Below are 42,620 nucleotides of genomic sequence, written 5' to 3'. Positions count from 1 at the left end.
TAAGCTTCTTGAGCAACGTTATCGATGTTGCTAGCTAGTTTCTCAGCAGCTTCCATACGAGCAGCAGCACGTTGAAGACTACCTTGAACTGACTCTAGGTCAGAAGTAGAAGGAAAGCGTCCTGCAGCGTCAGCAGCAGTAACAACTGTAGTTACAACAGATTTCATAGTTTTGGATATCTCCTGAATTGCTTATTCTAAAAAGCGAGAATATATTCACTTTCGCCAATTGTTTTAGATTTTTGGCTAAATCAGAGGGGATTTCTAGCTAAGAGCAGAAATTACGCGATCAAAGTAGCTTGCTGCTTCAGAAGTGATAGCAGAACAGTCGCCTTGGATCATTTCGTTTTTCTTGTATCTAGAACCAGCCTGAGCTTCAGAGTTAGTTCCATTGATGTGAGCTAGAGAAGAAGCCTTCATGATACCTACTGCGCGACCAGTAGACTGAAGAGGTACACCAAGAGCAGTGTAAGTCTCTTTCAAGCCGTTTAAGCAACGATCTTCTAATACGGAAGCATCACCAGAAAGTAGAGCGTAAGTGATGTAACGTAAAACGATTTCACCATCACGCAAACAAGCAGCCATACGGCGGTTGGGGTAACAGTTACCACCAGCTTGAATCAAGCCTTGGTTTTCACAAATCATACCAGCGATCGCATCAGATACGATACAGCTAGCGTTACTAGCAACAACGTTTACAGCGTCTAGGCGTTTGTTTCCGTCAGCAATAAAGTTTTTTAGAGATTGTAGTTCTTCGCCACCGATGCAAGCAGTTTTGCTATCTGCACTTACTACGGCTCTGGAAAAAGCGTCAAGCATTGAGCTCTCCTTAATTTTGACAACAAATTTAGTTTTTATCTAATGTGACAGATGTTTTATTGCACCCGTCGATACTGAAGATAAAAGATTATCCCTACCAAAATCTCTTTTATTAAAAACAAAGTAATAATCTGTAATGTTTAAGTAAATCCTGTTACAGTTTCGGCAATTTTTATCGATTTGAATTGACTTCCTACATTAGCAAAAGCCCAATCTGTTAAGCAAGGGTCGATTATGAAATCAAACTTGTTTTTACTTAATCTTTCTTAATAAGATTAAAATAATTATTGGTTAGTGCAATATTGATTTAACCATGTTGCCCCAGTCAAGGAACGAAAAGGAATAATTGATAAGTCGCTTTCGGGAACTTCTAGATTTAGTTTGGCATTAGAAACTCCGACCCCAAAAAGTTGTAGTAAAGGAGAGAGGTTTTGGGTTTCAACATTAACTTGACAAAAACCTTCCAGCCAAGCAAGTTGATTTTGCAAAGGTTCTATTGCTTCTGTTCTAACAGCTTTGATGGTGGCTCTAACTTCAGGAGGTTCTTGGGCTAACATTGCTTCTATTTCTGCTTCAGTTTCTCCCAAACCTGCGGATAATTCTGCCGTTTCATAGAACATGGGCAATACAAAATGCTCGACTAAACCTACTACCCCTTGAACGATGGAAACAAACTGACCTGCTTGTAATTTTAGAGTTACCTTACCATTTGCCCCAGAAACTTCTACTAAACCCGCAGGACTATCGGTTAAAACTCCAATTAAAGAAGCATTTTGCTGGGGATCGTGTTGAATAATCAAAGCTGTTCCTTGAGAGACTATTTTGGCTTGAGGGGTTTGAATCGTACTTTGTCCTTGTTCGGGACGAATCATGATTAAAGCAGCACCGCTAGTCAATTCAAAACGACGTCTGCCAGGGGTAAAGCGAAAAATAGTCCCCGCACCAGTTCTAACTAAAGTACCTTCATTGAATAAAAGATCGGCGCGAGAATCTATACCAGTCCTCACGGAATCTCTGGGGATAATTGTGTCTCCTTCTTCTGCTGGATTCCAATTTGGTTGGTTTCTATAGTTGATATCTACTTCATTACGTATGCGATAGATTTCGGCTTCTTTAATGACACTATCGGCATGAATAGGACGAATCGAGCTAGAAGCTAAAATCAGGCTGCAAACTAGTTTAGTAAATAAACCTGAACTAGTTGGATATTTTCTAGAGAAAAACTGCTGCATAAAAAGCTGGATAAAAAAACAGAAGCGGAGATCTTAAAACAATTACGATAAAAGCAGATTTTGAATTATTTTGCCAGTCAACAGACAATTATCTAAAATTAATCTCTTTTAAAGCATTTTTTTAGTTACAATTACCCTAAAGTTTTAACAAAACTTAATAATAAATCCTAGGATAGATTTTTTAATTCTGGATTTTGTTTATCTTGACCGAAGTTACTAATTTTTAATTCCAGTCTTTAAATTTATCTAAGCCAAAAATATGTTAAGAAAACTTATTGCACCCATTGCTATTGGAACTGCAATTTTGCTACAAGCGATCGTCTTTAATTTGAGTGCCAATGACGTAGCAGAATATAACGAAAAAGATCGCGATTATTTTATTAAACCCATTCCCCAAAATAACGTAGTAATTGTCGAACCTAACTACGGGCGTTTTTTTAATCCCGACTCTACTATTGAAAAAGACGAATCAGGGGAAATACTCTATGCTGCTTTGGAAGAATTAAAAGAAAGCTATGAGATCGATCGCACTCAAATGGTCAGCTTCGATCGCAAGGGACAAATAGTACCCAATCTTTACGTCCGCATCAACGGGCAAAAAAATACTTTAGTTAATAGCGATCGCTCTATAGAATTGCTCTCTGATAAATTGTTGGCAGAGTAGGGGCGGTTCGCGAACCAACCCTACTTAGATTAAATCAGAAATAGTTTGAGCCAAGTCAAAGTCCATTTGAGTCAATCCTCCCGCATCGTGGGTAGTTAGGGATATAGTGACTTTATTGTAGGAAATAGCAATATCAGGATGATGTCCTGCTGCTTCGGCTGGTTCGACTAACTGATTGACAAATTCGATCGCTCGAACAAAATTGCTGAATTTAAAAGTACGGGTTAGGGTTTGACCTTCTTGTTGCCATTCGGGAATAGTAGCAATTTGTTGGTCTATTTCAGTTTGAGTTAAAGGCATAATATTAGCTCTTAAGGATTGAGGTATTAAACAAAAGCCAGCAGTCATAATTGACAGTACTATGGCAAGGCAAGACTTTCTAAAATTAAATAACATCGCTTTAAACTGTCTCTTCTACTTCAGAATGATGACCGTTATTGGCATCTAAAGGAGACATTAAAGGATAAAAAGGCTGGTGCAAGCTAATTAACTGGGTTAAAGTTTTTTTCAACTGGGTACGAGACACAATAGAATCAACGAAACCATGTTCTAAAAGATATTCTGAGGTTTGGAAACCATCGGGTAACTTTTCCCTGAGAGTCTGTTCGATTACCCTGCGCCCAGCAAAACCAATAGTGGCTTTGGGTTCGGCTAAAATAATATCTCCTAACATAGCAAAACTAGCGGTAACACCACCCATAGTAGGATGAGCCAAAATTGGAATATAGAGTAATTTAGCTTCTCGATGGCGTTGCAGCGCGCCCGAAATCTTAGCCATTTGCATCAGACTAAACATCCCTTCCTGCATTCTCGCCCCACCAGAAGAACAAACAATCACCACAGGGAAGCTTTCCGCCGTAGCCCGTTCGATCAGACGACACAGCTTTTCTCCAACTACAGAACCCATGCTACCGCCCATAAAGCGGAAATCCATTACTCCCAAAGCAATGGGCAAACCATCAATTAAACCAGTTCCCGTGACTACAGCATCGGTCAAACCAGTTTTAGTTTGATAATCTTGTAATCTGGCTTGATAGTCTTTGCGATCGCGAAATTTAAGAGGATCTATCGGGCGAACATTTTCATTTAAAGGTTTCCAAGTACCCCCATCAATTAACTGTCTGACTCTTTCGTCGCTATCTACTCGATTGTGATAGTTGCATTCAGGACAAACAAGTTGGTTGGCTTGTAAATCTTTTGTATAGGCTACTGAATTACAAGAACTGCATTTTGTCCATAATCCATCTGCAATTTCTCTTTCCTGCTGTTTTTGTACCGCAGGTTCGGTCTTTCTGATGTTAGCAAACCAATCGAATAAAGAAGACATAGACTTAATTTAGATTTTTTTATAGGGTTTTAACTTATCTCTTGACTATCTTCAGGAGGACTTAATAGCAATAGTGCCGTCCACCGATCCTTAGATCTTACCTGTAATACGGCTTGATTTCCTTGTCCGCAATATATCCCCGCGCCAATATTGAGTACGCGAGAGGGTATGTCATAAGCGGTCAGTATTTGCTGCATTAACTCAGCTTCCCAACGGGCTTTAGTCGTCTTTAGTGTAATCCAAGACACCGATATGTACTATATTTTTTGCTTATTTTAGGTGTTATACAAATTTATTGAGATTTTGCTAGCGATAAGATCGTTACCACCCCCATTGTAAAATTTTCTGGGTAGTAATAATCAATTAAAAATTGAATTCGGCAAACTTATCTCTGTCTACCTGAGAACATTTGCTAATGACTGGTTTGTAGATCTGTTGAATTTCCTTTTTAAGAAAGATTTTAAATTTTTTGCCAAATTTAGGGCGATCTGGGTCTAAATAATCCCCATTCAGCTTGATAATCGTGCATTTTGTCTGATGAAAAGGAGTGAGGTTGGCTAAATCAGAGGCTTGTTTGATCACTTGGGGAGTAATCCCAAATTTTGCCAAACCCCATTCAATTAAGCGATCGCGATTGGTAGTAACAATGATTTGTCCTGGTTTGATTTCTACCGAACGAGCTAGATTATAGTGGAAGGTGCTGGGTAGCTTGCGTTTGAGCAGGCGATCTTCGTCGGTAGGTTCGTAATAATAACGCATTAAATTAATTACTGCTACGGGAGTTTTTGCCATCCTATGAATCAAATCCCAGGGTTCTGGAGGTGGTTCGATCTGACCTTCCAAAGTTTGTAACTTGACTAATATATGTTCTCCGATTTCGCCCAGGGTTGGCACTCCCAACCAAGTAGATTCTTCCGAGCCAATTAAATTTAGGTATCCTTTAACTATATTAATCATGAAGTAAATCTAATCATCTTGTTAAATGACACAATAAAAGTAAAATTTTATCTTCTCTTAGATAAAATTTTCTAGCAAGATGCAATGGTTACACTTCATCAAATAAAAATTAAATTTTTGCGATAAATATATTAAATTTAGTCTGTTTTCGAGCGATGTTTACAAATTAGATAATAATAAATGAATTTTTTGTCGGACTTGTATATTACTCTATTGACGATCCCAAACCTATGGTAATTTTAATCCTATAGACAGTAATCAATTTGAATAGATAAAAATCTCTAAATTCCCTCGTTTTCCTCTTGATTATTGCTCCAATTTAGTTATTACAATTTTATCTAATTTTTCCAGCCATGAAAAAGCTTTTATTTAGTAGTTTAATTTTATTCGGAACAACAATTGCCAGCCCAGCATTAGCAGCAGAAGTTACTCCTCAAAATTTGGTATTCCAAGGATATCAAGGACGTTTGTCTGGGGAAGGAATCCCTGGGTACGCTAGTTTTCGCCAGGCAGTTTTTCTCGGAAAAGTTGATGCCAAAACTTTAGTGGAAAGTGCGATCGCTCAAGGAAAACTAGATTCTAGAATGGCTAACAATGAAAGTTATCTCGATCGAGTTGAAAATGCTTTATTTTTACTGCGAGTTAATGGTAGCAGTCGTTAACAGTTATTTGATTGTTAATTAACAGTGTAAGTAATTTCTTCAACTTGTCCTGGCGCGCCCAGGACTTTTTGCTGCTCGTTATTGAAGCTAATTACTACTCCTCCAGCATTTCCCGCACGGATAGTGACTTCTTCTTTGCCACTCCAAGATCTTTGAGTGCCTTTAGGCAAGATTCCTTCAAAGGCAACTTTTCCGTCTACCATGACTTTTAGCCAGCAACGTTCTTGAAGATTTATACCAACGGTAACGGATTCAGAGTTGCTAGATTGAGAAACAAATTGAGATGGCGATTTGGCTGCAATGGGTTTTTGGGGTGGTTCTGCTTTAGTGACTTCCCCATCCAAGACTGGTTTTTCTTGAGGTATTTCGTTAATAATTATGGGACGTTCTACTAAAATCGTAATTCCTTTCACAGAAAGTATTACCAGTAAAATATAGATTAAATATAGATGGAGCGATCGCAACTGAAAATTAAACCAATACTTTCGATCGCTGTTAGCTATGGCAGCTTGACTGGTTTCTAGTTTGGCGATCAAAATAATTTCACTATTGAGTTCTTCTGCTTCTATAGCTCGGGCAAATTTAGTTAGTAAAGCACGAACATAAAAAGGTTCGGGTAACTCCTCTACATCTCCCCCTTCAATGGCTTCTAGTAGTCGTAAAGGTATCATCGTATCAGCAGCGACAGAATCAAGGGTAATTGATTTAGCCATGCGAATACGCCTTAAATTAGCACCGATTTCAATTATTTTGTTTTCTTGCTCTTGGGCGAATTTTTTGTCGATCATATACTGCGCTTCCAGAACGAGCAGTAAATTTTAAAGGTTGATTGTTAAAAGAGTTTTTGAGAAAATTAATTTCAGTTAGTTTAAGCTGTCTGTATTTACCTTGTGGCAAACAATCGCGAGCGGCATCATTAAGTACAATCGAACCAATGGCAGTACGATGTAATTTTCTGACTTGATAGCCGAGTAATTCGGCGATGCGACGTATTTGTCTATTTCTTCCCTCCGTTAAAATAATTTCGATGGTTTTTCCCGACTTATCCTTTTTTATGGGTTTGAGTTTGGCAGTCAGAGTTTTTCTTCCTTCTAAGACAATCCCCCGTCGCCACAGTGCCAAATGTTTTTCGGCGAGGGGACGATCTAATTCCACGCGATAAGTTTTGGGTAGATGATAGCGAGGATGAGTCAAGCCTAAAGTTAATTTGCCATCATTAGTCAAAATTAAAGCACCACTAGAGGCAAAGTCCAATCTACCAACGGGATGAATTCCTTTTCCTTGTTGAAGCTCTGGCGATAAGAGATCGATGACAGTAGGACGGTTTTGAGGATCGGAACAAGTAGATACTACCCCTGGAGGTTTATTTAGCAACAGGTAGATAAATTGAGGGCGATCGGATTGTTCGATCTTTTTGCCATCTACATGAAGAATATCTGCCGTTAAATCGACTTTATCTCCCAAATTAGCTATTTTTCCGTTAATTTGAATCCTTCCCGCTAAAATCATTTTTTCCGCTTTGCGTCGCGAGGCAATTCCCCACTGAGACAAAACTTTTTGGACTCTTTCAGACATTGAGAGGCTTTCCTATGGCAATCTAATCTTATATTTTACAAGGTAGTATCCTCCCAAAATAAACCAGCTAGTCATATATTTCCCAAAATAAGTGATAAAGTATCAGTCATTTAGGCTAGAGTGCTAAAAATTGATTATTAAGTTATTGTCTACCGCCGTTCAACTATATTTGCGATCGCAAATCAGTCAGGTAAAAGATTTACAAGTTAGAATTGCTGGCAAAAATCGTCAGATTCTCCAGGGTTATATTCCCAATGTATTCTTGAGTTGCCAAAGGGGAATATATCAAGGGTTACATTTACGAGAAGTTGTAGTTAGTGGTCAAGAGATTGCTTTTAATTTACCCGAAGTTCTGAAGAAAAAACCCTTAAGATTAGTACAGCCAATTGTGGTGGAAGTTGCTTTGAGCTTGTTGCAAGAAGATCTCTCAGCTTCAATCGCTTCTGCTTTGTTGCAAAGTGGCTTGACAGATTTGTGGCAAATTATTTTGAATGCTAATGAGGTTAAAGATCTTGGTGAAGGATTAACCGATGTTGAAATCCAATGGGATAGTATTGCGATCGTCGAAGAAAAGTTACATATTTCAGGAACTTATAAAAATAGAACTCTAAATTTATCAACTGGCATCTCTTTAGGCAATTGTCATACTCTTTGTTTGTCTTCTTTAACAATTATCGGACAATCCCAAACCATTACAAAACTGACGGATAAATTATTAATCGATCTCGGTAATGATGTGAATATTGAAGAACTGATTCTTGAAGGAGATCGCCTTTTTTGTTCTGGAAAAATTACGGTTAATTCATGATAATAACTTAATCTGCGTTAATTTAAACTACTCCAGGGAAACGACGATATTTTAAGAAGAAACCCAACAGCATTAAAAGAACAATAATTGCTGCGCCAATTCCTACAGGGCTAGGCAACCAAAATACGGCTTTGATATGATTCATTTCTCCTGGTTGGAGTTGCCATACTAAGCCTTTTTTCAAAGGATTATTAATCGGCTGGAGATATTCTGAATCGGAAACGCTACTAGCAATCCAAGGAGTATCTAACTGAAATTCTAAATTAGCCAAAGAATCTAGATCGATGTCGATTTTATCTTCTTGAGTCAATACATTTAAAGCTCTTAAATCGATCGCCAGATCGATGCTATTACGTTCGACAAAAACTAAATTGCTTTGATGCAAATATACCTGAGAATTAAGCTGAATCAAATCGGCTTTGCCTTGGGGAATAGTAGCATTGGGAACAATACTAGTTTGAAATAGTTGATTGAATTTTTGTGCCAACTCCGCACCATTACCGAAAGGAATAGTTAACAACAGTTCTGATGAATTTAATTTATTAACTCTTCCCTTTAGCTGGCGCGATCGCTTTTCAATGCTATTTAACCATTTTCGGCTTTCTCCAGGGGCGAGACTGGTTAGTTTGTCACTAACTGTAATATGCTGGGTAATCTCTCCGCGATAGGGAGTGTCAAACTTAACTCCCACATCATAATCAACACAGCCAGTTAGCAAGGTTGCCATACACAAAACAACGGGCAACAAAAATTTAACCAATCTCTTTCTATTCATCCTTTCCCCTTAACCTAACTAAACTAGTTAATTATCGATCGCGTCTGAGAATTTAGCCCCTCGCTGCCACACCCAATTTAGCAAATAGAATATGAGGAACATAAGAACTACTGCCAACCCATTCAGGGCGATCGCTCAAATCGACAAAATCGCTGAAAGCTTCAAAAATATTTCCAGCTACCATCGTATCTTTAACTCTGCCGACAATTTTACCCTTTTCAACTTTGTACCCCAAGTCAATATTGACGGAAAACTCTCCTGCCAAAACATTAGATTGTCCAGCACCCAATACTTGATCGACGATAATACCTTCATCCATTCCTGCAATCAGATCTTCAACCTTAGTCGAACCAGGAGTCATGCAAACATTCGCCAGACTGGGGCTAGGACGAGATATACCGCCTCTAAAACCATTCCCGCTAGATTCTATACCTTGACGGGCTGCCCAGCGTCTATCCCAGTAAAATTGTTTGACCGTACCTTGTTCAATTAGGTGTTTTTTATTAGTAGGCACTCCTTCATCGTCAAAGTCGCAAGCCGACACGCCGATCCTAGGATCTTCATAGACATTAATGCGATCGTCCATAATTTTTTCCCCTAGTTTATCTGTTAAAGGAGAAGCTTTTTGCACGATCGATTGCCCAGAAAAAATAGTGCCGAACATTCTACCCATAGTGCTGCTTAAAGCACTGGGAGTAAATAAGACAGGGTAACTACCGCTTTTAATACTTGCCCCACCTTCGGCTCGTTGATACTTCTCGATCAGCTTATTTAATATAGCTTGGTAATCGGGCAAGCGATCGCGGGTCACTTCGTAGCTATATGCCTGTAAAAAGTCTTCACCTCTGACCAAATTACCCGACAATACCGCACTGAGACTTTGCCCATTTTGTTCGGTATAAACATCGGTGGTAGTAGCTAGTTTGGCAACACCAGAACGACTGTGAAAGCTAACATCCACTAAAATATCGGGATTATATTGATGAACTTTACCAATCAGATCTTCCCCTACTTCCACCAATTTCTCGGTAGTAGGAAATTCATATTCACTCTTCGCTTCTACAAAATTAACATCCCTAGTAAAATCAAACTCTACAGGATCGCCAATTTCGGCAGTTGCGATCGCCGCATCGACCAGATCTTCTAAACGAGTCAAATCCGTCGAACTAGCGAAACCCAACTTCCCATCGGCAATCACTCGCAAAGCAATCCCTTCTGATGCCTTCGTTTCCAAAGACTTTAAACGATTATTAGCAAACTCAATCGGCGTATCCTGGCTGGATACATAATAAGCTTCTGCTGCAATACCTTTCTTACGAGCAAGATCGATGACTTGCTCGATTACTTTATCCTTCAATCCTCTTGCTCCTTATATTTAGTTATTAGTTATTGGTTATTAGTTTTTCGCCTTTACTATCTTGACGCAAATTTCCGATCTTAAAGAAAAAGTTATTCGCGATCGCTTTATGAATAGAGACTAAGTAACAAGTAATAAGCGTAGCTACTTGTTACCTATTACTTATTACTTATTACTTATTACTTATTACCTACTCCTATTACTTATTACTTATTACTTATTACTTATTACCTACTCCTCTTCCCACTCCCCATTAGCATCACTACCGCCGCCGACAGTAACCAGATCGATTTGTTGGCGATAGTAGTCTACGCTTTTAACTTCTACTTCCACGCGATCGCCCAAACGATAAGCAGTACGATTCTTTCTACCTTTCAAGCAACTTTCGCGAGAACGATATTCATACCAATCGTCTTTGAGGGAACTTACGTGAACCAAACCTTCTACTAGTAAGTCTTCAATTTCCACAAAGAAGCCATAGGATTGTACTCCTGTAATCAAACCTTCAAAGATTTTACCCGTCCGTTCTTTCATTTGTTCGGCTTTTTTCAAACCAGATAGATCTTTTTCTGCATCTTCCGCTTGTTTTTCGCGATCGTTGAGGAAGGGAAGCATCATTTGAATATCGGTTTCTAATTCTTCTTGAATCTTGGGAGGTAAAACTTTCCAGTTGATTTGTCCGTGGCAGCTACTACTAGTTAAATCGACACCCTGTTTGGTACGACTGTGACGGCGATCTTTACCGTGGGCGAAAACTGCTTTTAAGATGCGCTGGACGATTAAATCAATATATCTTTGACCAGGAGAGATACAGTGAGTGTAGCCCTGTTCGTAAGCTAAACCGAAATGTTTACTAGGTTCGGTCAAATATTTGACTGGTTTAAAGGTGCTTTGCAGTAAGTAATTTAAAACCATGACCGCAGTCGAGGTAGAAAACTGTTCGGTCAGCCGTTGATAGTCTTGAGAAGTTACTCCTGCTTCTGGGTCGATATCCAATTCCAATCCTAGGTTAGTGCCGAGTTTGAGCAGATCTTCTAAATCTTCCACATCTGGTTCGGATTGAGTGCAGTAAATTCCTGGTAAATCTAAAGCTTGCAAATGTTCTGCCACTACCTTCCCTGCCAGAGTAGTTAACTCAGTCAGCATTGAATAAACTGGCAGGCGATTTAAACTGAGAATTGTGCCGACTCTACCTTCATCTTTATAGAGACTATTAATTTCTGGAGTACTGATTTCTAAACCGCCTCTTTGCAATCGTTGTGCTTTAATCAGGGGACTGAGAGTAAAAAATAAATCTTTTAATACGGGAGTTATCTTGGCAAACTTGCGTCCTGGTTTTTTCTCATCGCTAATTAATGCCTGAGTCTCTTCATAGGTCAGTTGACAGTCCACAGAAATTACCGATGGGGCAATTTTATATTCCACAATATTACCCTGGGGATCGATAGTAATAGCAATGGAAATTGCCAGACGATTTTTTCCTGGAATTAAAGAGCAAAGGTGACTGACTTGTTCGGGAAATATGGGCAAAACTTGTTTGCGAAGATTAACCGCAGTACCTCGCTTGCGGGCAACTCGGTCTAGAGTACTATCGGGTTCGATATAGTGAGCAACATCGGTAATATGTATAGTAAGTTCCCAATTGTCTGCTTCGGTTTTCGACAAACTAAAAGCATTTTCTACCCAAGGCGTATTATCGATATTTGCGGCCGATTCAATGGTAAAGGTGAGTTTATCCCGTAAATCTTGGCGAACTTTGGTTTCTGCTGCGGGAATGCGGGCATTAGGTAGTTTTTCTGTCGCCTTAATCGCTTTTTCAGGAAACTCTAGGGGTAAATCGTGTTTGCAAGAAACGATGTCTACATCCGCAGCTTCTTCGGCATCACTACCTAAGATTTTGCTAATTTTGCCCAGAGGAGGATGCTGTCCTAAAGGATAGCGCAAGACAGAAACATGAACTAAGTGTTCTAAAGCTGCTTCTAAATCTTGACCATTTTGTTTAAGGTCAAGTTCAAATAACAGGCGATCGTCTAAAGGAATAGCTTGATACTTTTCTTCTTTACTGGTGACTGTTGCCAGTAAAGAAGGATTGGAACGTTCTAAAATTAATTTTACTTCCCCTTCGGGAGAACGACGACGACTGCCTTCTTTGATGATTTTGACAAACACGCGATCGCCATTCCAAGCATTGCTCAGATGACTTTCTCTAACATAAATATCATCGGCGTTTTCTTCGTCTTGAATGGCAAAGCAAAATCCTTTACTAGAACATCTTAATTTTGCTTCCACCACGTCATCTTCATAAACACGGCGATATTTACCTCTCTCTTTAACTAAAACTCCGATTTTTTCGAGAGCATCTAAAGTAACCTGTAATTTATGAATGCTCTCTTCGTCTTCACAACCGAGTTTTTTTTCTAGATTTTTACCTGCGACTAATTTATCGTCAACGAACTGAGCGAGTAATGTAGCGATTGAAAATTCCATCTAAAAATTATCCTTATCCAATTTTAATTTAGTAACAAACGACAGAAGCGAAGATGATTATACACACTCTTGGAATCTAAACGTATGTCGGCGATTTATCTTCCCAATCTGGGGATTTTTTAACGGAAACTACCTGTTTGGCGGTTTGGGTATTCCCAGAAGTCGAGATTATGAAATTGGCTACGCAACGGAGGTAAGATAACAATATGAAGATTGCAAAGCTTCTGCTTTGCATTTAGTTAATGTTATTACGATTATGAACTCGATTCCTTGTTAGTCAATTTTTGTCTTCCTTGCTTTTGATGGCAGTTTAAAATTAACTTTCCAGAATTGAAAAAAACATATTGGATTTACTGACTATATGTTTTAAAGTTTTGTAGCCTATTTATTTTGCTCTCATACCGAACGATAGAAGTTAATTGCGAATCTAATCTTTCACAAAAACTATGAGTTAGTTTATAACCAATTCATTATCTATTGTAAATTCTCAATGCTTATTGGCAAATTTCTTTTAGTAGTCAAGGCACAAATAGTAACTTAGTATTATTATTAAAAATAAAGTCACCGTGATGATGTTAGCTAAATTTTGTCAAAAATATCCTCAAGGAAGCCTCATCGGAGAACTGATTGATATTGACCGAGGTACTTATATCGTTAGGGTTTCAGCGATCGCCGAAAATATTACTCTGGCTACTGGTTTGGCAAGTGGCGAACGCGTGGAAACAGCAGAAGACAAAGCTAGAGAAAGAGCGATCGCAGCCCTCTGTTTGGATAGCAATCTAGAATCCAGTACAGTTAATCTCACTTCTTCTTTTACAACTGGCGATCGCTCTATTAAAACTGCTGTCTCCAATCCTTTGCCAAACTCTCAATCTAGGGTGACTACTTCCAATCGATCCGTTACCCCGTCAGTAGCTCCTCAGCCTCAAGTTTCCAGCGAGGGCAATTTTATTAAGAATAATGAAGAAATTCCAGTGGCTCTGGCAGATGATTCATCTCAAATAGCTTCTCCATCAGCCGATAATTCTTCTGTAAGGGAAACGATTGTATCCCAAACAAATATCGAACTAGAACCAGAAGTCAAACCAGTCGAGCGCTCGTCCGAACCAACCGTAGAAAGCAATTTATTTGAAGGAACTTACAATACGGCAACGGTGTCTCCAGATCTCCCTTCCACAAAGAATAATTTAAATAATACAGGTAATTCTCATGCCACAGAAGTTTCCCCTTCTCAGGAGATGGCTGTAGTAATAGAAGATATTCACGAAATTATCCATCAAACAGATATTGAAGTAAAAAGATTGGGTTGGACAAAAAATGATGGTAAGGAATTTCTCAAAAGCCGTTATGGAAAATACAGTCGAATTAGCTTGACTGACGAACAACTATTAGAATTTCTCGAATATTTGAAAAGTCAACCAACCCCAACCTAAAACAATGGTCAATGGTCAATGTTTAATGTTCAATGAAAAAACTCTTGTGCCACAGTGCCAAAATAGCAATAATAGATACTATATATTTTAAGGAGTTACTCGCAGAAGGAGAAACCCATGTTACACCGCAAGATTTATCAACTCTGTCAAGATGGTCGCGAAGTTTGTATTTTCTTGCGGGATCAACAACGTTGGCTGGAAGGAGGTCGTATTGTTGATTTCGAGGGGGATATAGTGACAATTCGCTATGAAACAGAGGAGGAAGACGAAATTAGTTCCTGGGAAGAAATGGTACGTTTGGAAAGTATTGGTGCTGTGACTCAAAAGCTGGCATCAGTATCTAAAACCAGTACGGAAATTGCCGTTTCCGATGATTGCCCAGAAGCAGAACAAATCCAACCAGGATCGACCGAGCGCGACCTAGATTAGTCTTCTTTTGGTTCAAAAACTGGACAATAGCCTTCAGGAATTACTTTAAAACCGTAAAGAGGAGAAGATTTATTCCAACAACGGCGATCGCTGTAATACTGGCAGCGATCGCAACAGTCTAGGTCGGAAGAAATTCTGGTACGATTATTGGCGTTTAATAATTCTCTTTGAGATATTCCCCTGACTACTAATTCATTTCCTTGCCAGTGGACTCGAACAATTCCCGTGTCTGCGATATTTTGCCATCGGCGATCGTCTGTAATATTTTGGGGTAAGTTAATGGCAATCGTCGAACCTGCTTCATTCAATTCTCCTTCGTAGTAAACGGGTTGAGGGGCTTTGGGTTGTACAAAGCGATCGCCAATCGGTAGTTTTACTAATATGTCTCGTACGGGAGAATGGATCTGATAGCGATTTCTTAGTTCTTCTAAGCTGGCTAATTCTAATAAATAATTCAAAGAACCATGAACGAAAATAATATGTTGTGGTCTTAAATTGTGAATTAGTTGAGTAGTGTTCCTGCCATCGCTGTGTTCGGCTAGTAGATAAGTTTCAATATCTACATAAGATAAATTTTGAATCAAATCCAATTTAGGGGAAGTTGGGTGCAAATATTGCTGGGGATGTTCTGCTAGCAATAACAGCCATTCACCTTCTCTAGAGAGATATTGCCAAAGATCTTTTTGATAATCCACCAGAAATACCCCCGACTTTTGACTCTCAGCCAGATTATTTCCATCATTCAACCTCCGCATTCGCGGACAAATTCGCTCGTCCCAAAATAAGGATTGATGTTTGGCAAAATTTTGCACTGAAAGGGGAAACTGTGGCAAAAGCTCTAGATAAATATCGCAGATAACTGCAACGAATTCATCCACCCAAATATCTAGATCTCGTCCTGTAAATTGATGGTGCGATCGCAATAGTTTCAGAATTTCCTGTCCCAAGCCAATCGGCGGTACGGGAAGCAAGACATTTTTGCCTTGAGACAAAGCAAGATGGATCCGCTCCATCAATTGCTTTTCTTGCAAGCGACGATGGGGGTGACGCACCGTACCATAGCTACCTTCTAAAATTAGGACATCGGGAGATAGTCCTCGCAAATTCTCAATGGACATTCCTTCGACCAATTGAAAATTAGATACCGAAAAATCGCCCGTATACATTACCCGATAATGGCGATCGCTAGTCTGATAGGTAATCAGTATGGCTGCCGCTCCTGGTAGGTGTCCTGCGGGGACTATTTCTATTTCTAGGTCGGGATAAATTTTAATTGGCGATCGCCATTCAAGGATATGACACCCATCTAAATCAGGAGAAGCATCACTAGCATAAAACGGCAATAATTTAGCCGTTACTTCGCTAATATAAATCGGAAGTTCGGGAAAACTATGATGTAATTGCCATAAACCACGACAATGATCTTCGTGAGCGTGGGAACAAAAAACTAAATCTGCTGGCGGTAGATCTTTTTTCGCAATATCTCCTAAATCCTCTAAGCCACAATCGAGCATGATACGATATTTGCCAATATGTAGCAGCAGACAAACACCTTCATCTTCATGACCCGCTGCATAGACAAAGCAGGATAAAGGCAGGGAACTAGAGCTTATTTTTCCCTGTCTTTTTTTCATAAACTTCACCCCCGATCGCCCAGATTCAAACGAAACATCCAACTCTGTAATAGTGCCTTTGTTTAAAATCTTAAATGACCGAGGTGAAAATACTTATCTTAATTTAAAGAGAAGTTAAGTTAGATTGTTTATTTTGTTTTAGCTTTCTTATTAGTGTGCCGAACCATTGCCATCATACTTATCGGTGTCGTAATAACCACCTTTTGTACCGAAGAACAAACAAGCAACGCTAAACAGCCCTGTCAATACCAATAAAATCAATTTAACATCCATGATTATTTATATATTGGAGTTACTAAAATTTCACTTACATCATAGTCCGTTCTTCTTTAAATGATTCTAGAAAGAATCTGTTGATTCTGTAGCGATCGCTTTCCCTTAGTTTCCTACTCCCCTACTCTTTCATTATCTATTCCTTCTACAGCTTTAACAATGGGTGCTGCTAAAGGAATTTCTTCTACTTCTGGTATCTTTTCCAAAAGTAAACGAGACGATTGATTTCCCCCCGATAGACGCTTGAGGAGTTTGGGTCTGGGGTCGTGGATTAGATAGTAGATTTCATCGTCAATTTGCCATTCTTCATTGGCTACTGCTACTTGGAGACTATCATTGCGTTTGACCAATAATGGCAGCATTTCCCCAGCCCTAATTAAAGCTTGTAGATGAGCTAGTTTAAAGGAAAACTCTGGTTCTTTTAAAGTTGTCAAGCTTAATTTAATTTGACCGTCATCGATATAACCATTCCAAGTTTTGATTGGTAGCTGTGGAACTAATGCTTGATTGACCTTTGTTTTACTGTTTTCTGCAGAATTGGTCTGAGGAAATGCTGCCAAAACTCTGGGGGGACTAAATTCTTCTACGGCTCTTTGAGCTAAAACTAAATTAACTTCGCCATTATTGGTGAGAGCTAAAAACGTTCCCATCGATTCAATTCCCGCTTCATCCAAAACTTCGGGAACTAATGCACTACCTTGAAATACCGTAAGATTATCTGCTTCGGCTTTTTTACAGGCTTCGGGGTCGGTATCGATCACGACGACAGATTCCCCTAGTTGTTGAAACAAACGACCCATCAAACGTCCCAAAGGATTGCAACCAATAATTACCGCCCCTTTAGCATCGCTAGAAGCAATCTGTAACCAACTAGCCACCCAGCGAGCCGTCAAACCTTGGAAGAAAACTGTCATCAAAATTGTTAAGAATACCAAGGCTTTGATCGCATCGCCCCCATTTATGCCCTTTTCCGTTAATAAAATAGCGAATAAAGAAGCAACAGAAGCAGAAACAATACCTTTGGGTGCGACCCAAGCTAAAAAGGTTTTTTGTCGCCAATTCATCCCGCTATTCCAAGTACAAGCAGCAATACTAATCGGTCGAACAACCAACATGAGAACAAAAACGGCTAAAACGCTACCCCAACCCAAAGCGAATACACTATCGATAGAAAGATCTGCTGCTAAAAGAATAAATAAAACTGAAACGCAAAGGACTGTGAGTTGTCCTTTAAATCTTTTGAGGAGTCTTTCTTCAGGAATAGCCGAAGCCTTGAGAACTATACCTGCAATTACTGTCGCCATCAAACCAGATTCGCTACGCAAACTTTGAGAAAGTCCAAACAAACCCCAAACGGCAGCTAAGACGACAAGATTTTTTAATTCTTCCGATAGTTCGTTAGCTTGTTTGAGAAATATGCCTAATAACCATCCCCCCAAGCCGCCGACGAGCGCGCCAATTCCCAGACGCAATACCAAACCGCTCATAATATCTATGGGGGCAGCGTTGGTATTGAGAATCGTATTGAGTACTACTACCGCTAAAATTGCTCCTACAGGATCGATCAGAACTCCTTCTCCCTCCAATAAGGTAGCTACCTGACGGTCTACTCTAACTTGTTTGAGCAAAGGACCAATCACCGTAGGCCCAGTCACTACCACCAGAGAAGCATAAAGAAAAGCGATCGACCAAGGAAACTCTGCTAGCCAATGGGCTGCCATACCTCCACCAATTAAGGTGATTAGAGTCCCAATGGTTACTAAATTACGCAAACTACCCGATACCTTGCCCAATTCTCTCAACTCTAAGTTGAGTCCCCCTTCAAACAGAATTATGGCTACAGAAAGTGCGACTAAAACTTCTAAACCAATACCCAAATCGTGGGGATGGAGTATGTCTAAAGAATCTGCACCGAGTAAAATACCAAACAATAACAAGAAAACAATGCTGGGTACTTGAAAATATTCAGCTACTACTTGCGCGCTAATACCAGCAAGAACTGCAATAACTATTTGTAGAGTAATTTCAAAAGATCCTTCCATAAGCTATAAAAGAGTTTGGCATTCTCGCGCAGATTGGCAGTTAAACTAAAAAAGAAAATAAGTTTTTGAAAATTTTTTTGGTTTGTTAATAGTTAATCTATTTTATTCGATCTATTTATGGCGATCGATACTCTTGATTTTGCCAGCTAACGAACTAATAATTTCAACTATTTAACTAGCTCCTAACTATTTTCTTCGGTCATATTTTAACATCCGAGTAAAAAATCAAAATTACTCAAGATTTCGATCGCCAGAGTCTCTTAAAGAACATAAAGAGATAAACTAATTAAGATAAATAGATAAATATATTTAAGGTCTAAGACAAAGACTAAATAACTTAAGGATTTTGGAAAAATCTTTTAACAATCCATCTTTTTATCGACCATCAATAAAAAATACTAAAAAATTGCATTCATTAGCATTGCCTTAACTTATGCCATCCCATCCTACATCTATCTGGAGACGTTCGCCGAACAAACTACGCCAAAGTGAAATTTGGCAGTCGTATTTCTATTTTACAAGCCTATTTTCAGTAGCATTAATTTTATTTTTGGTCAATTTGGGCAATTTACCTTTACTAGATTCCTCTGAAGGGTTAATCGCACAGGTTGCCAAGGAGATTTATCGCAATTCAGATACTTTTTCTAACTGGATGTTTCCTACATTATGGGGCGAACCATATTTGGCACAACCGCCGTTAGTACAAGATTTAATTGCGATCGCCTATAAAGTTGCTGGAGTTAGTGAATTTACCACCCGTCTGCCAGGAGCTTTACTGGGAGCTTGTTCGGTAGTTTTAGTTTATAGTATTGGTCGGGAAATTTTTGTCGCTCGTTTTCCCGCTTTATTCTCTGCATTAGTCTATTTAACTTGCCTGCCTGTAGTGCGCTTGGGGCGTTTGGCAATGTCTGATGGCCCATTTTTATGCTTTGAATTGCTAACTATTTGGGCTGTCTTGCGATCGCGTCGAGATTTAAGGTGGTCTTTGATAGCTGGAATTGGCTTAGGACTGATGAGTTTGACTAAAGGTATGATTAGTTTGCCCATAGTCGCCATAATTATCGGGTTCTTATTATGGGATACTCCCCGTTTGCTAACTTCTGCTTATTTTTTGGGTGGTGTCTTTTTGGGGATAGTTCCCGAAATTGGCTATTATGTCGCTCGCTGGTTTCGCTTTCGCGAGTTTGGCAATACAAAACAATTATACGATTTATTTCTCAATCAGATATCTGCGATGGAGTTTAGTTTCCAGCTAACTCCCCAGAATTATCTAATTCAAGGTTTGCAGTATATTATTCCTTGGTTGTTAGTTAGTATCGCTGGTATCAGACTAGCCAGTCGCAACCTTAATTGGGGGTGGGGTAAATTATCGATCGCCTGGCTAGTAATATATTCTAGTTTGGTTTTTTTAGTCTTAGATAGTAATTATTGGTCGATTTTGCCTATCTATCCAGCTTTGGCTTTAGTCACGGGAAAGCAGTTGGATCTGATTCGCAACTTACCCAGCTATCAAGACTATCCTCAAGTTTTAACTTATGGTTTTGCCTTAATGGCAGCTTTGGCAGCTTTTGCTGGGTTGCATTGGGGAATCCGCGATTATGTTGATTTTTATCTTCCCTTTATTTGCGGCTCTTTAGCTATTACTTTCGCTGCTACGGCTATAGTTATCGCCCAACAAGCAAAACAATTTATTCCTTTGTTATTTTGGGGTCTTTTTGTCTCGATTTTCTTGCTAATTATCTCTCCCCATTGGATTTGGGAATTAAAAACAGTAGAACCCGTAAAACCAATTGCCGAGTTAATTCGCCAACATATTCCAGAAAAACAAATAATTTATTCATCTATGGCAAGCAGAAGATCTAGCCTAGAATTTTATAGCGATCGTCAAGTCATTCCCCTAAAAATAAACGATTTAAAATATCTTTGGCAACACAACCCCAATGTTCCTTTACTCCTTGATGCTGAAGCCGTTCGAGAGTTAAATATTACTGAAGATAAAATTATTCAAGATTCTCAGTTTGACTATCTTAATTGGAAGTTGGCGATCGATCGATCTCAAACAACATAAGTTTTGTTTATCTTTAGCTCGAGCAAAATTATTTGCCCAAAATAAAATTGAGGACGAACGGTAGATCGACATAGGTCTAACCGAACTCCTCTAATTAAATTGCAAATTTATGACTATATTATAATGTCTATTTTGCTAGCTAAATATTATCAAAATGGAATAATTTATTCCTCATCGTCACCACCAATTTGGCGTAAATGAATGTGTTTTCTACCTAGAGTAATTTCAAATTCGTCACCCTGCTTGAGTCCCATTTTTTTGGTATAAGCAGAGCCAATTAATAAATTACCATTAGATTGAACGCTAATACGATAACTAGCAGAACGTCCTCCTCTACCTTGACCGTTGGAAGTACTATCTAACTCAATTCCTTCTGCATCGATTAGTGCATTAAGAAATTTCATCATATTAACTCTTTCTACACCATTTTTTGTGACAGTATAATAGCCACACTCTCTAGCTTTTTCCTCTTTTGAGAGATTACCTAGTTCTTTGACTTTATCGATTAATGTTGCACCTACTAAAGGTTGCGGTTGGGTTGCTTTTGCCATTAACTTGAAACAACTAAAAAAATATTTTGGTTTACAATTTTGCTTTTAGCTAAAGTAATACAAAGTTTACATATTTTACTTTGCAATCTTCTTATAGAACTATATTACACGCATCGAGCAAAATTAACTAAATAAAAAATAAAAATCTAGTAATTAAAGATATAGTTGACAGTACAAAAAAATAATTTTAGTAACCTTATAAAAAATATCGAGTTAAATACATACAGTTTAAAGTAGTTCCAAGTAGTTCCAATTTATAAAAAAATATCAGATGAAGCTAACTACTCGCGGTCATTATAGTGTCAAAGCATTATTAGATTTAAGTTTACAACCAGGATATCAACCCACATCGGTAAAAAGTATCGCTCGACGACAAGATTTACCCGCACCTTATTTAGAAAAGTTATTGATAGAAATGAGACGCGCAGGTCTAGTAAAATCAGTGAGAGGAGCAAAAGGAGGCTATAAGTTAGCTTGCAAACCAGAACAGATTTCTTTAGGTAGAATTCTTGAAGCAGTGGGAGAAGCTATCGAGCCGTTACAAAATTATTCTCCCGATCGCAATTTAGCAGAAGATTGGGTAACATTTAGTTTGTGGCAAAGATTGCACCAAAAATTAAAAGAGGCTTTATATAGTATCACTTTGGCGGATCTATATTATGACGCCCGTAGCTGGCAAGCAGCTAGTGGAGAAAAAAATAACTTTGTAGTTTGAGATTGAATAGTTATTAGTTGTTAGTTGTTAGTTAGATTTGTTCGATCTCGAACCATCATTATGACTCAAACAATGCCTATTTCTAGTTCGGTCTTAATTTTAGTTTTAGCTGCCATTGAAGATTATTTAATTGGCGATCCTTGGGGTTGGCTTCATCCAGTGCAGGTTATGGGTTGGACAATTCAGAAATTGACTGATTTAATGCTTCAATTTTTTGATTCGTCGCGATCGCGTCGTTGGGCGGGTGTTATTTTAGGTTTAACTCTAATTAGTATTAGTGGAATTATCGGTTGGACGATAGTTTGGAGTTTGTCAAAAATTCATCCTCTATTGGGATATGCAAGCGAAATAGTTATGCTGGCTAGTTGCTTTGCAGGAAAAAGCTTGCGAGTTGCAGTTCAAGACGTATTAGGTGCGATCGCTACTCAAGATATAATCGAAGCTCGTTCTCGTTTGAGCCGATATGTAGGCAGGGATACAGAGAATTTATCGGAATTGGAGATACTGAGAGCATTGTTGGAAACTGTAGGAGAAAATACGGTTGATGGAGTCACAGCTCCTCTGTTTTACGCTATTTTAGGCTCGTTTGTACCAGGATTGGGAGTTTTACCCTTAGCCTTAGCTTACAAGGCTGCTAGTACCCTAGATTCGATGGTGGGCTATCTTCGCGAACCCTATACAGACATAGGCTGGTTTAGCGCGCAACTAGAAGATCGTTTAACTTGGCTTCCCTGTCGCTTGACGGTTCTCACCTTGAGTTTATTTTCTCAAAAACCAGTTCGAGTATTAGCTATTTGTCGTCGCGATGGAGTTAAAGATCCCAGCCCCAATTCTGGTTGGAGTGAAGCTGTTTATGCAGCAATTTTGGGAGTACAGTTGGGAGGGAAGAATACCTATAAAGGAATAGTCAAAGAAAAACCCCTCCTAGGAGATAATTTAGAACCTATAACTACAGCCAAGATCGATCTCGCTCTCAATTTAACTCGTTACTGTTTTTTATCCTGGCTGGCGATCGCCTTGGTTATTGATGTGGTGTTGAATATTGATTTGTTGGGGCTAGGTAGTGGGTAGTAGGGATTAATAATTTTCTCATCCTTCATGCTTTGAAGAATCCCTCCAATCTCCAATCCCCAATCCCTCGAACTAGCAACTTAGACGATACACAAATTAATTAAAACGACTGTATTTCTCATTTTCTTCTCAGTTGATAGTTAGCTTAACTTCAGATAAGTCAGCTAGCTTTAATAGCAAATCCAGACTGAGGTTAAATTACTACCTCAAAAGTAGGGAAATCTGGGTCTAAAAATAGTTCCTGCATAAATCTACTGAGTTCATCATAGAAGATAGGAGATTGTCCGAAATCTGATCCATAGGGCGATCGCCTTTAATTAATTCAATATTTTATTAAGAATGATTGAACCTTTATCAAACTTAAAGAGTCTAAACCAACAGTCGGACAGTTCATAAAAACAAGAAGTATCGCTGACTTTCAATCAGTTCATATAGGAGTCATAACTGTAAAGATGCCCAAAGCTAATATCGCCAAAACTAACAACAAAGTAAGCTATTCCGCAGATATGGTCAGAACCTACCTGCATGAAATTGGACGGGTACCCTTGTTGAGCCACGAACAAGAAATTGTCTATGGCAAACAAGTACAGAAAATGATGATCCTGTTAGAAAAGAAAGAAGAGTTAGAAGAGCAACAAGATTGCCAACTCAGCCTGAAGGAGTGGGCAGAACAAGTCCAAATGAGTGAAATCGAACTTAACAGGATTATCCAACAAGGACAACGAGCTAAAAGCAAAATGATCGAGGCAAATTTACGTTTGGTAGTAGCGATCGCTAAAAAATACCAAAAACGTAACATGGAGTTTCTCGATTTAATTCAAGAAGGAAGCTTGGGCTTGGAGCGGGGTGTAGAAAAATTTGACCCCATGAAAGGCTACAAGTTCTCAACTTATGCCTATTGGTGGATTCGTCAAGCAATCACCAGGGCAATCGCCCAGCAAGCTCGTACAATCCGCTTGCCCATTCACATTACCGAAAAGCTTAATAAAATTAAAAAAACTCAGCGAGAATTATCTCAAACCTTGGGACGTAGTGCTAAACCCGAAGAAATTGCTCAAGAATTGGGACTCAAAACTTCTCAAATTCGAGAATACTTGAGTATAGCCCGTCAGCCTATTTCTTTGGATGTCAGAGTCGGAGATAATCAGGATACCGAGTTATCGGAATTGCTTGAAGATGACGGTATTTCTCCCGATCGCTACGCCACCCAACAGCTATTGCGTCAAGACTTGCTTAGTTTGATGGCGGATTTATCTCCCCAACAACAAGAAGTGATTCGCTTGCGCTTTGGTATGGACGATGGCAAGGAACTATCTTTGGCAAAAATCGGTCAGAGAATGGGAATTAGTCGGGAAAGAGTTCGTCAGCTAGAACATCAAGCCTTATCTCAATTAAGACGGCGCAGAAGTTACGTTAGAGAATATGTTGCTAGCTAAGATTGGCAAGATATTTTGCTAAAAAACTGGCGATCTACACGAGTTTGTTATAGATTCGATCTATCATTTTATAGATTCTGTATCTTTGTAACAAAAAGTGGGGTCGCCATTATATTAATATTACAAACTAAACAAACTAATTTGACGAGCAACCCTGCCCTGCTGACAGGGGTTTACCCCAAGCCAAACGGGGCAAGCCCAGATCGTTTTTTGGGCAAAGGAAGGCGCAAGTCTTGACCCCTGCTAGATACCCTGGTATTTTGGCGGGGGTTTGTGACAAAATAACCATCAAATATGAAAATTGTGGTCTGGAAGGTGTCGGCTAGACCAATATATAAGCGACCCAAAAGATATCCCCTGTCTACGGTCGAACCTATTGTTCCCTGTAGATTTTTAAATTAAGTGGTGTAGGAGTGAATTAATGACACTATTCAAAGAAACGTTAAATGGTAAAGAAACCAAAAATCTTTCCAACCGCCGAAATGCTGGCTTAAATGGAGCGAGCAACGTCTCTCAAGCCGAGGCAATTCAGGGGTGGCTGATCGATAAGCTGGCAGAAGTTTTGGAACTCGAACCAAATCAGATTGATGTCGGACAAAATTTTGAGGAGTACGGTCTAGAATCGGCAGAGGCAATCAATCTTTCGGGAGATTTGGAAGATTATTTAGGTTGTCGTCTACCTCCTACTTTGCTTTGGGACTATCAAAATATTGAGTCTTTAGCACAGTATTTGGGAACGGGTAATTTATTGCAAGATAGAATAAATTCGGCTCAAGATTTGGAATTTGCTACATCTGTGGATCTTTCTAATTTAGATGGTCAAGGAAGTCTTCTCGATATTTCTGCCGAAAATTATCAATTTGAAGAATTTCCCGAATATAAAAAGTTAAAAGCCCAGCAAGAGCAAGTTGCTAGCTTGGGTAATGGTAATCCCTTTTTTATTCCTCAAGAAACTGTAGTTAACGATCGCACTACAATCGATGGTAAGGAATTGATTAATTTTGCCACCTACAATTATATTGGGATGTGTGGCGATCCTGTTGTTACTCAAGCTGCTAATGAGGCGACAAAACTCTACGGTACTTCTGCTTGCGCCAGTCGTTTGATTGCTGGAGAAAAACCCATTCACCAAGAATTGGAACGAGAAATAGCCGATTTTATTGGGGTGGATGACAGTATTGTTATGGTAGGCGGTCATGCAACTAACGTTACTACCATCGGTCATTTACTGAGTAAAAACGATCTAGTAATTTATGACTCCCTGAGTCATAACAGCATCATGCAGGGCTGTTTTCTTTCAGGGGCTAGTTTGGCAGCCTTTCCTCACAACGATAATCAAGCTTTAGAAGCAATTTTGCGCGATCGCCGTCACCGCTATCAAAGAGTTTTGATTGTAGTGGAAGGAGTCTATAGCACCGATGGGGATATTGCCGACTTACCCAAAGTTATCGAATTAAAGCAGAAATATAAAACTTTATTAATGGTGGATGAAGCCCATTCTATGGGTACTATTGGCAAAACAGGTCGCGGAATTAGCGAATATTGCGCTATAAATCCCAGAGACGTGGATTTGTGGATGGGAACTTTAAGTAAGTCTTTTGCCAGCTGTGGAGGCTATATTGCAGGTTCTAAGGCTTTAATTGAATATCTCAAATATACTGCTCCTGGTTTTGTCTTTAGCGTGGGAATGTCTCCTCCAAATACTGCTGCTGCGATCGCCTCAATTCAGGTTTTGAAGCAAGAACCCCAACGAGCTACTACTCTTCAAGCCAGAGCCAGACTATTTTTAGATTTAGCGAAGGAAAAGGGATTGAATACGGGAATGAGTCAAGATTCTCCTGTAATTCCCATTATTGTGGGGGATTCTTTAAAGTCAATCCAACTATCGCAAAATTTGTTTAAACGGGGCATAAATGTTCCTTTTATGATTTATCCTTCTGTACCTCAAAATGAAGCACGCTTGAGGTTCTTTATCACTTGCAATCATACTGTCGAACAGATTCGTTTGACTGTAAATATTTTAAACGAAGAACTTAGTAAGTTATAAGTTTATTTCAAGTTAATTTAGTTTATAAATGCAGGGATAGTAATTACTATCTCTGCATTTTTTTTATAGCTTTTTTTTTAGACATAATTTAAAAGAATTAATTATATAGTATAAAAATATCTCGGAATATTTACGTATTTTAAAAATAAAAATATCAGGATTAGAGTGTTTTAAATAAATAGTTTATTCCCTTAAATATTCAGTAAAAATTAAATCTTAAATACGTATTTGTTCGTAGAACAAAAAGCCAGAATCAGTTTTTTTCCGTAAAACAACTATGGTCTAGATTTAGCTCGCAACCGAAAATGAGATTTAGATTCGCATAAATAGATTGTTGATACGAATAAAGTTTATTTTATGGCTACTCCAACCCTTAGTTATCGTTGTATGGAATTTCTCCAACAATATCATCGCAACCCCTCTTTAAAATTACGCAATAAATTAGTTGAGTTAAATATAGGTTTAGTTAGAAAAGTAGCTCATCAAATTTCTCGTAAATGTGCCGAACCTTATGAAGATTTAGAACAAATTGGTTACCTCGGATTAATTAGAGCGATCGAACGTTTTAATCCACAGCAAGGTTCGGCGTTTAGTTCTTTTGCTATTCCTTATATTCGTGGTGAAATGCTACATTACCTCCGAGATAAGGGTAGTATGATGCGAATTCCTCGTCGTTGGCAAGAACTTTACACCAGAGGAAAAAAACTACGTAAAAACTTAATCGAGCAATTAGGACGCTTGCCTAAAGATATTGAATTAGCAGATAGTTTGGGAGTTCCTTTAGCAGAATGGAGTGAGTGTCAGCTAGCTCTACAAAATCGTTTACCTATTAGCTTAGATGCAGTAGTCAATAACTCTCTAGACTCATCAATTACTTTTGGCGATACTATTGCCGATCCTCAATATCAAAAACAACGTAAATTAGAAGATGATAAATTGCAATTACAAAGAGCAATGAGTCAGTTGGAAGATAAAACTAAAGCAGCAATTGAATGCGTTTTTCTGTGGGATTTACCTCGCAAAGAAGCAGCAAGACATATTGGTATTAGTCCAATGACTGTTACCAGACACCTTCATAAAGGAATCGAGCAGTTAGGCAATATGTTAGAACCTCAAGTCGCATGAGTTTAAAATTTTTGTTGCTCTTGTTTAACTTTATTTAAAACCAATATTATAGATTTTTAGTAAAGAGTTTTAATGTTTTAAATACTTTTAGTAATAGTAATTATTTTTAGAGAACTTTCATAATATTATTCCTAGCATCTAAAATTTTTAGATGCTTTTTACTTAATGAAATTAATTCTCATTATTCATTTAACTTAACTCCGTAAAATAATTGCTACTAATTGTAGTAAGTTGTTAGTCGCAATATATATATGTAGATAACTCAGATGAGATTGTGAAAGTGCATATTCCATCAATGCCGATCGTAATTAAGTTTAAATTGACCATTAATGTTGAAAATTTAATAATCATGAAATATTTTCAGGCTTTAATTACTGCCGCAGTCTTGTATGCTGTTTTTTGTTTGAGTATTGACTCTAAATTTGGTGCTGATTTTATGCAGTATCTTACCGACAACTAAAATAATGTTGGATATTGAAAACTTAGAATTCAAACTCAAAATAAAACTGGAGACTTCAACAAAAAATCTTCAGTTTACAATATTTTTTTAATAAAAAGTTATCAACAGTAAAATTATGATTCAGCCTAATCTAATAGCCAATACAGTAGGTATCTTTTCTTTGTTAGGAGCGATCGCAGTAGTATATCCAACCGCTACCAGCACCTTTAAAGATACTATTCCTCAAGCTCGAATATCTTTAAAGTTTTCCTATTTTAGCTTGCTAATAACTATTTGCTTGGGATTGATTCACGGATTATTAATGACTCAAGGTACTAATATTGACTTTTACAATTTAGGTACTTATTGGGTTTATGCTGTAGGTTTATTTGCATTCAATTTACTAATATTTTTAGCTCTAACTTTTGCCGAACTAAAACACAATTTAAAAAAGTTAAATTATTTCAACTACGCAGTATTATTTTTACTCTTGCTACATATAGGACAAAAAATTATTTGGTAGTTTTCACAATCTCAAATTTACAACATTTGAGTTGCAGTCCAAATAGTCCAACCATCTAATAACCATAAAACCATCGTACAAATAAATAAAATGCCATACATCCAGGGTTGAGAAAGGGGACGAACGTCGGTGGTATCGATACCAGTTTTCTCCGTAACGATGTTGACCATTCGATTAAAGCCAGCGATACGCATGGGTAATAAATAAGCCTTGTCTGCCGTAGGAGAAGTAAAATAATAAACCAAACCACCTTGACCAGTGGTACGCATTTTCAAATTGTCGATCTCTTGCCAAGATAAAGACCAACCTTGGCGGAAAAAACCTGGTATCCAAGCGGGATAGGCAACTCGTATTCGCTCGTCATCCAAAATTACCTTTTCACTTAAAGCACCGTAAACTGCGATCGCACCAAGGGCAATGCCAACCCACAACGTCCAAGATGGCACGGGTGCATCGGTGAAGTCTGCTAAAAAAGGTAACGGAACTGTTAAACCTATATAAAGACACAACAGAGTAATGCGAATGATGGGGGAAATCTTAAAAACGTTCATTTTTTAAAGTTATTAGTAGTTAGTTATTAGTTATTAGTTATTAGTTATTAGTTATCCTTTGAGATCCTTGTCCCCAAAAGCCATCATATTTAATCACTTCAATATCCCCGAGGACTTTAGTTTGACAAGCCAAACGGCGATTTTGGTCTAGAGAATGAGGGGGAAGAGAGCGTCTGGTTTTATCTTTCCAATTAGGTGGTGAGACTTGACCAATAATTTCTACCGCACAAGTGCCACAGCTACCAATTCCCCGACAGTTGATAATTGTTGAGTTACCGTTATGAACGGTTATTTTGTGCTTCAATAAAGTTTTGCGTAAATTCGCACCAGTCTCGCAGGTAATTTTTTGTCCTTGTACGCTGATGGTAGGCATAATTATTTTGTACTGTTGGGAGAAAATATTTATCTATTAATTATCTCTAAATAATTTAACATTTCTTAATGTTGAAGATTGCGAAATACCGACTTTTATTAAAGATTAATCAAAAATTTGCCAATTTTTAGTCTCGATCGCCATTGTCGATAAATGATGAAAAATAAATAAGATCGAAATCATGAATCAAAAATCAAAAATTTGGATTTACGATACTACTCTCAGAGATGGCTCTCAAGGGGAAGGAATATCCCTATCTTTAGACGATAAAGTTAAGATTGCTCGCCAACTAGATAAGATGGGAGTCCCTTTTATTGAAGGAGGATGGCCAGGAGCAAACCCTAAAGACGTACAATTCTTTTGGCAGCTACAAGAAGAACCTTTACAGAATTCCGAACTAGTTGCCTTTTGTTCCACCCGCCGTCCTAATAGTGCTGCCGCAGAAGATAAGATGCTTAAGGCGATTTTAGCGGCGGGTACTCGTTGGATAACTATTTTTGGCAAGTCTTGGGATCTTCATGTCACAGAAACCCTCAAAACTAGCCTAGAAGAAAACTTAGCCATGATCCGCGATACGATTGGCTATTTAAAAAGTCAGGGACGTAAGGTTATCTATGATGCCGAACATTGGTTCGACGGCTACAAACACAATTCCGATTACGCTCTAAAAACCTTGAAAACTGCTTTAGCGTCTGGGGCGGAATGGTTGGTTTTATGCGATACCAACGGCGGTACTCTACCCCACGAGATAAGCCAAATTATTTCAGAAATGGTCGATGCCATCCCCGAAACAGAAACTAAAATTGGCATCCATACCCATAACGATGGAGGTGTTGCGGTAGCTAATGCGATCGCTGCCGTGATGTCTGGAGCGACTATGGTACAGGGTACGGTCAACGGTTATGGAGAGCGATGCGGTAATGCCGATCTTTGTACTGCCATTCCTAACCTGCAACTCAAATTAGGCTACGACTGTTTAGGACAGCAAGAATTATCAGAATTAAGTTCTAGCAGTCGTTTAATTAGCGAAATAGTCAACCTCGCCCCAGAAGACAATGCGCCGTTTGTCGGGCGATCTGCTTTCGCCCATAAGGCGGGAGTTCACGTTTCGGCGGTAGCCAAAAATCCCCTCACCTACGAACACATTCAACCAGAACTAGTTGGCAATGAAAGAAGAATTGTTATTTCCGATCAGTCGGGTTTGAGTAATGTTTTGCACTATGCTGCCAAATTTAAGATTAATTTGAGCAAACAAGATGTTACCTGCCGTCAAATTCTCGATCGCCTAAAATCTTTAGAAAACGCAGGATATCAATTTGAAGCAGCAGAAGCGAGTTTTGAACTATTAATGCGATCGATACTCAAACCCCACAAACAACTATTTCAACTGCAAGGCTTTCAAGTACATTGCAATATTCAGCAAGCAACAGATAATTCCGCAAGTTCCGCTCTCGCTACCATTAAAGTAGAAGTAGATGGCAAACAACTATTAGAAGTAGCAGAGGGTAATGGCCCAGTAGCTGCATTGGATAGTGCTTTGCGCAAAGCTTTAGTGAAGTTTTATCCTGAAATTGCTAATTTCCATTTGACAGACTATAAGGTTCGTATTTTAGACGGTGGTGCAGGAACGGCAGCTAAAACCAGGGTTTTAGTAGAGTCCAGCAACGGCAAAGAAAGATGGACAACTATAGGCGTATCTGTCAATATACTAGATGCTTCCTATCAAGCAGTTGTAGAAGGTATTGAATATGGTTTACTATTGCAAGCCTCTAGTGCGAAAAAAGTAAGTATTATTAATTAGTAAAGTTTAAACATATATGACGGCTCTCCCCAAAACAACTAAAAGTAGACTGCTCAAAATTCCCCAACTACCTAGTGTTGTCTGGGAAGGCGATCGCCGTCCCTTGGGAAATATGGCATCCCATTTAGATTTGGGTTTAGATACCGATGGAGAATGCGTAATTTGGGTAGATGGTTCGGAAGGTGCAGTTCGAGCCATGGATGTAGTTCCTGCTAATATGGGTATCGAAGCCATAGTCAGAACTTTACTAAGAGCCATTGAGTCTCCCCACCACCCAGGACAACCCCACCGTCCGCAAAAAATAGTGGTGCGCGATCGCGAAATTCAATTCTTTTTGCGGGGTGTTTTGCAGGGATTAGAGATTAATATTGAATATTCTCCTCAATTGCCCTTAATTGATCGCTTATTTGAAAGTTTTGCTGAGACAGAGGACGATCTCACCTCCGCTTTACCAGCAGTATATCAACAAGCTTTAGAAAAAGTTGCTCAAAAAATTTGGGATATTGCGCCTTGGGAATCATTAGCAGATAGCGATATTTTGCGAGTGGAATTAAAAAATTGTCCTGTAGATGAAGTTTATCTTTGCATCATGGGCATGATGTCCGCAGAATATGGAGTATTGCTTTATCGCTCTCTAGATTCTCTCAAACAATTTCGCTCTGCTGCTTTGGGTACTAATCAATCTCCTGAAGAATTGGAGCAAGCATTTCTCGCCCAAGATTGTTGGTTTCTCAATTATGAAGTAGATCCTGCGGAATCTCAATCGGTAAAAAATCGACAAGTCGAATCTTTTTTTGGTAGCTTACATCCTTTTGAAGGAATGCGCCCTTTTCTGGATGAGGAGGAAGCAAAAATTATTTACGCCGTATTAGACAGTCTCTCGCGCTTTTGCCATCGCCATCAAGCAACTTTAGCAGAAGAACCAATTGAGGCAATCACTCAATCTTATCGCATTCATCTTTCTCTAACAGACAGCAAAAAGCAAACTATCTCAACCAAGGTTTCTACTTTACCCCAACTTACAGAAGAACTGTTAGATATGGGAATGAGTAACTACCCCGATTTTCTGGATGGAGAAATAGATATTCCAATTCGAGAAGATTTTGTTCCTGATGGTTCTTTGATTATTTTAACTACTCTACCCCTAGAAACAATCGAACTAGTCCAAAAACAAGGAAAAACATATCACCAGTCTTTAAACAATCTTCCTCCAGAACCAGAATTACCTACGATTTTTATTCAAACTACTCGACCTAAAGCCAAACGCCTGATCGAACGGATTCAAGATGCGGGAGGCTTAAAGTCTATCTGCTTTAATCCAGGAGAAAATCAAATTACTGGGGAATGTTTTAATTTAGGGATGTTACAAACGGGGGATGAAGAATTACATATCTTTGCTGAATATTCTCAAGAAAATCCAGAACATCTAGAAATAATAGAAGATTGGCATCAAAATTGCGAATTATCTCAAGGAAATTGTCTATTAATTGTTGCTATGGGATCGACGGGTAACAATCGTGGCAATCCTCAACTGAAAGATATGCTTGGTTTGTTTGAAGTTAAATCAATTAATGGAGCCGATATTGGCATGGGGGTTTTAGAATTATTGCCTAACTTGGAATTTTGAGCAAATTTTTGCAAACTTTATCTGATTAAAGTTAATTATCATCCAAATACAAGTTTTTAGATGGCACAGATGTGACCAGTCTAATGGTTGACTCATCCATTGATTCAGAGCATTGTAAAGACGGGAGTTTGTCTTGGTGCGCGTTCCCATAGCGAGGAAACCTCGCTGGGGTCGCACCGCTTTTTCACAGTATTCTGGAATTATGAGTGATGTCTAATCTCAGAATGCTGACTCCCCCTCACCTTTGTCAAATCTCTAAATCTTTTATTGCTCAATCCTTTCAAGTTTTTTAATTCATCTTTTGTCAGTCAATCAGCATTTTGAGAGTTTGCTGACAAGCTATGAAATAAAAGCGATCGCATTTTTCAAACTCTACTTTTATAAAATTAAATCACTCCACAACATCCGATGATCTGAGTTTGCTGCTTTGGCTGTTTGACAATCAATAACTTTAATATTTCCCCTGACAAAAATATGGTCGATGGGAATTTTTATCATCGTAACAAACCAGTCGGGATAGCGAATGTAGGTAGCATCTTCTAACCAAGAAGGTTCGATACCAAATCCTAGTCTAGTGTTACGGAGATTGGTGGTATTAATTAGTCTATTGTAGTAGGGTGACCAAGGAGTAAGATTCATATCTCCCAAGAAAATTAGAGGTTCTGGTTGTTGTTGAATATAAGTAGCGATTTCTGCTAAAAAAGTGTTGCGGTGGTGGAATAAATTTGGCTTAATAGGGACTGTAGGATGGGCAGCAATTAGCTTAATTGTTTGTTGTTCTATTTGCAGAGATGTAACTAAAATCGTGCCATTTTTGAAGGTTTTACTTTGAGGAGAAATTAAAGGAAAACGACTAAAAATTGTCAATCCACCGCCAGAAGTACGATAAACATAGGATAGTTTGTTAGTCAATCTTGGGGCTAATTGTTGTTTGGCTTCGATACTACTTTCAATAATAGTAGCAATGTCGGGTTGAAGATTTTTAATGGAATTAGCAATCTCATCCCAGCGATCGTTTTGGGTATTGATATTAAAGGTTAAAACTCGAATTGAATTTTCAGAATTTTGTTGTGGATGAGGTAGATACCAGGGAATAATCCAAACACTATTAAAAATAGTTATTGCTAGAGATAAAAACAATAATCGTCGCAACTTCAACCCATATATTTGGCAAATTACACAGGCGATCGCAAGTATTAAAGAAATTAGGAAATAGTAAACCCGAAAATTGCAGAGTAATTCTAAAGGATAATTCCACCAAGACAAAATACCAATAGACAAGATTGCGATCAAAATCAATATTATAAATAGGAAAGTTTTAATCGCTTTTTTGCTAAGTTCCATCATTGTTATTATTGTTGCAATAGAACCAAAGTTTTAATCAGCCAATGACTGTTGAAAATAGCTTGATAAATACGATTGCTAACTCGTAATATTTCGTCTTCTTTTACTACTAAACCAGATAGAATTAATTCCGTATGCTCCAAACTATTATTAGCAATTATATTGTCTCTCTCTAATATTTTTTGGTATGCCAAAAGTACGGAAACAGTATTTTCTTGAAGACTCATCAGGCGATCGCGAATGGTTCTGAGATGTTCTGGTTCGTCTTGAGCTTCCCAGTTGTGAATAATATTATCTTTAACCAATTTAGCAATCCATTCAGCTTCTTGATTCATGGGAATTATTTCAGCAGAATTACGAATTAGCTGACACACTTTTTGACTTAAAAATGGTTGTCCGTCTGTCCAATAAAGTACTTCTTTCAAAACAATCTGAGGGCTATTTACTCGATCTGCCAATCCTCTTAGTAATGGTTGAGCTTCGTGAAGTTTGAAACCTTGTAAGGAAATTGCTTGACCGATATTAAACGGAGTGCGATTTTTGTCTTGAATTAATTGGGCGGGAGTAGCAACTCCCAACATGACAAAGGTAATTTTTTGGAAAATATCGCGATCGGCTCTTTTATTAAATAAAGTACGCAATAAAATCAAAAAATCATCCGCATCGAAACTAAGATTTAAAATACTATCTAGTTCGTCAATAAACACAATAATCTGGCGATTTATTTTTACTAACAAAACTTCTTCAATAAACTTACTCAAACGCTGCACTGGAGAAAGAAAATTATGCTCTTTCCACCAACTACGGAGTTCCAATAAATCTATTTCTGATAAACCACTAATTAAGCCATAAAGAAAGCCCGCATACCATTGTTCGCTGGTAACTTGTTGGTTGCCAATTTCTGATAAGTCGATCGCCACACAAATAAAGTTTTCTGCTTGCAAGCGTTTCATAATCTGCACTCGCAAACTAGATTTACCCATCTGACGGGAATTGAGAATATAGCAAAATTGACTCGATTTCAAAGCTTGGTATAATTGACGATCTGCTTTTCTGACTACATAAGTAGGGGCATCCATCGGCAAGCTACCCCCGACTTGATAGTCAAAGTTTAAAGATTGTTCGTCGCTTCGTAGTAAAGCATTTTCAATCTCTAATTCTGATTGAGTCGCTTTAAGTATTTCTAACGTTTGGGAAAGTTCGGCAGTACGTTCTTTAACTATTGCTTCGAGATTTTGGTTGTATTCGACTAATTGATCTTTGGCTCGTTGTAATTCTTCCGTTTGACGCAAATTTTCTTGGCGGAGTTGGCGCAAATTGGTATGGGTTTTCATCCTAGCGATTAGTTCGTCGCGAGAGATGGGTTTGTTGAGATAGTCATTTGCTCCTACACTCAATCCCGTAACAATATCTCTTACTTGAGTTTTGGCAGTTAATAGCAAAATTGGCAGGCGATCTGGTGGATAGTTTTCTCTGAGTTTGGCAGCTACTTCATACCCCGTCATTCTCGGCATCATTACATCTAACAAAATAATATCGGGGTCTAGTCCCTCTTCTAATATTTGCAAGGCTTCTATGCCATTTGATGCTTGAAAAATATCGTAATTAGTTTTAGCCAAAGATAAATTATTAATTAATACTTGCAAATTGGCAGGATCGTCATCTACAATCAGCACCCTAGTTGCCTCGCCTGTAGTTTCAACGGGTAAATCGAGGGGAATTTGCGGTGCTTGAACTAAAGATATATGCTCAACGTTCTCTTGAAAAGTGCAGACATCTGCAACTATACTCGCGGTTTCTTCATCATCCTGGGAGATAGGTATGGTAAAACTAAACTGAGAACCTTGCCCCACTTCAGAATCCACCCAAATGTTTCCTCCATGAGATTCGATTAATTTTTTGGTAACCGACAAACCCAACCCCACCCCACCATACTCGCGCCCAGTATATCCTTCTCCTTGTTCAAAAGATTCAAAAATACTTTCGTGTTTCTCTTGAGGAATACCAATCCCCGTGTCAGCTACGGTAATTATCAACTTATCGCGATCGCTTGTGGGGTTGGCTGTTACTTCAACTTTGCCTCGGTCGGTAAATTTAATCCCATTACCTACCAAGTTATAAAGTATTTGTTGCAAGCGATCTTCATCGGCGCGAATATTAGGAGTATCACCAGCGATCGCATTAACTAACTGTAGATCTTTATTAACTACTAAAGGACGACAAAGAACCAATACAATTTCGACTATTTCCCTCAAACCTACAGATTTAAGGCTGAGAGTTAAATTATTGTTGAGTATTTGAGAAAAATCCAAAATATCACTGACTAAATTAAACAAACGACGACCACTATTAGCAATTATGGCTAAATTTGCTGAAGTTAGCTCTGGAAGCTTACCCGTAGCCCCATCGATCAAAGATTCGCTAATACCGATAATACTATTGAGAGGAGTCCGCAATTCGTGGGAAGTATTCGCCAAAAACTCATCCTTAAGGCGATCGAGACGTTTAAGTTCCCCATTGGCAGTAACCAATTCTGCAGTGCGTTCGGCAACGGTTTGCTCTAAGCTGGCGTTAAGTTCTTGTAACTGTCGCGAATAATCTTCTACCGATGCCATTACCTGATTGTAACGATAAGCAATCTTGCCAACTTCTGTAAAAGGTTCTTCTGGTACTCGCAAACTATAATCCTTGGTTTCTGCTTGAAGATCCATTACTCTAAATAGTTCGTAGACTTCCGTTTTGGCGTTGTGTTCGGCAACATTCAAGCCCATCTCCTCTTCTTCTAAGCTTACTCGTAAGGGAAAGATGCGGTTTAAATTACTCAAAATCAAATAGGTAACGCCAAAACTCCAAGCAAAACAAATACCGATACCTAAAAGCTGCACTAAAACTTGATTGTGACGACTCAAGCCAGTAGCCAAAGTATCCAAATCTCCAAATAAACCGACTGCCAGAGTTCCCCAAGCACCTGCAAAACCATGTAACGCTACGGCATCAACCCCATCATCAATACCCCAGTTTTCGATGCAGTCAGTCAGCAAAAGCATGGTAATTCCCCCTACAGCCCCAATTAACAAGGCATAAGGTGTAGCTACAGAATTACAGGAAGCAGTAATCGAAACCAAACCCGCGATCGAGCCATTAATTAAAGTTTCTGCTTCTACTGCCCCTCGTCTTTTCCAACCGACTATGCCAGCCCCCATCATGCCCGCAGGCCCAGATAATACGGTATGCACGATAATTTCGGGAATTTCGTTAGTTAGGGCAAAGGTACTACCACCATTAAAGCCAAACCAACCCACCCACAGCAGCATTACTCCCAATACCGAAAAAGGTAAATTAGAGCCATGAATTTTTTTCGATTGCCAACCTCGATCGCTTTTACCGACAAACTTCCCCGTGCGCGAACCAACTACCAGTAAAGCAGCTAAAGATACCCAGCCTGCGACACTGTGAACTACGGTCGATCCTGCATAATCCACAAAACCCAGTTTTCCCAGCCAGCCATGCCATTGCCCTGTAGTAGCCCCATTCCATACCCAATGAGCGAATAGGGGATAAATCAAACCTGAAATAATAGCTGCGATCGCCAAATAGCCTTTAAACTTCAATCTTTCTGCTAATGCTCCAGAGACAATAGTAGTAGAAGTGCCACAAAACATCATCTGGAATAAAAAGAAGGCTGCTAAACTCGGATCTGACTCCAGGCTGACAAAAAAGCCCGAAGAACCGATTAATCCCAAATAGGAAGCTCCAAAGGTAATAGCATAGCCAAAGCTCCAAAAGAAACAGGCAGATATTCCTAAATCTACTAGATTTTTAATTGCTACATTGATACTATTTTTCGATCTGGTCAAACCAGATTCCAGACACATAAAACCAGGTTGCATTAGCAGTACCAATCCCGCACAACCTACAACCCAAATAACATTAAGATCTAGTTCTTGCATTTACTCGAACAAATTTATACACCTAAATATTATCCCCACGAATAGAATTCATGAGGATAATACTGAAACTGTGTTTAACCTTCGGTTAGTTATTAGTTATTAGTTATTAGTTATTAGTTATTAGTTATTAGTTTTTGGGTCTAAGTCCCCTCTCATAACCTTCGATTTAAGAGTCTTAATTAATTAGTGGTTCAAATCTACCAATTAATTGAACTAAAAACTAACTACTAACTACTAAAAACTCTTTTAAAACTATTAGAGCTTTCGATTAGCGAAACATACTGCTAACAGAACTAGCTTCATGGATGCGCCAAATCGCTTCCCCTAACAATCCCGCTACCGACAGTACTGTTAATTGCTCGAATTGTTTGTCTTCAGGAATAGGGATTGTGTTAGTCACAATAACTTCTTTAAAAATACCGCTAGATAGTCTCTCTGCCGCAGGATTAGAAAAAACAGCATGAGTGGCACAAGCATAAATTTCCTTTGCTCCTTCTTGTTGTAATAATTTACCTCCAGCAACTAAAGTACCCGCAGTATCGATCATATCGTCCACTAAAACCGCAGTTTTACCTTTTACATCACCAATGACATTCATCACTTCAGCAACATTGTGGGCTTGACGGCGTTTATCAATAATTGCGAGAGGTGCATCGTTTAATTTCTTGGCGAAGGCTCTCGCTCTGGCTACACCACCAACGTCGGGGGATACTACTACCAAATCATCAAACTTTTTCGCTGCTAGATAATCTAAAATGGCGGGAGAGCCATATACATGGTCGGTGGGAATATCAAAATAGCCTTGAATTTGTGCCGAATGCAAGTCCATCGCTAAAACTCGACTCGCACCAGCTTCGGTTAACAAATTGGCTACTAGTTTGGCTGTAATGGATTCTCGTCCAGCAGTTTTACGATCTGCTCTGGCATAACCATAATAAGGAATTACAGGAGTGATTTGACGTGCTGATGCCCGACGACAAGCATCAATCACGATCATCAATTCCATCAAATTATCGTTAACGGGATTGCAACAGGGTTGAAGTAAATAAACATCTGCTCCGCGAATTGATTCTTGGATTTGAATGTAAATTTCCCCATCGGCAAAACGCTTGCGAATCATTGGCCCTAGATCCATTCCTAGATAGCGCGCCACCTCTTTGGCAAGAGGGATGTTAGCCGAACCAGAAAATAGTCGGAGACGATTGGAGTCTGAGAAAAAAGCAGTCTGCTCTATCGACTGAGGCAATAAGGTAGTACTGTGGCTCACGGTAAATATATTTAACTTATATTCAGGGCAATCTTATCATCAACCAGGGACATCGCGATTTGTAGGTATGCTTCAGAAGAAAATACCATCTCACGAATTACACTTAGTCTAGAAAGTTCAAGGCAAAAAACACAATAAAATTCAGCTTAATTAGAATTTCTGGATATTTTATGTATATTCATATACTAAATCGTTCTGGGTACATTATATTTTTTTTGATGCTTTTTAGCATCGGTACATCTGGCTAGGGTATATTCTGGGAGATCTAGACCCTTTACCATCTTGGTATAACGATAAAGTAAAGTATAAAAAAATACCAAAGCTATCTTAAAAAACATGACAGCATTATTGATTGCAGGAACAGATACGGATGTTGGTAAAACTTTTGTCACGATCGCTTTGGCTGCCTATTGGCAAAACTATCGCTCTCAAAACACTACCAACACCCATCCTCTTTTAAGTATATTCAAGCTGATTCAAACTGGAACAGGAGATTGGGAATTATACAACCGTTTATTTACGGAAAATCCATCTATAGAAGTTTCTGTACCCCTACGCTTGGAAACTCCAGTTGCTCCCCCCGTGGCGGCGGAAAAAGAGGGGAAAATCATCGAATTGGCTAAAATTTGGCAAGAGTTTTCTACCGTTCAACAAAAATCCGATCTGGTACTGTTAGAAACTCTGGGAGGTTTGGGTTCTCCCGTTACCAATGAACTAATTGTCGGTAATATTGCTGCTGATTGGCGAATGCCAACGGTGTTAGTAGTCCCTGTAAAGTTAGGAGCGATCGCTAATGTGGTAGCGAATGTAGCTTTAGCACGCAGCCTGAAAATAAATCTTCAAGGAATTATTCTTAATTGCACTCACTCTGAAGGGTTGGCGAGTATTGGAGATCTAACTCCAGTGGACTTAATTGAATCTTTAACTCAAGTGCCGATTTTAGGTACGCTGCCCTATATTGAAGATCTAAACGATACCCAAAAATTAAGCAAAATTGTTAGTAATTGGGATATAGAATCAATTTTGCCCCAATAATTGCTGCGAGCGAAAAGTCAATAGCTTCACTATTTCACCTTCGATTGAGTGAAGCTTATTGTTCTAATCCTTAACCGAGATCTGTCGAACTCTAAGAAGAAGATAATTTACCAACTAGACTTGACCACTCCAGGAAGCAAACCCTCGTGCGCCCACTCGCGCAGTACGTTACGAGATAGACCAAAATCGCGATAGTAACCTCTAGGTCTACCAGTTACCATGCAACGGTTGCGCTTGCGAGTAGCAGAGCTATCTCTAGGTAATCTTTGAATTTGGCGACTAATTTCTAGCTTTTTAGCAGCAGAAGTAGCAGTACGCAATTCTTCTTTTAAGGCTGCTCTTTTTGACGCATATTTCTCTACTAAGCGAGCGCGTTTCTTTTCACGCTCGATCATTCCTTTCTTGGCCATAAAATTTATAAGTATTTAAAATAAACACACAGTTTCCTAGTATAACTCGAACTTGAATTCAATTCATAATTTCTTCGAGTTGTCCTACCCACTCGAAGGGGAAAAAGTTAAAGTTGACGAGTGCAATTAATATCGTCTTTTTTTACTAGATTCTATGAATCTCCTGCCATTTCTTTTGGGCGCAACAATAGTTTTTTGGGGTTGGCAAACAGGGTTTTGGATTGTTGCTATTCCCCTGGCGATCGCCTACGAACTTTCCCGCTATATTGATTGGCGGTGGAATTTAACTACAGCAGACTTTCGCAAGTCTTCTCATATTTGCACGGTAATCTTGGTAGGGGTCTTAATTTACCTCTTATTTAGCGATCGCTCTTTGGGTTTGATTTTTAGTTTTTTTCAATGGCTGCCTGTAATCTGCGCTCCTTTATTAATCGCTCAAGCTTATGCTTTGGAGGATCGAGTAGATCTTCAGGCTCTACTATTTTTTAAAGATAAACCAGATCGTCAAGAGTTATTTCTCTTAAATCTAACCTATCCTTATTTTGGCATTTGTATTTTGGCTGCTAGTGCTGCTAATAGTAGAAACTTTCTGTTTTATATTGGTATTGTTATTTTAATTAGTGCGGCTTTAATTCCCCTGCGATCGAAGAGATTTTCTGCTTGGGTTTTCTTCGTTTTATTATTTGGAGCGACAGCTTTGGGGACAGTCGGACATATCGGATTACACCAATTACAATTATCTTTAGAAAGAAATACAGCTAAATTTTTCTATGGTTTTTATCGTCCCCATTCCGATCCAACTCAAGTAAGTACGGCTATTGGAGATATTGGCTCGGTAAAACAGTCTAATAAGATCATTTTGCGAGTCAAACCTGCTCCGCAACAAATAGTACCCCAGCTATTAAGAACGGCAGTTTACAATAAATATGCCTCTGGTTTTTGGATTGCGGCAAAACCCGAATTTGTTTCCCCTCAAGCTGGCAAAGACGAAAGTACCTGGGTTTGGGGTCAAGCTTCCCCACAGCAGAAAAATATTACCGTTTCAGAACATTTAGCAGAAGGTAGTACTTTATTAAAACTTCCTTATGGTAGTGTTTCTGCCACTAAATTACCCGAACTGGAAAAAATCGAACGCAATCAATACGGTACGGTGCAAATAGCCAGCGATGCCAGTTTTTTGTTTTATCAGATTACCTACGATCCAGATTTATCATTAGATAGTTCTCCCACCGAGGCAGATTTAAAAGTAGTAGCTGGGGAACAACCAGCGATCGATCGCATTATTGCCCAATTAAATCTCGATCCCCAAACTCCTAAAGCTACCCTAGGGAAAGTCCATCAGTTTTTTAATACAGAATTTGAATAATCCCTCGATCTTGCCCGACAGGGTACAAATAAAACTCCTCTGGGAGCTTTTTTATTAAATCATCGCTCTGGACATTGAGAATATTTTGCTACGGCTACCGCTTTATTGTTACGTCGGGTAGGTATTCCCACTCGCTATCTGGTGGGATATTCAGTGAGGGAATTCAGCAAATTAGAAAAGCAATATATAGTGCGATCGCGTAACGCTCATGCTTGGACTCAAGTATATCTAGATGGCAAGTGGCAAACTTTCGATACCACTCCTGCTTCTTGGATTGCTTTTGAAAATCGCAACCAATCCCCATGGCAAAACTGGAAAGATCTTTTCTCTTGGATTGGGTTTCAGTTTGCTCGAATTGTCACGGTTTGGCAAAATTTAGGCAAGACTAATTTCCTGTGGTTGTTAGCTATTCCTTTAGGGGTAATTCTCATTAGAGAGTTTACCGATC

At 38.8% G+C, this 42,620-nt stretch carries 40 protein-coding genes and 1 pseudogene; 17 read left to right on the top strand and 24 right to left on the bottom strand.

Annotated elements, in window-relative coordinates; all coding sequences use genetic code 11:
* The 3 genes and pseudogenes from AC33VI_RS05075 to AC33VI_RS05065 form a co-directional block, all read right to left on the bottom strand.
* Window positions 1-167: pseudogene (locus AC33VI_RS05075) on the bottom strand (bleomycin hydrolase); the annotation flags it as partial.
* Between the two features lie 96 nt (window positions 168-263).
* Window positions 264-818, bottom strand: coding sequence for a phycoerythrin subunit beta (cpeB, locus tag AC33VI_RS05070; protein ID WP_491781179.1), 555 nt, complete (start codon window positions 816-818; stop codon window positions 264-266).
* A 284-nt stretch (window positions 819-1,102) separates the two neighbouring features.
* The gene (locus tag AC33VI_RS05065) at window positions 1,103-2,050 is read right to left on the bottom strand and encodes a FecR domain-containing protein (RefSeq protein ID WP_491781178.1); all 948 of its coding nucleotides are present in this window, start codon (window positions 2,048-2,050) and stop codon (window positions 1,103-1,105) included.
* A gap of 259 nt (window positions 2,051-2,309) precedes the next feature.
* Here AC33VI_RS05065 and AC33VI_RS05060 point away from each other — a divergent pair, with 259 nt between their 5' ends.
* The gene (locus AC33VI_RS05060) at window positions 2,310-2,714 is read left to right on the top strand and encodes a hypothetical protein (protein ID WP_491781177.1); all 405 of its coding nucleotides are present in this window, start codon (window positions 2,310-2,312) and stop codon (window positions 2,712-2,714) included.
* A 24-nt stretch (window positions 2,715-2,738) separates the two neighbouring features.
* On the opposite strand, the gene AC33VI_RS05055 is transcribed toward AC33VI_RS05060, so the two are convergent.
* From AC33VI_RS05055 to AC33VI_RS05040, 4 genes are all read right to left on the bottom strand, one after another.
* Window positions 2,739-3,062: a 4a-hydroxytetrahydrobiopterin dehydratase gene (locus AC33VI_RS05055; protein WP_491781176.1), complete on the bottom strand. Its 324-nt coding sequence runs from the start codon at window positions 3,060-3,062 to the stop codon at window positions 2,739-2,741.
* Between the two features lie 52 nt (window positions 3,063-3,114).
* The gene (accD, locus tag AC33VI_RS05050) at window positions 3,115-4,041 is read right to left on the bottom strand and encodes an acetyl-CoA carboxylase, carboxyltransferase subunit beta (protein ID WP_491781175.1); all 927 of its coding nucleotides are present in this window, start codon (window positions 4,039-4,041) and stop codon (window positions 3,115-3,117) included.
* Between the two features lie 29 nt (window positions 4,042-4,070).
* Window positions 4,071-4,289, bottom strand: a complete 219-nt coding sequence (locus tag AC33VI_RS05045; RefSeq protein ID WP_491781174.1) for a hypothetical protein — start codon at window positions 4,287-4,289, stop codon at window positions 4,071-4,073.
* A gap of 115 nt (window positions 4,290-4,404) precedes the next feature.
* The gene (locus AC33VI_RS05040; RefSeq protein WP_491781173.1) at window positions 4,405-4,998 is read right to left on the bottom strand and encodes an SIR2 family protein; all 594 of its coding nucleotides are present in this window, start codon (window positions 4,996-4,998) and stop codon (window positions 4,405-4,407) included.
* A gap of 353 nt (window positions 4,999-5,351) precedes the next feature.
* Here AC33VI_RS05040 and AC33VI_RS05035 point away from each other — a divergent pair, with 353 nt between their 5' ends.
* On the top strand, window positions 5,352-5,660 hold the full coding sequence (locus AC33VI_RS05035; protein ID WP_491781172.1) for a hypothetical protein: 309 nt from the start codon (window positions 5,352-5,354) through the stop codon (window positions 5,658-5,660).
* A gap of 14 nt (window positions 5,661-5,674) precedes the next feature.
* On the opposite strand, the gene AC33VI_RS05030 is transcribed toward AC33VI_RS05035, so the two are convergent.
* Window positions 5,675-6,448 (bottom strand): helix-turn-helix domain-containing protein, encoded by a 774-nt coding sequence (locus tag AC33VI_RS05030; RefSeq protein WP_491781171.1) that lies wholly within the window; start codon window positions 6,446-6,448, stop codon window positions 5,675-5,677.
* Window positions 6,402-7,235 carry a pseudouridine synthase gene (locus AC33VI_RS05025; RefSeq protein ID WP_491781170.1) on the bottom strand — a complete coding sequence of 278 codons (834 nt, stop codon included), beginning with the start codon at window positions 7,233-7,235 and terminating at the stop codon, window positions 6,402-6,404. The genes AC33VI_RS05030 and AC33VI_RS05025 overlap by 47 nt, the downstream gene beginning before the upstream one ends.
* 130 nt (window positions 7,236-7,365) lie before the next feature.
* Between AC33VI_RS05025 and AC33VI_RS05020 the strand changes: the two genes are divergently transcribed.
* Window positions 7,366-8,043 (top strand): LmeA family phospholipid-binding protein, encoded by a 678-nt coding sequence (locus AC33VI_RS05020; protein WP_491781169.1) that lies wholly within the window; start codon window positions 7,366-7,368, stop codon window positions 8,041-8,043.
* A gap of 22 nt (window positions 8,044-8,065) precedes the next feature.
* Here the strand turns inward: AC33VI_RS05020 and AC33VI_RS05015 are convergent, their stop codons facing one another.
* The 3 genes from AC33VI_RS05015 to AC33VI_RS05005 all read right to left on the bottom strand — a co-directional run bounded on the left by AC33VI_RS05015 (window position 8,066) and on the right by AC33VI_RS05005 (window position 12,662).
* Window positions 8,066-8,818, bottom strand: coding sequence for a DUF3153 domain-containing protein (locus AC33VI_RS05015; RefSeq protein WP_491781168.1), 753 nt, complete (start codon window positions 8,816-8,818; stop codon window positions 8,066-8,068).
* 52 nt (window positions 8,819-8,870) lie between these two features.
* A complete protein-coding gene (locus AC33VI_RS05010; RefSeq protein WP_491781167.1) occupies window positions 8,871-10,175 on the bottom strand; it encodes a TldD/PmbA family protein in 1,305 nt (434 codons plus the stop codon).
* Window positions 10,176-10,406: 231 nt separating this feature from the next.
* Window positions 10,407-12,662, bottom strand: coding sequence for a ribonuclease R family protein (locus AC33VI_RS05005; protein ID WP_491781166.1), 2,256 nt, complete (start codon window positions 12,660-12,662; stop codon window positions 10,407-10,409).
* A gap of 569 nt (window positions 12,663-13,231) precedes the next feature.
* Here AC33VI_RS05005 and AC33VI_RS05000 point away from each other — a divergent pair.
* Together AC33VI_RS05000 and AC33VI_RS04995 are read left to right on the top strand one after the other, a co-directional pair.
* Window positions 13,232-14,095 (top strand): slr1353 family protein, encoded by an 864-nt coding sequence (locus AC33VI_RS05000; RefSeq protein ID WP_491781165.1) that lies wholly within the window; start codon window positions 13,232-13,234, stop codon window positions 14,093-14,095.
* A 117-nt stretch (window positions 14,096-14,212) separates the two neighbouring features.
* Entirely contained in the window at window positions 14,213-14,524 is a 312-nt protein-coding gene (locus tag AC33VI_RS04995) for a DUF6679 family protein (protein ID WP_491781164.1), read from the top strand.
* Here the strand turns inward: AC33VI_RS04995 and AC33VI_RS04990 are convergent.
* The 3 genes from AC33VI_RS04990 to AC33VI_RS04980 all read right to left on the bottom strand — a co-directional run bounded on the left by AC33VI_RS04990 (window position 14,521) and on the right by AC33VI_RS04980 (window position 18,473).
* The gene (locus tag AC33VI_RS04990) at window positions 14,521-16,158 is read right to left on the bottom strand and encodes an MBL fold metallo-hydrolase (RefSeq protein ID WP_491781163.1); all 1,638 of its coding nucleotides are present in this window, start codon (window positions 16,156-16,158) and stop codon (window positions 14,521-14,523) included. The two genes, AC33VI_RS04995 and AC33VI_RS04990, sit on opposite strands and share 4 nt — an antisense overlap.
* 150 nt (window positions 16,159-16,308) lie before the next feature.
* The gene (locus AC33VI_RS04985; RefSeq protein ID WP_491781162.1) at window positions 16,309-16,431 is read right to left on the bottom strand and encodes a DUF8629 family protein; all 123 of its coding nucleotides are present in this window, start codon (window positions 16,429-16,431) and stop codon (window positions 16,309-16,311) included.
* A gap of 113 nt (window positions 16,432-16,544) precedes the next feature.
* Complete coding sequence (locus tag AC33VI_RS04980; RefSeq protein ID WP_491781161.1) at window positions 16,545-18,473, bottom strand: cation:proton antiporter; 1,929 nt, start codon at window positions 18,471-18,473, stop codon at window positions 16,545-16,547.
* A 433-nt stretch (window positions 18,474-18,906) separates the two neighbouring features.
* On the opposite strand from AC33VI_RS04980, the gene AC33VI_RS04975 reads away from it, so the two are divergent.
* Window positions 18,907-20,541 (top strand): ArnT family glycosyltransferase, encoded by a 1,635-nt coding sequence (locus AC33VI_RS04975; protein WP_491781160.1) that lies wholly within the window; start codon window positions 18,907-18,909, stop codon window positions 20,539-20,541.
* Between the two features lie 164 nt (window positions 20,542-20,705).
* On the opposite strand, the gene AC33VI_RS04970 is transcribed toward AC33VI_RS04975, so the two are convergent.
* Entirely contained in the window at window positions 20,706-21,092 is a 387-nt protein-coding gene (locus tag AC33VI_RS04970; protein ID WP_491781159.1) for an AbrB family transcriptional regulator, read from the bottom strand.
* Window positions 21,093-21,363: 271 nt separating this feature from the next.
* Between AC33VI_RS04970 and AC33VI_RS04965 the strand changes: the two genes are divergently transcribed.
* The 3 genes from AC33VI_RS04965 to AC33VI_RS04955 all read left to right on the top strand — a co-directional run bounded on the left by AC33VI_RS04965 (window position 21,364) and on the right by AC33VI_RS04955 (window position 24,314).
* Window positions 21,364-21,807, top strand: a complete 444-nt coding sequence (locus AC33VI_RS04965; RefSeq protein ID WP_491781158.1) for an Rrf2 family transcriptional regulator — start codon at window positions 21,364-21,366, stop codon at window positions 21,805-21,807.
* Between the two features lie 60 nt (window positions 21,808-21,867).
* On the top strand, window positions 21,868-22,878 hold the full coding sequence (cbiB, locus tag AC33VI_RS04960) for an adenosylcobinamide-phosphate synthase CbiB (RefSeq protein ID WP_491781157.1): 1,011 nt from the start codon (window positions 21,868-21,870) through the stop codon (window positions 22,876-22,878).
* A gap of 452 nt (window positions 22,879-23,330) precedes the next feature.
* The gene (locus tag AC33VI_RS04955) at window positions 23,331-24,314 is read left to right on the top strand and encodes an RNA polymerase sigma factor, RpoD/SigA family (RefSeq protein ID WP_491781156.1); all 984 of its coding nucleotides are present in this window, start codon (window positions 23,331-23,333) and stop codon (window positions 24,312-24,314) included.
* A gap of 136 nt (window positions 24,315-24,450) precedes the next feature.
* Here the strand turns inward: AC33VI_RS04955 and AC33VI_RS04950 are convergent, their stop codons facing one another.
* The gene (locus AC33VI_RS04950) at window positions 24,451-24,603 is read right to left on the bottom strand and encodes a hypothetical protein (RefSeq protein ID WP_491781155.1); all 153 of its coding nucleotides are present in this window, start codon (window positions 24,601-24,603) and stop codon (window positions 24,451-24,453) included.
* Between the two features lie 132 nt (window positions 24,604-24,735).
* Here AC33VI_RS04950 and AC33VI_RS04945 point away from each other — a divergent pair, with 132 nt between their 5' ends.
* The 3 genes from AC33VI_RS04945 to AC33VI_RS04935 all read left to right on the top strand — a co-directional run bounded on the left by AC33VI_RS04945 (window position 24,736) and on the right by AC33VI_RS04935 (window position 28,448).
* On the top strand, window positions 24,736-26,361 hold the full coding sequence (locus tag AC33VI_RS04945) for an aminotransferase class I/II-fold pyridoxal phosphate-dependent enzyme (protein ID WP_491781154.1): 1,626 nt from the start codon (window positions 24,736-24,738) through the stop codon (window positions 26,359-26,361).
* Window positions 26,362-26,718: 357 nt separating this feature from the next.
* Window positions 26,719-27,486 (top strand): RNA polymerase sigma factor SigF, encoded by a 768-nt coding sequence (locus tag AC33VI_RS04940; protein ID WP_491781153.1) that lies wholly within the window; start codon window positions 26,719-26,721, stop codon window positions 27,484-27,486.
* Window positions 27,487-28,061: 575 nt separating this feature from the next.
* Window positions 28,062-28,448 (top strand): hypothetical protein, encoded by a 387-nt coding sequence (locus AC33VI_RS04935; RefSeq protein ID WP_491781152.1) that lies wholly within the window; start codon window positions 28,062-28,064, stop codon window positions 28,446-28,448.
* Between the two features lie 17 nt (window positions 28,449-28,465).
* Here the strand turns inward: AC33VI_RS04935 and AC33VI_RS04930 are convergent, their stop codons facing one another.
* Together AC33VI_RS04930 and AC33VI_RS04925 are read right to left on the bottom strand one after the other, a co-directional pair.
* Entirely contained in the window at window positions 28,466-28,999 is a 534-nt protein-coding gene (locus tag AC33VI_RS04930; protein WP_491781151.1) for a hypothetical protein, read from the bottom strand.
* Between the two features lie 40 nt (window positions 29,000-29,039).
* Window positions 29,040-29,372: a 2Fe-2S iron-sulfur cluster-binding protein gene (locus AC33VI_RS04925; protein ID WP_491781150.1), complete on the bottom strand. Its 333-nt coding sequence runs from the start codon at window positions 29,370-29,372 to the stop codon at window positions 29,040-29,042.
* A gap of 181 nt (window positions 29,373-29,553) precedes the next feature.
* On the opposite strand from AC33VI_RS04925, the gene cimA reads away from it, so the two are divergent.
* Together cimA and AC33VI_RS04915 are read left to right on the top strand one after the other, a co-directional pair.
* Window positions 29,554-31,173 carry a citramalate synthase gene (cimA, locus tag AC33VI_RS04920; RefSeq protein WP_491781149.1) on the top strand — a complete coding sequence of 540 codons (1,620 nt, stop codon included), beginning with the start codon at window positions 29,554-29,556 and terminating at the stop codon, window positions 31,171-31,173.
* A 16-nt stretch (window positions 31,174-31,189) separates the two neighbouring features.
* Window positions 31,190-32,800 (top strand): DUF6930 domain-containing protein, encoded by a 1,611-nt coding sequence (locus AC33VI_RS04915; protein ID WP_491781148.1) that lies wholly within the window; start codon window positions 31,190-31,192, stop codon window positions 32,798-32,800.
* Between the two features lie 378 nt (window positions 32,801-33,178).
* Here AC33VI_RS04915 and AC33VI_RS04910 read toward each other — a convergent pair whose 3' ends face one another.
* From AC33VI_RS04910 to AC33VI_RS04895, 4 genes are all read right to left on the bottom strand, one after another.
* Window positions 33,179-34,147 carry an endonuclease/exonuclease/phosphatase family protein gene (locus AC33VI_RS04910; RefSeq protein WP_491781147.1) on the bottom strand — a complete coding sequence of 323 codons (969 nt, stop codon included), beginning with the start codon at window positions 34,145-34,147 and terminating at the stop codon, window positions 33,179-33,181.
* Window positions 34,148-34,152: 5 nt separating this feature from the next.
* Window positions 34,153-38,094, bottom strand: a complete 3,942-nt coding sequence (gene amt / locus AC33VI_RS04905; protein ID WP_491781146.1) for an ammonium transporter — start codon at window positions 38,092-38,094, stop codon at window positions 34,153-34,155.
* Between the two features lie 268 nt (window positions 38,095-38,362).
* Window positions 38,363-39,361, bottom strand: coding sequence for a ribose-phosphate pyrophosphokinase (locus tag AC33VI_RS04900; protein WP_491781145.1), 999 nt, complete (start codon window positions 39,359-39,361; stop codon window positions 38,363-38,365).
* A gap of 185 nt (window positions 39,362-39,546) precedes the next feature.
* The gene (locus AC33VI_RS04895; RefSeq protein ID WP_491781144.1) at window positions 39,547-39,699 is read right to left on the bottom strand and encodes a hypothetical protein; all 153 of its coding nucleotides are present in this window, start codon (window positions 39,697-39,699) and stop codon (window positions 39,547-39,549) included.
* Between AC33VI_RS04895 and bioD the strand changes: the two genes are divergently transcribed.
* Window positions 39,698-40,396: a dethiobiotin synthase gene (bioD, locus tag AC33VI_RS04890; RefSeq protein ID WP_491781143.1), complete on the top strand. Its 699-nt coding sequence runs from the start codon at window positions 39,698-39,700 to the stop codon at window positions 40,394-40,396. The two genes, AC33VI_RS04895 and bioD, sit on opposite strands and share 2 nt — an antisense overlap.
* Before the next feature lie 107 nt (window positions 40,397-40,503).
* On the opposite strand, the gene rpsN is transcribed toward bioD, so the two are convergent.
* Window positions 40,504-40,806 carry a 30S ribosomal protein S14 gene (gene rpsN / locus AC33VI_RS04885; RefSeq protein ID WP_491781142.1) on the bottom strand — a complete coding sequence of 101 codons (303 nt, stop codon included), beginning with the start codon at window positions 40,804-40,806 and terminating at the stop codon, window positions 40,504-40,506.
* 154 nt (window positions 40,807-40,960) lie between these two features.
* Here rpsN and AC33VI_RS04880 point away from each other — a divergent pair, with 154 nt between their 5' ends.
* Entirely contained in the window at window positions 40,961-42,172 is a 1,212-nt protein-coding gene (locus tag AC33VI_RS04880; RefSeq protein ID WP_491781141.1) for a hypothetical protein, read from the top strand.
* A 105-nt stretch (window positions 42,173-42,277) separates the two neighbouring features.
* A partial coding sequence (locus tag AC33VI_RS04875) for a transglutaminase-like domain-containing protein (protein ID WP_491781140.1) occupies window positions 42,278-42,620 on the top strand: 343 nt, incomplete at its 3' end.

It is taken from the genome of Waterburya sp. (assembly GCF_058530065.1).
Note: the sequence above shows the minus strand (reverse complement) of the source record. Positions and strands in the feature narration are given on the sequence as shown.

Excerpts from the sequence above, each read along its gene's own strand:
- cimA (WP_491781149.1), top strand. The coding sequence starts at position 29,554 with ATGAATCAAAAATCAAAAATTTGGATTTACGATACTACTCTCAGAGAT.
- AC33VI_RS05005 (WP_491781166.1), bottom strand. The coding sequence starts at position 12,662 with ATGGAATTTTCAATCGCTACATTACTCGCTCAGTTCGTTGACGATAAA.
- AC33VI_RS04980 (WP_491781161.1), bottom strand. The coding sequence starts at position 18,473 with ATGGAAGGATCTTTTGAAATTACTCTACAAATAGTTATTGCAGTTCTT.
- AC33VI_RS05015 (WP_491781168.1), bottom strand. The coding sequence starts at position 8,818 with ATGAATAGAAAGAGATTGGTTAAATTTTTGTTGCCCGTTGTTTTGTGT.
- AC33VI_RS04965 (WP_491781158.1), top strand. The coding sequence starts at position 21,364 with ATGAAGCTAACTACTCGCGGTCATTATAGTGTCAAAGCATTATTAGAT.
- AC33VI_RS04950 (WP_491781155.1), bottom strand. The coding sequence starts at position 24,603 with ATGGTTATTTTGTCACAAACCCCCGCCAAAATACCAGGGTATCTAGCA.
- AC33VI_RS04935 (WP_491781152.1), top strand. The coding sequence starts at position 28,062 with ATGATTCAGCCTAATCTAATAGCCAATACAGTAGGTATCTTTTCTTTG.
- AC33VI_RS05025 (WP_491781170.1), bottom strand. The coding sequence starts at position 7,235 with ATGTCTGAAAGAGTCCAAAAAGTTTTGTCTCAGTGGGGAATTGCCTCG.
- AC33VI_RS04915 (WP_491781148.1), top strand. The coding sequence starts at position 31,190 with ATGACGGCTCTCCCCAAAACAACTAAAAGTAGACTGCTCAAAATTCCC.
- AC33VI_RS05030 (WP_491781171.1), bottom strand. The coding sequence starts at position 6,448 with ATGATCGACAAAAAATTCGCCCAAGAGCAAGAAAACAAAATAATTGAA.
- AC33VI_RS04910 (WP_491781147.1), bottom strand. The coding sequence starts at position 34,147 with ATGATGGAACTTAGCAAAAAAGCGATTAAAACTTTCCTATTTATAATA.
- AC33VI_RS05000 (WP_491781165.1), top strand. The coding sequence starts at position 13,232 with ATGATGTTAGCTAAATTTTGTCAAAAATATCCTCAAGGAAGCCTCATC.
- bioD (WP_491781143.1), top strand. The coding sequence starts at position 39,698 with ATGACAGCATTATTGATTGCAGGAACAGATACGGATGTTGGTAAAACT.
- cbiB (WP_491781157.1), top strand. The coding sequence starts at position 21,868 with ATGACTCAAACAATGCCTATTTCTAGTTCGGTCTTAATTTTAGTTTTA.
- AC33VI_RS04985 (WP_491781162.1), bottom strand. The coding sequence starts at position 16,431 with ATGGATGTTAAATTGATTTTATTGGTATTGACAGGGCTGTTTAGCGTT.
- cpeB (WP_491781179.1), bottom strand. The coding sequence starts at position 818 with ATGCTTGACGCTTTTTCCAGAGCCGTAGTAAGTGCAGATAGCAAAACT.
- AC33VI_RS05035 (WP_491781172.1), top strand. The coding sequence starts at position 5,352 with ATGAAAAAGCTTTTATTTAGTAGTTTAATTTTATTCGGAACAACAATT.
- AC33VI_RS04970 (WP_491781159.1), bottom strand. The coding sequence starts at position 21,092 with ATGGCAAAAGCAACCCAACCGCAACCTTTAGTAGGTGCAACATTAATC.
- AC33VI_RS04990 (WP_491781163.1), bottom strand. The coding sequence starts at position 16,158 with ATGAAAAAAAGACAGGGAAAAATAAGCTCTAGTTCCCTGCCTTTATCC.
- amt (WP_491781146.1), bottom strand. The coding sequence starts at position 38,094 with ATGCAAGAACTAGATCTTAATGTTATTTGGGTTGTAGGTTGTGCGGGA.
- AC33VI_RS04880 (WP_491781141.1), top strand. The coding sequence starts at position 40,961 with ATGAATCTCCTGCCATTTCTTTTGGGCGCAACAATAGTTTTTTGGGGT.
- AC33VI_RS04945 (WP_491781154.1), top strand. The coding sequence starts at position 24,736 with ATGACACTATTCAAAGAAACGTTAAATGGTAAAGAAACCAAAAATCTT.
- rpsN (WP_491781142.1), bottom strand. The coding sequence starts at position 40,806 with ATGGCCAAGAAAGGAATGATCGAGCGTGAAAAGAAACGCGCTCGCTTA.
- AC33VI_RS05055 (WP_491781176.1), bottom strand. The coding sequence starts at position 3,062 with ATGACTGCTGGCTTTTGTTTAATACCTCAATCCTTAAGAGCTAATATT.
- AC33VI_RS05060 (WP_491781177.1), top strand. The coding sequence starts at position 2,310 with ATGTTAAGAAAACTTATTGCACCCATTGCTATTGGAACTGCAATTTTG.
- AC33VI_RS04895 (WP_491781144.1), bottom strand. The coding sequence starts at position 39,699 with ATGTTTTTTAAGATAGCTTTGGTATTTTTTTATACTTTACTTTATCGT.
- accD (WP_491781175.1), bottom strand. The coding sequence starts at position 4,041 with ATGTCTTCTTTATTCGATTGGTTTGCTAACATCAGAAAGACCGAACCT.
- AC33VI_RS04930 (WP_491781151.1), bottom strand. The coding sequence starts at position 28,999 with ATGAACGTTTTTAAGATTTCCCCCATCATTCGCATTACTCTGTTGTGT.
- AC33VI_RS04940 (WP_491781153.1), top strand. The coding sequence starts at position 26,719 with ATGGCTACTCCAACCCTTAGTTATCGTTGTATGGAATTTCTCCAACAA.
- AC33VI_RS04975 (WP_491781160.1), top strand. The coding sequence starts at position 18,907 with ATGCCATCCCATCCTACATCTATCTGGAGACGTTCGCCGAACAAACTA.
- AC33VI_RS04925 (WP_491781150.1), bottom strand. The coding sequence starts at position 29,372 with ATGCCTACCATCAGCGTACAAGGACAAAAAATTACCTGCGAGACTGGT.
- AC33VI_RS04955 (WP_491781156.1), top strand. The coding sequence starts at position 23,331 with ATGCCCAAAGCTAATATCGCCAAAACTAACAACAAAGTAAGCTATTCC.
- AC33VI_RS05040 (WP_491781173.1), bottom strand. The coding sequence starts at position 4,998 with ATGATTAATATAGTTAAAGGATACCTAAATTTAATTGGCTCGGAAGAA.
- AC33VI_RS04995 (WP_491781164.1), top strand. The coding sequence starts at position 14,213 with ATGTTACACCGCAAGATTTATCAACTCTGTCAAGATGGTCGCGAAGTT.
- AC33VI_RS05065 (WP_491781178.1), bottom strand. The coding sequence starts at position 2,050 with ATGCAGCAGTTTTTCTCTAGAAAATATCCAACTAGTTCAGGTTTATTT.